We start from the raw sequence: 57671 nt of genomic DNA on the forward strand, positions 1-57671 counted from the left end.
CCACCACCCCCAGAGCAATCAGCACAAACCCCACCAGAATCCCCCCGGCATTGATGAACACCTGTGGATAACCCAGGGTGTCCACGTTAATGAACGGGTACTGATACAGCCCCCACACATACCCGCGCAACAACGCATAGGCGAAGTACACCACCGGGTAAATCACCCACAGCCCGATGTGTTTGAGGCGTAGGCTGCCCTTGGGCACGCACCACCACCAATACGCGACAAATACCAACGGCATCACGTCGTGCAGCAGCTCGTCCGCCACAAACTGCACCCCCGCAGGCTGCCACATGTGGCGCAACAACAGGCTGTAGGCGAGGCTGACCACGACAATGCTCACGGCAATCCCGCTGCTGACTACGGGCCCGAGGAAGAACCGGCTCGCCGCGGTTGGCCGTTGCACCCACGCATGGGTCAACACCACCGCCACCAGGGTGTTGGTGAGCACGGTGAAGAAGCTGAAGAAATTCACCAGGCCCGGCAACAGGCTGGCGCCATCGACCCAGCGGAAGTAGAAAATGATGTACTGCTGCAGCGCCAGGCCGGCCCAACCGCCGAGGGCTGCGAGGCCGATAAGGTGACGTTTCACCTCAGTCCTCGACCGGTCGCTTGGTGCGCATCAACTTCACGTACAAACCTTCGACCTTCTCCCGCGCCCACGGGGTCTTGCGCAGGAACGACAGGCTCGACTTGATGCTCGGGTCACTGGAAAAACAGCGGATGTTGATGCGCTCGGCCAGGCCTTCCCATTGGTAATGCGCCACCAGCGCGGTGAGGACCTGTTCCAGGGTGACGCCGTGCAGTGGGTCTTTGTTTGTCGCGGTCATGCCGGGCCTTTTGTGCAGAAAAGAAGAAAACGAAGCCGCGCACCTTAGCGGACGGGCCGTGCGGGTGGAAGCGTTGCCTTCACTATAGGCCACTGTTCGATCGTTCCCACGCCCTGCATGGGAATGCCGAATTGGACGCTCTGCGTCCCTCGGTCGACGCAAGTTTTAACCCTGCGCAATGGTGACGCAGAGCGTCACGGCATGCATTTCCACGCAGAGCGTGGGAACGATCAGCGTGGGAGTGATCGAGCGGGGTTTGGGAAAGTTCCCCTTGGCAGGGAAAAAGTGATGTTATATTGTAACGATAACTATCAAAGGGTATCGAATCCCTTACCGTTTTCAGCCTTCTCTTTTTGCCGTTTGCCAAGGAACGACCGATGTCCCTCTCTTCTCTCTGGCGCCTCACCCCGCTGGCCGCCGCCCTGTTGATCACCTCCCAGGCCAACGCCCTGGAACTGCAACCTCAAGTCATCACCGGCAACCCGTTGGGCAGCGAAACCCTCGCCTCGCCCACCACCGTGCTGGAAGGCGATGACCTGACCCTGCAACAAAAAGGCAGCCTGGGTGAAACCCTGAACAAGCAGCCCGGTGTGTCGTCGTCGTACTTCGGCCCGGGGGCCAGCCGGCCGATCATTCGTGGCCAGGATGGTGACCGCATTCGCCTCCTGCGCAACGGAGTCGGCGCGCTGGATGCCTCGTCGTTGTCCTATGACCACGCCGTGCCGCTGGACCCGGTCAACGTCGACCGCATTGAAATCGTGCGTGGCCCGGCCGCCCTGCTCTATGGCGGCAGCGCCATCGGCGGCGTGGTCAATACCTTCGACAACCGCATCCCCACCGAAGCCATCGAAGGCATTCACGGGGCCGGTGAATTGCGCTACGGCGGCGCCGACACCACCCGCAGCAGCGCCGGCAAACTGGAAGCCGGCAACGGCACCTTCGCCTTGCACCTGGACGCCAGCGCGCGGGAATTCAACGACCTGAAAATCCCCGGCTTTGCCCGCAGCCGCCATGCACCGCCAAGCGACGACGGTGAAGGCAAGAACGGTCGCCTCGGCAACAGCGACGGACGCCAGGACGGTCGCCTCGGCAACAGCGACGGACGCCAGGACGGTGGTGCAGTCGGCGGTTCCTACACTTGGGACGACGGTTACGCCGGGCTGTCCTACAGCAACTACGACAGCAACTACGGCTCCCCGGCCGAGCAGGACGTGCGCATCCGCATGAAGCAGGATCACTACGCCTTTGCGTCCGAAATCCGCAACCTGCAAGGCCCGTTCACCTCGGTCAAACTCGACGCCGGCTATACCGACTACAAGCACATGGAAATCGAAGGCGGCGAGACCGGTACCACCTTCAAGAACAAGGGCTATGAAGCCCGGGTGGAAGCGCGACACTTGCCGATCGGGCCGTTCAACGGCGTGGTGGGCGCCCAAGTCAGTCGCAATGAATTCTCGGCCCTGGGTGAAGAAGCCTTCGTGCCGCAGACCGATACCAACGCCGGCGCGCTGTTTATCCTCGAAGAAATGCAGGCCACCGAGCGCCTCAAGCTGAGCCTCGGCGGGCGCCTGGAACACACCAACGTCGACCCGGACGGCAAGGGCAACGCACGCTTCGCCAATGCCGACAAATCCGCCGACTTCACCGCCGGCAGCCTGTCGTCCGGCGCGGTGTACACCCTCACGCCGATCTGGTCCCTGGCCGCCACCCTCGGCTACACCGAACGTGCCCCGACCTTCTACGAGCTGTATGCCAACGGCGCTCACGTCGCCACCGGCACCTACGAACTGGGCGACGCCAACCTGTCGAAAGAAAAAGCCGTGTCCAGCGACCTGGCGCTGCGCTTCGACAACGGCACCCACAAGGGCAGCTTCGGCGTGTTCTACAGCCACTTCTCCAACTACATCGGCCTGCTGGGCAGCGGTCGCACCTTGAATGACGAAGGCGAGGAAGACGCCGGCGGCATCCCTGAGTACAAATATTCCGGTGTGCGTGCGCGTTTCGCAGGCTTTGAAGCCCAGGATCACATCAAGCTGGGGGAAGGTGCCTACGGCAAGTTTGCGCTGGAACTGTCGGGCGACTACACCCGTGCAACCAACCTGGACACGGGTGAAGCGTTGCCCCGCATTGCGCCGTTGCGTTTGAACAGCGGCCTCTTGTGGGAACTGGATCGCTGGCAGGCGCGGATTGACGTTGAACACGCGGCGGGCCAGGGCCGGGTGCCGGATAACGAAAGCGGCACCGACGGCTACACCACCTTGGGCGCCAGCGCCGGCTACCGCTTCAATGTCGGCGGCAGCCAGTGGCTGGCGTTCGTCAACGGCGAGAACCTGACGAACCAGACCGTGCGCTACGCCAGTTCGATCCTGCGGGACATCGCCCCGGCGCCGGGTCGAAGTGTGCAGGTCGGGTTGCGCACCACCTTCTAACTGACTGCACTCGGTTAAAACTGTGGGAGCGGGCTTGCTCGCGAAAGCGCAGTGTCAGTCAATACATGGGTGACTGACTCACCGTCTTCGCGAGCAAGCCCGCTCCCACATTGACTGTGCCCACTTCGAACAGGTGGTGGGGTTAGTACCGCGCATCCACGGGCTTACCCCCCTTCGGCCAGTCCTTCACCTTGTCCGGGAAATCCGGACGAGGTTGTTGGGAGAAGTACGCTGCCACATCCACCGCCTCCTGATCCGACAACCCGCCCTGCCCCAACGGGAATTTCTCGTGGAAACCGATCGGCATGTTGCGTTTGACGAACGCCGCCGCCGTGTACAGCCGCGCCATCCCCGCCCCGATATTGAACGACTGCTCGCCCCACAACGGCGGGTACACCAACTCGCCATCCGCCCGCGTCAACCCTTGGCCATTGTCGCCATGGCACACCGCGCATTGCCGGGCGTACACCTGCCTGCCATTCTGCATATCCGGCTTGATCGCCGGGTCGACCTTGCCCACCCCGCGCCCGGCGACTTTGTCTTCGGGCCTGGTGTTGTTTTTCATCCAGTCGAAGTACGCCACCATCGCCTGCATATCCGCCGATTCCGCTGGCAACGGCTTGCCATTCATCGAGCGACGGAAGCAGCCGTTGATCCGCTCTTCCAGGCTCACCACCTTGCCCGCACGCGGCGCATAGCTCGGGAAAAATGCCGAGACGCCCACAAACGGCGAACCATCCGCCACGGTGCCGGCGTTGAGATGGCAGCTGGTGCAGTTCAGCGAGTTGCCCACGTTATTGGGCAGCAGTTCCTTGGTCTGCAGGTGCAGGCGCATGCCGCGTACCACCTGATCGGCATTCGGCGCCGCCAACAATTCGGCCAGGCGTGGGGTTTCAAACGCTGAAGAGTCGGTGGTGACCGGGTTGAGCTGGCCGCGCATTTTCTTCACTTGGGCAGCCGTGACAGGCGTACCTTCGTTGCCCCAACTGCTGCGCACGAAACTGAGGATTTCAGCGATTTCCTGATCCGCCAACCGCGCAAACCCAGGCATGGTGTAGATCCGTGGATGGGCTGCGGTCTCGGCGGTTTCCCAACCGGTGAGGGTGATGTGCAGCAGTGACGTCGGGTTGTTCGAGGCAACGCTCGGGTTGCCGGCCAACGGCGGGAACAGCCCTTTCACCCCGCCGCCATCGCTGCGGTGGCAGTCACTGCAAAACTGCATATAGCCCAGGCCACCACGGCTGGTGAACAAGTCCTTGGGCGGTGCGGCGGGTTCGTGGGCCACGGCGGGCATCGGCAGGTCGTCCTTGCCCGGCGGCAGGGATTTGAGATACGTCGCGATGGCGGTCAAATCGGCATCGGTGAAGTGTTGGGTACTGTGATGAATCACATCCGCCATGTTGCCCGCGACCGTGGCAAAGCGGTTCTGCCCGGTCTTGAGCAATTGCACGGTGTCGTCCACCGTCCACAGGTTGCGCAGGCTCAAGGCGCGCCAGTGCTCGACAGTCTCCCCGGCCAGGTAATGCCGGCCACTGCGGCCCGCGTCGCTCAGGGCTTTTTCCTGGAAGGCGATGCCGCGCGGGGTGTGGCACGAGCCGCAGTGGCCCAGGCCCTGGACGAGGTAGGCGCCACGGTTAAGCACGTCATCCTTCGCCGGGTCCGGCACGAATGGTTGCTTGTCGAGAAACGCCAAATTCCACAGCGCCAGGCCCCAGCGCTGGTTGAACGGGAAGCCCATCTCGGCGTCCAGGTTGGGTTTGTTCACCGCCTCCACGCCCTGCATCAGGTAGGCGAACAAGGCGCGCATGTCGCCTTCGCTCATCTTCGCGTAGGACGGGTAAGGCATCGCCGGGTACAGGTTCTGCCCGGCCGGCGTCACGCCTTCACGCATCACCCGGTCGAACTGCTCGAAGGTGTACTGGCCGATGCCGGTATCACGGTCCGGGGTGATGTTGCTCGAATAGATCGTGCCCATCGGCGTGCCCAGTTCCAGCCCGCCGGCCATCTGCGCGCCTTGCCTGGCGGTGTGGCAGGCGATGCAGTCGCCCAGTTGGGCAACGTATTTGCCCTGTTCGATCAGCGTGGGGTCGGCTTCGTTGGCGTGCAGGGGAAGGGACAGGCACAGCACCACCCCCACAAGGCCCAGACGTGACAGGGGAAAAATCATCGCACTATTCCTTTAATAACCCGGCCTGGGGCGGTCCCCTCGGCGCAGGTCTGCAATCGTTTTTATTGGGTCATCAGGCAGATAACCGGGGCATGGCCAGCCCCAGCTTCGTTGTAGCGGATTTTTTGCGCGCGGCCCTTGATGTGGATCAGGCGGCATGTTCTACAGTGGAACTGAAATTGACTAATTGACGCGGGCATCGATGTCGGCGAGGAGAGCAAGGATGCGTTATTCACCCTTTGTGGGGCGCATTGGCGGCGAATCCGTCAGTGCCTGGGATATTCACTACGCCGCCGCCGAAGCCCAACTGCGTGGCGAAGACGTGATTGTGCTCAGTGTCGGCGACCCGGATTTCGCCACACACAGCGCGATCTGTGAAACCGCCGTGGACGCCCTGCGCGCCGGCGACACCCACTACACCCCTGTGCTCGGCCGCCCGAAACTGCGGGAATCCATCGCGGCCCGCCAGAGCCTGCTGCAAGGGATTGCGGTGCACGCCGACAATATCGCCCTGGTCGCCGGCGCGCAGAATGGCCTGTTCGCGGCCTGCTTGTGCCTGTTCAGCCACGGCGATGAAGTGCTGGTGCCAGAGCCGATGTACCTGACCTACGAGGCCTGTGTCCAAGCCTCGGGGGCACGCATTAGAACCGTCGAACAACCGGCCGCCAACGGCTTTCGCCTGACCCGTACCGCGCTGCAAGCCGCGATTACCGACAAGACCCGGGGCATCGCCCTCGCTACACCGTGCAACCCCACCGGCAATGTCTACTGCCGCGAAGAGCTGGAAGCCGTCGCCGAAGTGGCACGCGCCCACGACCTGTGGGTGATTTGCGATGAAGTGTATGGGCAGCTCATCTATGACGATCAACACCTGAGCATCAGCGCGTTACCCGGCATGGCCGAGCGCACGGTGGTGCTCAACAGCCTGTCGAAAAGCCACGCCATGACCGGCTGGCGGGTTGGCTGGGTGGCCGGCCCGCCCACATTGATCAACCATCTGGAAAACTTGCTGCTGTGCATGATTTACGGCCTGCCAGGGTTTATCCAGGCGGCGGCGCTCAAGGCACTGGAACTGGATGAGGCCTTGGTCAGCGATGCCCGTGCGGTGTATCGGCGCCGGCGTGACCTGGTGGTGAACGCGTTGAGTGCGATCAGCGAGCTGGACTGCCGAGTCCCCCAGGCGGGCATGTTCATGCTGGTGGACGTACGCCGCACCGGGCTCAGCGGCCGGGAATTCGCCTGGCAACTGTATCGCCAGACCGGCGTATCGGTGCTTGACGCCCAAGCGTTTGGCCCCAGCGCCGAAGGGTTTGTGCGGGTTTCGTTTACCGTCGCCGATGACACCCTCAGGGAGGCCTGCCAGCGCATTGCCGGCTTCGTCGAAGGGCTTGGGGCCGACGCCGCGCCTTTACGTGATCGCCGATAACGGGCATAAAACGCCCTTTGCCCCGTTCGAAGGACTGCCATGTCTCAAGGATTGACCTATCGCCAGGCGCACCTGGATGACCTGCACACCCTGTGCGTGCTGGGCCAGCCGCTGAACCGCCTGCACCACCAGGAACGGCCCGATATCTACCGTGACGCCACCGACCAGGTGGAGCGCGACCAGTCCCATTGGCGGCCCTGCCTGACCAGCCGGGTTCAGGCGGTGTTTCTTGCCGAGCAGCACGGCGTTGGTGTTGGATTTATCACCGCGCAAATCATCGAGACCGCCAGCCCGTTGTTGCAGCCGCTGCGTGTTGCCAGGATCGGCTCGATCTGCGTGCTGGAGGCACACCGCGGCCAGGGCATTGGCCGTGAACTGATGGCGCTCGCCGAACGCTGGGCCATCCGCCAGGGCGCCCGGGATTTGCGCCTGACCGTCTGGGCCTTCAACGAACCGGCGCAGCGGCTGTACGAGGAATTGGGCTACGAAAAACGCGCCTTCGAAATGGGCAAGCGCCTCGGTTAAATCGATGGACAAGCCACGCGCGGCCCGGCGAATATCGACGCCCAACTTCATCAGGCACGGACGCTGACCATGCTCGACATTCTTCAGGGCACGCCCCTTTGGGTGTACGCCGTTTATCTGTGGATCTGCTGGTACGGGATCAAAGCCACCCGCGGCAGCCGCGAAAACCACCGGTCACTGGTTATCCTGCCGGTGGTGCTGGTGATCTGGTCGCTGTTGTCCATTGAGCATTCAACGCTGTCGATCGGTTGCTGGCTGGGCGGTGCCGCCGTGGGTTGCCTGGTGGCGATGGCGATGTTCACCGCCAAGGGTGCAAGCCTCGATGGCCACACGCTGGTGCTGCCCGGCACCTGGAAAATCCTGCTGATCTCCCAACTGTTCTTCGCCGTGAAGTATTACCTCGGTTACCAGCACGCCGTGCACCCGTTGCTGTCGAGCACCGCGCCAATGCTGGCCCTGACGGGCGGGGCTTCGGGTTTTACCGTTGGGCTGTTTTGCGGGCGGGCGATCAAGCTGCAGCGGGCGTTGGCATCATTCAACCGCGATGAGGGCATTGTGCTGCCTTGACCTGATCCCCCTCCCCGCTGAAAATGCGCGACGCTTTTCCCGTCTCCCCGTTTACTGAAGTAGTGAAATTTCAATGTCTGATTCCCGCACCGAAGAATCCGTAGTCGCCTTGCAATCCAAAGCTGAATACGAAAACGCCATCAATCTTTCACAGCACGTGCCGGCGGCCAAGACCATCAGTGAAATGGTGCTGGACGCGTTCCACACCTCCAAGGAAAGCGACCAGATCCGCGAGCTGCGCGTGGCCATCCGCCAGGCCCACGACGCTTTCGACGACGACAAGGCCTACGACCTGATGGGCGAGCTCAAGCAGCTCAAGGACGCCGAAGCCGCCGACAACGCCGCCCTCGAAGACCTGAACAGCAAGTTCTCCATCAGCCGCATCCTGTCCAGCTTCAAGGACGACCCGGAGTTTCAGGAGCTGGTCTACGGCCTGGCCCTCAAGGTGCTGAACCAGACCCACCAGGCCATCAGCAACCCGAGCGCCGGCAAAGGCAAGGCTTCCCGCCCGAAGAAGGAAGTGGAAGTGTTCGCCATCAGCAAGGACGGTATCAGCGTCACCCTGCCGCTGCGTTCGCCGCGCTCCAAGCCGAACGTGGACCGTGAGGCGTTTGAGTTCCTCGGTTTTACCTTTGTCGGTGAAGGAGACGAGGCGGAACTGGAAGTTGAAACCTTTGTGGATAACTCGGGCGCCGAGCAGCCACTGACGCGTAAAAGCATCATTACGGCATTGCAGCAGCAAACCGCATTTGATGGCTACAGCATCGCCCAGCAGTAACCCGATCTAAATGTGGGAGCGGGCTTGCTCGCGAAGACGCTGGGTCAGTCACGTATGCATTGACTGACACTCCGCTTTCGCGAGCAAGCCCGCTCCCACATTTGACCTGCGTCGCAGCGAATTCAGCGTACGACCTGAGCCGCAAACACCTCGCGAAACCGCTTCATCTCATCAGCATTCCCCACGGTGACCCGCACCCACTGCGGCCAGTTTTGCCACACGCGCCCTATCTTCACGCCCTGCTCGCCCAACCGCTCGATGACCTGTTCCGCCGGACGGCGTACATCAATCATGAAGCAGTTGCTGTGAGACGCCGTGCAGGTGAATCCGCGGTTTTTTAGCCAGGCCACCGTCTCATCCCGCAACTGGGTATTGAGCGCCTTGCGCGCCGGCACCAGTTGCGTATCCGCAAGGCTGGCGCGGGCGGCCAGCAGGCTGGCGGCCGCCGGCACGTTGTCCCCGCCAAACACCGCCAGTTGTTCCAGCAGCTGCGGATGACCGATCGCAAGCCCCAGGCGTGCGCCGGCCAGGCCATAGATTTTCGAGAACGTGCGCAGCACCAGCAAGTCATCATGGTCCTTGACCCACGCCACACAACTGGGTGCGTCACTGAAGTCGATGTAGGCCTCGTCCACCAGCAAAATGCTGCCCTGGGGTTTGCGCGCCAGTGCCTGTTCGATGGCCTTGGCGGGTGTGAGGGTGCCGGTGGGATTGTTCGGGTTGCAGAGGTAGATCAGGCCGGGCTGGCGGTCCACGGTGAGCATGGCGGGAAGGTCATGGGCGTGATCGGCGGTGAGGTCCACTTCATGCACCCTGGCCTTGCACGACTCGGCTGCCTGGCGCGGAACTTCGTAGGAAGGCGTGGCCATCACCAGGCTGCGGGTTTCGCTGGTAAACGCCAGCACCGCGTAGCGCAACGCAGCCATGGAGCCGGCGAACACCGCCACCTGTTCCTCCAGAATGCCCTGCTGTTTGGCAAACTGTTCGACCAGCGCGTACATGTCCGGGTACGGGTAGCGCCCCGAGGTGGCGATGCCGCGCTGCATGGCCTGCCGCGCAGCCGGCGACGGCCCGTAGGGGCTTTCGTTGTAGTTGAGCAGCACCTCGGGCGCCGCCACGGCGGGGCTTGCCTCAGCCCAGTCCAGGCGACCCAGCAACGGCAAGGCCGCGCCCAGTGCGATCAGGGAACGACGACTCACGTTGACCATGAAGACCTCTCCTTGTCGGCTCGCAGCTTCAGGTGCGGGATTCGCCCCCGTTCCTGCAATTGGGTATGACGAGGAAAACAGCCGGTGATTTACCCAACCAACAAAAAGCCCCGCACTTCATACCGAAGGCGGGGCTTTTGCGTTTCCGTCTAGTTGGAATGAAAACGCCGGTTCAACGCGATCCGCTTGGCCTCCACTGCCCGCAGGTGTTGGTGGTGACGGCGCCACAGCAACAGCACGATGATCAGCAACAGCACCACCAGGCCACCGCCCCACAGCAGGTACGGCATGGCCGTGATCAACAACGGCGCATCCCCACCGCGACGCAGGCTGGTGACTTCTTCGGAACTGACGCTCAGCGCCGGGTTGCCGAAGGTTTGCAGGCTGTAGTTGGCGATGGCGGCGATTTGCGCGTCGTTCAGGTCACCGCCCAGGGCCGGCATGCTCACGGCGCCGTCGGCACCTTTGCGGTCGATGCCCGCGATGATCGCCATCACCAGGTTGTTGGCCTGGTTGCCGTTGAGCGCGGTGTTGAGGCTCAGGGACGGGTAGAACTTGTCAGCCGAGCCCTGGCCATCGCGGCCGTGGCAGCTGGAGCAGGCCGAGTTGTAGAGGCGTGCGCCATCCAGGCCAGTGGCATCGGCCAGTGAGGCTTGATCGCCCTGGCCGGTTTCCAGGGTGCTCATGTCCACCGGCTTGACGTCACGCACCACCCGCTCGGTTTGCCCGGGATCGCGGATCGGCGGCACGCTGTGCAGGTAGGCGGCCATGGCATGCAGGTCGCTGTCGCTGAGGTAGCGGAAGCTGTTTTCCACGGCTTCGGCCATGCCGCCCGCGGCTTGGGCCTTGTCGGCGAGGTGACCGTTTTTCAGGAAGTTGACCAGGTCGTCCTCGCTCCAGTCGCCGAGGCCACTGACCTTGTCGGAGGTGATGTTGGGCGCGACCCAGCCCCCCAGTTTGGCGCCGGCCAGGTACTGGCTGTTGTCCTCGGCCATCAAGGCATTACGTGGGGTGTGGCAGGCGCCGCAGTGGGCGAGGTTGTCCACCAGGTACTGGCCGCGACGGGTCTGTTCGGTGGCGCCGGGCTTGGGCACAAAACCCTGGCTGTCGAGGAACACCAGGTTCCAGCCGAACATCAGTTGGCGGATGTTGAACGGGAACGCCAGGTGCGTTTCCGGCACTGGCTGGTCCACGGCTTTGACGCCCTGTTGCAGGTACACATACAAGGCGTGGATATCGTCATCGCTCATACCCTGGTAAGAGGTGTAGGGCATCGCCGGGTACAGGTGCTGGCCCTTGGCGTTGATGCCTTTGCGCAAGGCGTCCGCCAGTTGTTGCTCGGTGTAGTCGCCGATGCCGTAGGCCTTGGACGGGGTGATGTTGCTGGAGATGATCTTGCCCATGGGCGAGTCGATCACATACCCGCCGGCCAGCGGCGCGCCGCCATTCTCGGCGGTACGGTGGCAGGCTTCGCAGTCGCCGGCACGGGCGACATACGCACCTTTCTGGATCAGCGCGGCAGTGTCTTCAGCGGCAAACACCGGCAACGCGGTGAGCAGCAAGGCCAGCAATGGAAATTTAAGCAATCCCATGACCTAGACCTCCCGCGCAATGATGTCGGCCATACGGATACTCAGCGCCACGCCGGCCAGGGTCGGGTTGATGGTGCCGGAGGCCGGTATCACCCCGGTGGTGGCGAGAAACAGGTTGGCGTGGTCGTGGGTGCGGCACTCGTGGTTGACCACCGAATCCTTGGGGTTGGCGCCCATGATCACGGTGCCCATCAGGTGGTCGCGGTTCTGGTAGCCGGTGTTGTCTTCCACCACCGTGCCGCCCATCAGCTGCACGAAGTGCGCATAGTCTTCAGTGACGCCGGCCTTGGCCGCCTTCACGTAGTCGCCCACCTCGTAGTTGACCACCAGCATCGGAATGCCCAGGGCGTCCTTGCGGGTGCGGCTCGGGCGCACGGTGTTGGTCTGCAATGGCAGGGTTTCATACACGGTAGAGACGTCGACCCAACGCGCCGCATCGTGGCGGATGCGTTCGTCCAGCTCCTTGCCGTACACGCCCTGGGCGATCAGCCGCTTGGCCACGGCAATGTTCGGCACGTTGTTGGAGATCGAGTGTTTGACCGAGGCCCGCTCCTTGCGGAACTCGCCGTCGCGGCGGTTGAAAATCCCGCCCTGCTGCACCGCGCCGCGTCCCGGCCACAACGGCTCGTCGGCGATAAATTGCAGGCCTTGGCCAGTGTGGTCCATCAGGTTGCGACCGACCTGGTCGGAGGAGTTGGCCACCTCGGAAATCAGCAGCAGCTTGGGGGTTTCCAGACCGTGGGCGGCAACGATGAAGTACTTGGCAGTGAGCCGCACATCAGCGCCGGTGGAGCTGCGGTAATGGATCGCGACGATCTTGTCGTCCGCGCCTTTTTCCAGCTTGTAGGCGGTGGCGTCGGTGATCAGCTTGGCGCCGGCCTGTTCCGCATGGCGGGCGTGCACGTCGCCGCTGTACATCGCGCCAATGGGGCAGACCGGCATGCAGTTGTTGTTGCCGCTGCACGCCGGGCGCCCGTCGTAGGGTTCAGTGGCACGGCCATTGGGCTCATGGATAAAGTGATACCCCGCCGGTGCCATGCGTTCGCGCAGGCGCTGGAACAGGTAGGTATCACCTTCCGGCGCCATCGGGTACGGGCTTGAGCGTGGCGGGAAAGCGCCGCCGCCCTGCCCGCTCTGGTCCTGGGTGTCACTGCCGCATACGCCCAGGGCAATTTCCGCACGCACGTAATAGGGTTCCAGCTCGCTGTATTCCAGCGGCCAGTCGCGACCTACGCCGTAGAGCGTCTTGAGTTTCATATCGTTGGGCAAGTAACGCCAGCACGCTGCCGCCCAGTGCCAGGTGGTACCGCCCACCAGTTTCAACATGCCGGGGCGGAACTCGAAAGAACCGGTGTTCTCGATGTATTGCTCATCATAAGAATGATGGGCCCACGGTTCATTCGGATAGGGTGAGTTGTAATTGCCCTTGTTCGACGAATTACGGAAGTTCTCGACTATCTTCCAGCGGGGAATATGTTCACCGGCTTCCAGAATAATCACTGACTTGCCGTGCCTGGCCAATTCAAATGCTGCGTTACTGCCTAATGCGCCGGAGCCAACCACAATGACATCGGCGTCAAAATCCTGATTCATAAAAGTGCCTTGTCTTAGTCGTTGGCCAGCGTGGCCGGAGGATTGACCCAGTAATTGGTTTTTCCCCGGGAGTACGTCGGGATCACCGTGGCGTCCGCGGTCGGCGCATAGGCCAGGGCGCCGGTGAAGGTGACCAGCCGCGTGCCGTCGGTGGCGCGCAGGGACACCGGCGTGCCGGTGTAGCCCAGGTACCAGGCGGAGACGATTTTCTGCGTCGTGTCCTTGATCACCGGGTCGGCGTAGAACGGGCTGCCGGACAACTGGCCGACGTTGCGCAAGTGATGCTGGCCAACCTTGCTCCACAAGGCTTTGATCTTCTCGGGGAATGCAGGGTCGTTCCGGGTGCACTGGGCCAGGATGCGCAAGGACAAGGCGGCATCCAGGTTCGAGCGTTCGAGGAGGAACATCGACAGTTGGCGGAAGGATTCAATGTCGTCGCTGGCGGCGCTGCTGACTTCCTGCGCCAGCGCGGCACCTGCCCACAGCGGGGCAAACAGGCCAGCACCGGTCAAGGCTGCGCCTGAATACAGGAGTTTTCTTCGGGTTATCACGGGATATCTCCTCATGAGTCGAACAACTATCGGCGCACGGGCCTAGTTCGACTTCACTGCAAAAGGCTGAGTACTTCGTTCACGGAGGTTGAACGGACTTTAAGAGCCCTTTTTATAACTGCCAGGAGAACGCCAAGCTGTCGTGCAGCTTGTTAATGATGAGAATGAGCAACAACGCGACCGTCTATAACAGCCGCTTAAACACCGTACAGCAATTTATCCTGCAATAACATGAAACATCCATTTGGATGTTTGCTCAGTTGTGCAGGTAATCCGCGAGGGGATACTTCGCGCACAAGGCTTGAGCCTGCAAGCGCAGTGATTCCTGTGCATTCGGATCCAGGGTGAACTTGTGCTCGTTGAGGGGCGTGACCGCATCGAGTACCCGGCACACCAGTTCGACGACCTGCCGACATCCATCGGCGTCGAGCTGGCGTTGCGCCAGGGAGCCGGTGCCGATACACAACCCGCCAGCGACGAATGATGGTCGCGTCTCTCCCGGTGCGCGATGCTTGTCCACGATGATGCCGCACTGCTCCAGCGCCGCCTGGGCGATGGCGCCGGTGATGCCGCCACGCAAGCGAATCAGCACCGAGTGGTTTTCACTGCGCCCGCCCACCACCTCGTAGTCACAGGCCTGGAACGCGTTGGCCAGTTCGTCGGCCGTGGTGCGAATACGCGCCATCCAGGCGTCGAAATCCGCGGACATGGCGTAGCCGAACGCCGCCGCCTTTGCCGCGATCATGTTGAAGGCCGGTGCGCCCTGCATTCGTGGGAACACGGCTTGATCGAGGAGCCGGCTGAAGCTGGTCTTAAGGCCCGGCACCTTGGTTTCGGCGTCGCGACCGGAAAGGATCAGGCCGCCACGCGGGCCGCCCAGTTGTTTATGGGTGCACAGCGTAGTGACGTGGGCTGCGTCGATCGGGCTCGGATGGCGCCCGGTGGCGACCAGGCCGGCGATGGTCGAAATGTCCGCCAGCAGGATCGACCCGGCTTCGTCGGCAATCCCACGCAAGCGCGCGAAATCAATGGTGTGCGAGTAGGCCGTCGCCCCGCAGATGATCACGCGCGGGCGATGGGCCAGCGCCAGTGTGCGCACCTGGTCGTAGTCGATAACACCCTTGGAGGTAGTGCCGTACCGGAGCGCCTTGTAGTTCGCGCCGGTGAACGCGACGGGGCTGGCGTGGCTCAGATGCCCGCCATGATCGGGGGCCATGCCGAGCACGGTGTCTCCCGGCTCCAGCAAGGCCGCCAGTACCTGATAGTTGGCAGTCGACCCCGAGTGTGATTGCACGCCGGCGTATTGCGCACCGAACAGCTCACGCGCTCGGCGCACAGCCAGGGCTTCGACCCGGTCGGCATTCTCGCAGCCGGCGTGATGACGCCAGCCGGGCGTGCCCTCGGCGGTCACGTTGACCAGCAGCGAGGCGGACGCCGCCAGGATATTCGGCCTCACTGCGCAGGACGAAGCGGCCAGCGACAGCGTCTGGTGTTGGCGCGTGACTTCCGCATCCAGCAACGTTGCCAGCTCCGCGTCTTCTGCCCGTAGATCCGCCAGCCCTCGTTGCAGCAGGTCGGCCTGGTGGGTAAGTGGTTGCGTGTCGACTGCCATTGTCCTGTGTTCCTTCCCTGAAAATCCCGTGCGCCTTTCCGTTGGGCGCAGGGCAATTAAGCAGAAAAATGAACATTTTCCAAATTAAATGATTCTTTTTGGCCGCACACAGGGGGACAAGACGCGGTTTTTCCTGGCTGGATGATGGCCAATCGCCAAAAAACTGATCACGGTCTTTATTCTTGTGGCAGGCGCATGCAACACTTCGCGCCGCGGCGAAGTACGCACCCCCAGCGCAACATGGACGCTCTGTGTAGAACATAAGGAAGTGGTGGGCATTTGATTCACAGAAAAGAACGCACCGAGTATTTGAAGAGCAATATCAAATACCTGATCAAGAGCCGCGGAGAGACGCAGCTGTCGTTGTGCAATGCGGCCGGCCTGACCAGAACCACGATCTACAACATTCTGGAAGGCAAGGTCGTCAACGTACAGCAGTCCACCATCCGCAAGATCTCGGATTTCTTCGGCGTTTCCTATGAAGAAATCGAGACCCTCGACTTCGAAGAAAAAGAGATCATCGACAGCAGTATTTCCCCCCAGGGCAACATGAACCCTGCTGCCGTGCCGATCATCAAGCAAAGCCAGGTCATGGCCAGCATGGACAAGCGCATTGGCGAACTCGCCACGCTGTACCCGCTGACCTACTACTTCGGCACTTCCTACAACTTGATAGCCGTGCTGCTGGAACATGCGATTGCCGGTGTCAACGAGCCGGGCGATTTGTTGATCGTGCAGAAAGGGACGTCGAGCGACGACAAGGAAAAGTTGGTGTACGACAGGCTCAGCAAAAAACTATTTATCACGGATCAAGCGTGTGTCAGCTCGGATCGTATCTGTGTGGTGGGAGATATCATCGAGGAGCGCTTCAATGACAACGTATGAGCACGAAGTCGAGAACAGCAAATACAAGTTGCTGGGGTTCGAGAATGACAAGAGCCTGGCGGTGATCATGGTGATCGCCACGGGCAAGATCATTCGGATAAAGCTGAGCGAAGTGCTGAACAGCGAAATCATGGACAATTTAAACAAAATGGAAGTCAAGAACATGTACAAGAAGTTCTACTCACAGGGCGGAGCGCTGACCGCGTACGACCTCAACGACCGCAACGAGAACTCATGGATGATTTACATCATCCTGAACCTGCTGCTCTTTACGTTCTATATCTTCACCAGCATCGCCGCGACCAAACCTATCTACTTGGAGTCTCTGGGCATTATCGTCACGCCCGGCACGTTCCTTTACCCGCTGACGTTTCTGATCGTGGACTTGCTCAACGAACAATTCGGCCTGCGGCTGGCGAGACGGGCCATCCTGTTTGCGTTTGCCAGTAACGCGATGATCATCATCCTGCTCTACGGCTCGACCTTCCTCCCCGGCTTGCCAGGCTGGAAGCTCGACGGGCCTTACAACGACGTGATCATCCAGGTGTCGTCGGTGCTCATCGCCTCTTCGGTTTCGTTCCTGGTGTCGGAGAACATCAACTCGTACCTGCTGTGCAAGATCAAGGAGCTGACCAATTCCAGGTACCTGTTCCTGCGGATTTTCCTGAGTACGTTCTTCGCGGTGATCATCGACAGTTTCCTGTTCTGCTTCATCGCGTTCTACGGCGCCATGCAGACCAGCGACATCCTGAACATGATCTACGTGCAGATCGCGATCAAGGTTTGCTTTGCCTTCTTCAACATCCTGCCGGCCTATGGTGCCCGCTCGCTGTTCAAGCGCTACATCACGGGCGATACCCAGGCCCAACCACACGCCAGCTGATGATCGTTCCCACGCGGAGCGTGGGAACGATCGACATCACGCCAGTTTGCTTTTCAGGCTCTGCATGACGGCTGCCTTGTTTTCGAGGTAGTCGTTCAGGCCACGTGCGCGAAGGTTGCACGCGTCGCAGTTGCCACAACCCGTACCGATAATGCCGTTGTAGCAGGTCAGGGTCTGGTTGCGGATCAGGTCCAGCTGCTGGTGATCGTCCGCCAGGGCCCAGGTCTCGGCCTTGTTCAGCCACATCAACGGCGTTTCCAGGCGTACGTCGTATTCCATGCCCAGTTGCAGCGCTTTGTTCAGCGCCTTGACGAACTCGTCCCGGCAATCGGGATAGCCGGAGAAGTCGGTTTCACACACCCCGGTGATCACCGTTTCCGCCTTGACCTGGTAGGCGTAGATCGCCGCGAGGGTCAAAAACAGAATGTTCCTGCCAGGCACGAATGTGCTCGGCAAACTCTCGCCCGAGCTGTTCACCGTGGGTACCGGAATGTTGTCGCGGGTCAGGCTGCTGATGGCCAGCTCGTTCAACAGCGACACGTCCATCACTTTGTGAACGGTGGCGCCCAGCTGTTTGGCGAGTTTCTGTGCGACTTCGATTTCCGCCACATGGCGCTGGCCATAATCGAAGGTAATGCAGTGCACCTCGTCATACAGCGCCAGTGCCTGGATCAGGCAGGTGGTCGAATCCTGCCCACCACTGAATACGATAACGGCTTTTTTACTCATCACGCTGCTTCCTGCATTTGTAAGATTTGGCATAGTTTAAAGGCCCCTCAATAAAAAACCCCGCGCTTCTTTCGAAGGCGGGGCTTTTTACTGCTCGATCACTCAGTGAGCGTACGTCAGCAGCAACTCTTTCGGCACCTGGAAATCCAGGGACATCATCACGCTCAAGGCGGTGATGGTGAAGATCGAGAAGACGAACAGCTTGCGTGCCCAGACGGTGTCATCCACCGCCTTGTAGCCGGTCCAGGCCATGTACAACCAGTACATGCCCATGGCGGCGGCAACGGCGAGGTAGCTCATGCCGGCGTAGCCACTGAAGGTCAACATCAAGGTCGCCACGAGGAAGGCCAGGATGTAGAGCAGGATGTGTTTCTTGGCGACCTTGATGCCACGCTTGACCGGAAGAACCGGAATCGAGGCAGCCAGGTAGTCGTTGAAGCGGAAGATCGCGATGGCATAGGAGTGCGGCATCTGCCACAGGCTGAACATCACCAGTAGCACCAACGCGGCCATGTCGAAGCTATTGGTCACAGCCACATAACCAATCACCGGCGGCATCGCCCCCGACAGACTGCCCACCAGCGTGCCGTGAACCGACTTGCGCTTGAGGTACAGGCTGTAGAAGCCGACGTAGATGACAAAGCCGATCACGGCAAACAGCGCCGCCAGCGGGTTGGCCACCTTGTACAGCAACACCACGCCGGCGATACCCAGGATGGTCGCGAAGATCAGTGCCAGTTTCAGGGAGATAAGGCCCTGGACCAGCACACGATTCTTGGTGCGTTCCATCTTGATGTCGATATCGCGGTCGATGCAGTTGTTGAATACACAACCGGAAGCTACCACCAGGGACGTGCCGATCATCGCAGCCAGGAAAATGGCCAGATCGACATGCCCCTTGGAGGCCAGGAAGAAACCGCCTGCCACAGAAAGCACGTTACCGAAAATGATCCCCGGTTTGGTGATTTGGATAAAGTGCTTAAGCGACATCGGGTCTTACCTCACTTCGCCATCATGAACGTATGGATGCTGAACATGATCCATACCGACAGGCCAACCAGCAGGAGGATCACCAAACCTGCGAACACGAACGCAATCACGTTATCGCGCTGAGCCTTCGAGCGGTCCAGGTGCAGGAAGTACACCAGGTGAACCAGGACCTGGATCACCGCGAACGCCAGGACGATCATCAAGGTGATCGACTTCGGCAAGGTTGGGTACATCACCAGGCCGAACGGGATCAGCGTCAGGATGACCGACAGGATGAAGCCAATGGCGTACGACTTGACGCTGCCGTGGCTGTCATCATGGCTGTCATGGGAATGTGCATTAGCCATTACAGAGTCCCCATCAGGTAGACAACGGTGAAGACGCAGATCCAGACCACGTCCAGGAAGTGCCAGAACAGGCTCAGGCAGCTCAGGCGAGTCTTGTTGGTGTTGGTCAGGCCATGTTTGTTGACCTGATACATCATGGTCGCCATCCAGATCAGACCGGCAGTCACGTGCAGACCGTGGGTGCCTACCAGCGTGAAGAACGCCGACAGGAAGCCGCTACGGTGCGGGCCGTAACCTTCGGAGATCAGCAGGTGGAACTCGTTGACCTCCATGCCGATGAAGCCCAGGCCGAACAGGAAGGTCAGTGCCAACCAGCTCAGGACGCCTTTCTTGCTGCCCTTGTAGAAGGCCAGCATGGCGAAGCCGTAGGTGATCGAGCTGAACAACAGCAAGGCGGTTTCGCCGAGCACGTAAGGCAGTTCGAAGATGTCGTGGCCCGACGGGCCACCCGCTACGTTGTTTACCAGTACCGCGTACACCGCGAAGATCGACGCAAACAAGATGCAGTCGGTCATCAGGTAGAGCCAGAAACCGAATACGGTCATTGGCCCCGAGTCGTGGTGATGGTCATCGTGCCCATGGTCATCGACATGGGCGTGTCCAGCATTGGTCACTAAGTTCGACATGGTTTAAGCCTGTTCCAACGAGGTTTCAACACGGTTGGCCGGGATCTTCTTCTCGGCAACCAGGCGAGCGTGTTGCTCGGCTTCGATGCGTTCGATCACGTCGACCGGCACCATGTAGCCTTGGTCATCACGGGCAGCGTGAACGATGAAGTAGCCGATGGTGCCCACCAGGCTCACGATGGCCAGCCACCAGATGTGCCAGATCATCGCGAAACCGAACACGGTCAACAGCGCGCCCATCACAACGCCGGTAGCGGTGTTGTTAGGCATGTGGATCGGTTCGTAACGCGCAGGCTTCTGGTACGCAGTACCGTCTTCCTTGGCTTCGGTGAACGGATCGATGCTGTCAGCCTTCGGCAGTACGGCAAAGTTGTAGAACGGCGGTGGCGACGAAGTCGACCATTCCAGGGTGTGTGCATTCCATGGGTCGCCGGATTCGCACATGTTCTGCTTGCGATCACGCACGCTGACATACAGCTGGATCAGCTGGCAGGCGATACCCACAGCGATCATCAGTGCACCCACCATGGCAACGTACAGGTACGGTACCCACTCAGGGTTGGTCGTGGCGTTCAGACGACGGGTCATGCCCATGAAGCCCAGAGCGTAGAGCGGCATGAACGCGACGAAGAAGCCCGAGATCCAGAACCAGAATGCAGCCTTGCCCCAGCCTTCGTGCAGCTTGAAGCCGAACGCTTTCGGGAAGTAGAAGCTGAAACCTGCGATGTAGCCGAATACTGCGCCGCCGATGATCACGTTATGGAAGTGAGCAATTACGAACAGGCTGTTGTGCAGTACGAAGTCAGCACCCGGGATGGCCAGCAGTACGCCGGTCATGCCGCCGATCGCGAAGGTCACCATGAAGCCCAGGGTCCACAGAACCTGGCTGGTGATACGCAGACGACCGTGATAGATGGTGAATAGCCAGTTAAATAGCTTCACCCCCGTCGGGATGGAAATCAGCATCGTCGCCAGTCCGAAGAACGCGTTGACGCTGGCCCCCGAACCCATGGTGAAGAAGTGGTGCAGCCAAACCATGAAGCCCAGTACCGAGATCGCGCCCGAGGCGTAGATCATCGAGTGGTGACCGAACAGGCGCTTGCCCGAGAAGGTCGAGATCACTTCAGAGAAGATACCGAACGCTGGCAGGATCAGGATGTACACCTCAGGGTGACCCCATGCCCAGAACAGGTTCACGTACATCATTGGATTGCCACCAAGTTCATTGGTGAAAATGTGGAAATCCAGGTAACGGTCAAGCGACAGCAACGCCATGGTTGCAGCCAGGATCGGGAACGATGCAACGATCAGTACGTTGGCCCAGGTGCAGGTCCAGGTGAAGATCGGCATGTCCATCAGCTTCATGCCAGGGGCGCGCATTTTCAAGACGGTGGCCAGGAAGTTGACCCCCGTCAGTGTCGTCCCGAGTCCTGATAACTGTAGCGCCCAGATGTAGTAATCCACACCCACGCCCGGACTGTAGGCCAGGCCCGACAATGGCGGATACGCAACCCAACCGGTCTTGGCGAATTCGCCGACGCCCAGGGACAGGTTGATCAGCACTACGCCGGATACCAGCAGCCAGAAGCTCAGGGAGTTCAGGAACGGGAACGCAACGTCACGCGCACCGATCTGCAGCGGCAAGGCAAGGTTCATCAGGCCGGTGAAGAAAGGCATCGCCATGAAGATGATCATGATCACACCGTGGGCGGTGAAGATCTGGTCATAGTGTTCAGGAGGCAGGTAGCCAGGCGAACCCTCGGTGGCCATGGCCAACTGGGTACGCATCATGATGGCGTCGGCAAAACCACGCAGCAGCATGACCATGGCAACGATGACGTACATGACGCCGATTTTCTTGTGGTCGACCGAAGTCAGCCACTCGGTCCACAGGTAGGTCCACTTCTTGAAGTAAGTGATACCTGCAAACAGTGCCAGACCACCCAGCGCGATCATGGCGATGGTCACCATCACGATCGGCTCGTGGAACGGGACCGCATCCCAACTTAATTTACCAAACATCGTTTACTCCTCTGCCCCAGCAGTTGAATGCGAGCCCGTGTCAGAACCTTCAACCGCGGCCACTTCTTTCTTCTCGTGCTCGATCGGCTTGCCTGGCTTCATACCTTCGTACTTGTCGACGATTTTCTGAAACAGGTCCGGCTCGTACGTGGAGTACAGGGCGACTGGGTTGTTCTGGCTTGGTTTGGCAAGGGCGTCGTATTCAGCTTGATCAAGCTGTTTAGGTGCGGCCTTGACTTCGGCTACCCAGGCGTTGAAATCTTCCTGGCTCGTCGAGATCGCTTTGAATTTCATGCCGGTGAAGCCAGCACCGCTGTAGTTGGCGGAGATGCCTTCCATTTCAGCTTTCTCGTTCGCGATCAGGTGCAGACGGGTCTGCATGCCTGCCATCGCGTAGATCTGGCCACCCAGTGCAGGGATGAAGAACGAGTTCATCACGGCGTCGGAGGTGATCCGGAAATTAAGCGGGGTGTTCTCCGGGAACCGGATCTGGTTCACAGTGGCGATACCCAGGTCCGGGTAGATGAACAGCCACTTCCAGTCCAGCGCGACCACTTCGATGTTGATCGGCTTGACGTCGGAGTCCAGCGGACGGTACGGGTCCAGCTCATGGGTCGACTTATAGGTGATGTAACCCAGGGCGATGATGATGAGGATCGGCACCAGCCACACCGCGATTTCAATCTTGGTGGAGTGCGACCACTTCGGCGCGTAGGTGGCGCTGGTGTTCGACGCGCGGTATTTCCAGGCGAACGCGAACGTCATGATGATCACGGGCACCACGACCAACAGCATCAGCAGGGTGGCGGTGATGATCAGGTTGCGTTGATCCAGACCGACCTGACCTTTAGGGTCGAGCAAGGTCCACTTGCAGCCTCCCAGCATTAACATCATGCCAAGCAGCGGCAAAAAGCCTAGTAATCGGGGGTACCTGTTTTTACTCATCTCACGACCTCTAAAGCAGCTTGCGCAATGCAGTTGGGTTTTGATCGCCAACACTTCACCCTGCCAAGGGTTGGCATTTCTCTTCGATTGAATAAGGGCCTGCCCGTCGCACCTTGCGCGAATCGACACGTCCCGGGCTAGCGGTGAGTTCTTATTCGAATTCGTTGGTCAAAGGCCTTGTTACAGACCAATTCCATTTGGTGCGGATAGTTGAAAGGCTGCCGGCACCTGGGGTCGCATGAAACGTTACATCCGCTTCTCGACCGCCCTAGTTTGCTCAGGGGTGAGCAGCACCGGACATTCAGTGCGGGCGATTGTAGTTAGCTAGCGATGTATAAACCATGTCTTATCCAGAAATAATTTTTATCGTTTCCAGCAATAATCCTTCACCATTATTGCAAAGGTCCGCGATCGTATCGCGTTTGATTCTCGACAAAAACCACAAAAAATGCCGTGTTATTGGGCAATCTGCCACATCCCTTACAGCCTGTAAGGGCATCGAAAACGGATCCAAGTCCCCTAAAAACAAGGCATTCGGACATCGGGCAATGTCGCCGACCGCACGCCACTCGCGGCGTCGGCCAGACGACGAACTGACAGCCATAAAACGCCGCTTCATGCAAATTTATGGCGCGTTTACGAGCGTCAGAAACGTCCTGCGACAGCTTCCGTGTGACAACATGTCGCACGCTGCGCACACCCAAACTTGCCCCGCGTCACGGCCTCTTCACAAATGCCTACAAACAAAAACGCCCCAGCCTTCTTTAGAGGAAGGCCGGGGCGTTGAGTTGTAACCGCTTAGGCTTTGCCCTGGCGATTACGGTAAATGCCCAGTGGCACCAGGATCACCGTCAGCACAAAGGCCACCAGCGCCCACTGGGCCAGGGACAGGCCGAGCACGGGCGGGTACGGCGTCTCACAGAAGCCGTCGACCTGGAACCCCAGGGGAAACACCGAGGCCAGCGGCAAGCCATCGACAATCGGTTGCAGCACGTCGATGCCGCAGCTGACCTTCGGAAAGAACTGGATGTACACGTGATAGCCGGCAGCGGCGACGCCCCCCAGGGCGCTGAGGGTCACCAGTGCTTCAAACACCGTGACACTGCGGGTGGTGCGCATGGCGGCACCGATGAAGGCGAAGATCGCGATCAGCAGCAAGGCATAACGTTGCAGGATGCACAGCGGGCAAGGGGCCTCGCCCAGCACCACCTGCATGTACAGCGCCCCGCCGATCAGCGCCAGGCAGATGATGCCCAGCAGTACCAGAAAGCGTCGCTCCCTGCCCAAACGCAATTCGTCGATCATCCCCGTTTCCCTTTAGCCAATGATGGTTGTGCCAATGGCCGCAAGTTTACACGCGGACGGTGAAAGTTGAGCAGTTGGCGTGTGGAGGTTTAAACAGGAGGCATTAACAGGAGATTAATCAGGGAAAATGGAGATCAAAATGTGGGAGCGGGCTTGCTCGCGAAGGCGGTGTATCAGACACACATTCAGTGACTGACACTCCGCTTTCGCGAGCAAGCCCGCTCCCACATTTTTGACCGAGTAAGTTATTCCAGGGCCGACGCCGGCCCAAAGAACTCATACCGGCTCTGCGCTTCCGGCACACCCAGGGCCTTCAAGTGACGCTTGATCGCCGCCATGAAGCCTTTAGGCCCCAGGAAGTACGCATCCACATCGCGCTCCTGCGGCAGCCACGCCGCCAGTTGCTCCTGGCTCAGCATCCCGACCTTGTCCGCCGCCGGGCTCACGCCATCATCCTCGGCGTAGCAATAGAAGCGCTTGAGCTGTGGATGCTGCGCCGCCAGGCCGTCCACCCATTCGCGGAACGCATGCACGCCGCCATTACGCGCGCAGTGGATAAAGTGAATCGGACGCTCGGTGGCCAGCGCCGCTTCGAGCATCGGCAATGTTGGCGTGATGCCCACGCCGCCGCTGATCAGCACCAATGGCTTGTCGCTGGCCGCCAGGGTGAACTCCCCCGAAGGCGGGAACAGATCGATGGTCGCACCCACATGGAACTGGTCATGCAGGTAGTTCGACACCCGCCCACCGGCTTCGCGCTTGACGCTGATGCGGTACTGGCCCGAATCGCCACGCGCCGACAGGGAATAGTTGCGGCGCACTTCCTCGCCCTCCAGCACCAGCTTCATGCCGATGTACTGCCCAGGCTCGGCGGCCAGGATCGGGCCGTTATCCACAGGCGCGAAGTAAAACGAGATAATTTCCGCGCTCTCCTCCACACGCTTGACCAAGGTGAACGGCCGCGCGCCACGCCAGCCGCCCGGTGCTTGTTCCTTCTCTTTATAGATAGCCGCCTCGGCACCGATCAGGATGTCGGCCAATTGGCCATAGGCGGCGCCCCAGGCACTCATCACTTCAGGGGTGGCGATTTCGCTGCCCAGCACTTCGGAAATTGCCCGCAGCAGGCAGGTACCGACAATCGGGTAATGCTCCGGCAGGATCTGCAGGGCCACGTGCTTGTTGATGATCTTTGCCACCAGATCGCCCAACTGGTCGAGTTGGTCGATATGCCGGGCGTACATCAGCACGCCGTTGGCCAAGGCCCGGGGCTGGTCGCCGCTGGCCTGGTGGGCCTGGTTGAACAGCGGACGTACTTCTGGGTATTCGGACAGCATCATCCGGTAGAAATGGGTGATCAGGGCTTCGCCGCCACTTTCCAGCAGGGGCACGGTGGATTTGACGATGGCACGGTCTTGGGCACTAAGCATGGCAGACTCCTGAGTCTTCTTACTGAATACCCTTTACTACTCAGTATTCATGCCAACTAATAAATCCTTATAAATCAAATGCTTAATATTAATGTAGTCAGTATGACTTCCTACGTTATATAGTCACTATGACTACAAGGAGTCATTATGACTGCGAAGCCGCTGCTCACCACCCTGCTGCCCCTGGTCGCCGACCTGTCCCGCGAGTTGCCCGAAGGCGAGCGTTACCGGCGCCTGCTCCAGGCCATGCGCGCCCTGCTACCCTGCGACGCGGCCGCCCTGCTGCGCCTCGACGGCGAATGGCTGGTGCCGCTGGCGGTGGATGGCTTGAGTACCGACACCCTCGGCCGGCGCTTCAAGGTCAGCGAACATCCGCGTTTCGCCGTGCTGCTCAGCAGCCCCGGCCCTACCCGCTTTGACAGCGACAGCGAACTGCCCGACCCCTATGACGGCCTGGTGGATGGCCTGCACGGGCACCTTGAAGTCCACGACTGCATGGGCTGCCCGCTGTTTGTCGACGACCGGCCCTGGGGCCTGCTGACCCTCGACGCCCTGGATACCGAGCGCTTCGAACGGGTGGAACTGGACGCCCTGCAAGCCTTCGCCAGCCTCGCCGCCGCCACCGTCAATGTCGCTGAACGCATTGAACGCCTGGCCCTGCGTGCCGAAGACGAACACCAGCGCGCCGAAATCTACCGCCAGGCCAGCGGCCAGCAGCACAAGGAAATGATCGGCCAGAGCAAGAGCCACAAACGCCTGGTGGAAGAAATCAACCTGGTGGGTGGCAGTGACCTGACGGTATTGATCACCGGCGAGACCGGCGTGGGCAAGGAGCTGGTGGCCCAGGCGATCCATGCTGCATCAAACCGCGCCGAGAAACCGCTGATCAGCCTCAACTGCGCCGCCCTGCCGGAAACCCTGGTGGAAAGCGAACTGTTCGGCCACGTGCGCGGGGCGTTTACCGGCGCGCTCAACGAACGCCGGGGCAAGTTCGAGCTGGCGAATGGCGGCACGCTGTTTCTTGATGAAGTGGGCGAGTTGTCCCTCACCGTGCAGGCCAAGCTGCTGCGGGTGCTGCAAAGTGGCCAGTTGCAGCGCCTGGGGTCTGACAAGGAGCATCAGGTGGATGTGCGCCTGATCGCTGCCACTAACCGGGATCTGGCCGAAGAAGTACGCAGCGGCCGCTATCGTGCCGACTTTTATCACCGTTTGAGTGTGTACCCGCTGCAAGTCCCGGCACTGCGTGAGCGCGGTCGCGATGTGCTGTTGCTGGCGGGCTTTTTCCTTGAACAGAACCGCTCACGCATGGGACTGGGCAGCCTGCGCCTGACCAGCGATGCCCAGGCGGCACTGCTGGCTTATACTTGGCCGGGGAATGTGCGCGAACTGGAACACTTGATCGGCCGCAGCGCCTTGAAAGCCCTGGGTAACTGCCGGGAGCGCCCGAAGATTCTCAGCCTCAGCGCGGCGGATCTGGACTTGCCGAACGCCACCGCGCCACCGCTCGAAGCGCAGCCCGACCCCGTGCCGGACGTCACCGGCGACCTGCGCCTGGCCACCGAGAACTACCAGCGCCAGGTCATCAGCGCCTGCCTGGAACGCCACCAGCACAACTGGGCCAGTGCCGCCCGTGAGCTGGGCCTGGACCGGGCCAACCTGGGACGAATGGCCAAGCGCCTGGGCCTGAAGTAATGAACGGTGATTCTCAGGTAAAGGAGATCAAATGTGGGAGCTGTCGAGCCCCCCACACTAAACCTGCTTCGCCTTGTAGATTGGATTGATCGGCGCGCCAGCCTTGGGCTTGCGAAACACCAACACATTCCCCAGCATCACCAGCACCAACCCCGCCAACGCCGGCGGCGTCCACTGATAGCCCTCGGCAAACGCCGAGACGTTCAACGCCACCACCGGGAACAGCACGGTGCAATACGCCGCCCGCTCCGGCCCCATGCGCCCGACCAGGGTCAGGTAGGCGGTAAAGCCAATCACCGAACCCGGGATCACCAGGTACAGCAGCGAACCGATGTACCGGCTGTTCCATTCCATGTCGAACGGAATGCCCTGCACCGCGCAGTACATCGCCAGCATCGACGCACCATAGGCCATGCCCCAGGCATTGGTGGTCAGTGGCTTGAGGCCCGCCTTCTGCTGCAGGCTCGACAGCATATTGCCCGCCGAGAAACACATGGTGCCGAGCAATGCCAAACCCAGGCCGAGCAAGGTTTGCGGGCTGGCGGTGTGCCCCACCAGTTCCGGCCAGAACAACAGCCCCAGGCCCAGCAAGCCAAGGCCGCCGCCCATCAACACATTGCGTGCGACCTTCTGCCCGAAGAACACCCGGGCGTTCAGCGCGTTCCACAAGGTGGCCGTCGAGAACACCACCGCCACCAGGCCGCTGGGAATCCACTGGCTGGCGGTCAGGAAGCACATGAAGTTGACGCAAAACAGGCACAGGCCCTGGGCCAGGCAGATCAGATGCCCGCGCCGGTTCACAACCTGCAGCTTGCGGCTGAGCAGCAGCATCACGAACAGCACCAGCGCCGCGAGGCCAAAGCGATAGACGATGGACACCGGAATCGCCACCACGCCCAGTTGCCACTTGAGGGCAATCCAGGTGGTGCCCCAGATCAATACGGTGAGTAAATACAGGAAAAGGTTCATGGCGGGCTCCGAGGGTTGAGCCACAGTTTCGCCCCTGGCGGCACCAGGTCTCTTGCACATTCTTGCGCTTTTGTCGGCTGCCGGGATCACAGCCGCCGCCGCGGGGAGTAGGATGCAAACCGTCAGAGAGTACGAATATGCCGCCACTGGAAACCCTGCAAGTCTTTCAATCCCTCAACCGCTCGCCCAACGCTCGCCTCGAGCTGTGCGCCGAGCTCGGTGACGGCTTGTCTGCAGCCTTGTGGAGCAACCATCACGACGCCCAGGATTACGAAGCCCCCGACCACCACACCTTGTCCTGCTACATCGGCGGCGGCACCGGCACCTTTCGCCGCGACCAGCCCGGCACCAAGGGCGGCCCGGACAAGCTGTGCATCCTGCCGGCCGAGCATCAGTCGGCCTGGGTGATCAACGGCGAAATCCGCCTGGCCCACGTGTATTTCAGCCCCGAGCAATTCGCCCTGGGCTGCGTCACCTTGCTGGACCGCGAACCCCGCGAGGTGCAACTGCGCGAGAGCACCTTCCTCGACGATGCGCGGCAGGCCCAGCGTTTTCACCAGTTGATCAGCCTGAACTGGAAAGAGCCCGGCGAACGCCTGCTGACCAGCAGCCTGGCCCATGAAATGCTCAGCCATACCTTGCTCAGCCAGGTGGGGATGCGCGAGGGTTTGCGTTTGAAAGGCGGGCTGGCCGCCCACCAGCGCCGGCAACTGGTGGAGCACATCGACCAGCAACTGGCGGAGCCGATCAGCCTGGGGCAGTTGGCAGGCTTGTGTGCGTTGTCGGAGTACCACTTTGCGCGGATGTTTCGCGAGAGTTTTGGACTGCCGCCCCATCAATATCTGCTGGCGCGGCGCCTGGCCCGCGCCCGGGAGTTGTTGCGGGGTGGGTCGTTGCCGCTGGGCGAGATTGCCCTGGCGTGCGGATTTTCCAGCGCGAGCCACTTTACCAACCGGTTCCGCCAGGCGATGGGCGCAACCCCTGGTGAATACCGGCAGGCGTTCCTGCCTTGAAATGCAATCTGCCTGACGGCACAGGTCCAATGTGGGAGCGGGCTTGCTCGCGAAAGCGGTGTGACAGTCAACACATGTACTGACTGAACCAGCGCATTCGCGAGCAAGCCCGCTCCCACCTTTGATCTTCGGTGCTCAATAGTCCGTGCTGTTGGCCAGTGCCGTGGCCAGGCGGTTTTCCAGCGCCTTAACCCGCGCGCCTGCGACCACGTAATTGTTGGTCACCATCGAAAACACCAGCTTGCGCCCATTGGCATCGGTGACATACCCAGTCAACGACGACACGCCACTCATGGAGCCGGTCTTGCCGTGCAGGTTGTTTTCCGCAGCGGTGCCCCGCAGGCGGTAACGCAGGCTGCCGCCCACCAGTCGCTGCGGATTACCGGCAACCGGCAACGCGTTGTACCAGGCGTTGAACCAGGGCTGTTTGCTGGCGGCCAGCAGCACATCCGTGAGGTTCTGCGACGACACCAGGTTACGCCTGGACAACCCTGAACCGTCCACCTGGTTCAACGTCGCCGTATCAATCCCCTGACGCTTCAGGAACCCGGCCACCGCCGCCACACCGGCAGGCGCCGTACCGGCATTCACGGTCTTGCGCCCCATGCTCTTGAGCAAGGCTTCAGACATGTTGTTATTGGAAAGCTTGAGCAACGGCGTGATCAGTTCCTGCAACGGCGCCGACTCATGCAGCGCGAGCACCGTCGCCGTGGTCGGCGTCACACCCCCGATCATCCGACGCCCCTGCACGACAATCCCCTGCTGCGCCAAGGCCTGTTCAAACAGGTTGGCCACCAGTTGCGTCGGCTCCCACACACTGACCAGTTGCGGGCTCTGCCTGCCCGGCGCCAACGCGCCACTGAGGCGCAACAGGTTGGTGCCGTGCTGGCGATTGATTCCATAGCTGTTGCCTGCGCCGCTGACCGCACGGTTGCTGAGCTGCACGTAATCGGTAGCCGGGCTGATCTCCACCGTCACCGGGCGCCCTGCCACGACCGGCGCCCTGGCCGTGACCAGCAGGGAGCCCGCATCAAAGTCGTCATTGGGCGACACCGTCAGCGCCGAAATCTGCGCGCCGTAGTAGGTGCTTTCATCGTCCTGGGACCAGTCGGTGCCCAGGCGCTCGGCGTCGAAGAACGTGTCGTCGAACACCAGGTCGCCCCGCACCTGCCGGATGCCCTGCTGCGCCAGGTTGGCCGCCAGCGCCTGGTAATCCGCCCACTGGATCGTCGGGTCGCCCAGGCCGCGCAGGTAGAGGTTGCCGTCAAGCACCGCGCCCTGGCGGATGCCGTCGCTCAACAGTTGCGTGGAAAACCGATACTGCGGCCCCAGCACATCCATCGCCGCCGCAGTGGTCAACAGCTTGAGGCTCGAAGCCGGGCTCAGCCGCGTACGCGGGTTGTGCTGGTAGAGCGTGTTGCCGCTGCGGGCATCACGCACCATCAGCGATACGCTGGCGCCGTGCAGTGCCGGGTCGGCCAGCAACTGGTCGAGGCTGGCGCTGGTGGAGGTTTTCGGCGCCGTGGCGCAACCGCCCAGCAACAAGCTCAAGCCCAGCAGCAGCCCGCCGGTGTGTATCCATCGTCCCAACTGCATCGCTATCGTGTTCCCGCAAAGTCATTAATGGCGGCCACGCTAGCAGCTCGACAACCGTATGGCGAGGCAGCCGGCTACCGCGCCATAGGGTGTAGCCGAATTTAGAACGTCAGGGTGCTGGACACCGACACCTGCCGCGCATCGCCGATGGACACGAACTGGGTGTTCACGGCCGAGGTGTAATAGGTGCGGTCAAACAGGTTCTTCACGTTGAGCTGGAACTTGACCTTCTGCCCCTCGATTTTAGTGTCATAGGTGGCGAACGCATCGGCCACGGTGTAGCCCGGCAGTTCGAAGCTGTTGGCCGCGTCCCCTGCTCGCTCGCCGACATAACGTGCCCCGGCGCCGACCCGAAGTTGGTCGCCACCGAGAATGCTGCCGAAGTCATACACCGCCGACAGCGAGCCAGTGTTCTTCGCCACGTTTTGCAGGCGATTACCTTTGTATTCGGGGTCTTCGGTGACTTCGGCATCGGTGTAGGCATAGCTGCCGATCACGCTCCACTTATCCGTCAGTTGGCCGCTGGCATCCAGTTCCAGGCCTCGGGAGCGCACTTTGCCGGCGACGCTGTAGACCGAGGTCAGGCCATCGCCGACCTGCACCAGCACGTTGCGTTTTTCGATGTTGAACAGGGCGGCGCTGGCGGTGATGCGCCCCGGTATATCGAGCTTGGTCCCCAACTCCCAGGACTTCGACTGCTCCGGCTCAAGGCTGCCATCCAGCACACTTTTGTTCGCCAGCGGTGCGATGGTGGAGTTGGGCTTGAACGACTCGGTGTAGCTGCCATAGAACGACAGCTCGTCAGTGTAGCGGTACACCAGGCCCGCGCGTGGCACCCACTTCTGGCCATTGCCGTCGGTGTTGGCGGTGAACGGGACACCCTTGCCGGCGTATTGGTCGTACATCTGATAACGCGCGCCACCCACCAGGATCCACTGGTCGGTGAGGTGGATCGCATCCTGCAGGAACAGCGAGTCGCTGCGCAGCAGGTCCATCTGGTTGCTGTCCGGCGCGCTGACGGTGGTGCCCGCCACTTCATTGCCATAGACCGGGTCGTTGTAGTTGAACGTGCCACGGGGCGCCTGGCGGATCAGGTCGGCCCGGTAGATCTTGCGGTATTCGTCATCCAGGCCGAAGGTCAGGTCGTGCTGCATGCCTGCGACGTTGACCTTGCCTTCAAGGCTGGCGGTGGCGAAGCGGTCGGTGGTCAGTGCGCCCTGGGTGCCGTCCATGCTGCGGGTCAGGGTGCCATTGGCGTTGACCTTGACCACACGCACCTGGCTGGCGTCGTAGGTCTCGCGGTTCCAGCTGTAGCCGAAGTGGGCTTTCCAGTCGTCATTCAAATCGTGGTCGGCCTCGAAGCGGTACAGGTCGGAGCGGCCTTCCATGTTGTTGAAGGGCTCGTCCAGGCGGCGAGTCGACGGGATGTTGAGCGGGTGGTTGGTCTTGGGGTCGATGGCGGTGCCACGGTCGAACGGCGAGAGAAACTCCCGGTGCTCATAGGCAAACAACAGCTTGGTGTTGTCGCCGTACCAGGCCAGCGACGGTGCGATCAGGCTCTCGCGGTGAGTGCCGTAGTTGCGCCAGTAATCTTCGTCTTCGTGATCGACGATCAAGCGGTACGCCAACCCGCTGTCACCGATGGGCCCTGTGGTGTCGAGGTTGCCGCCGCTGCCGTTCTTGCCGTCGCCAAAGGTCGAGCCGCGCACGGTCAGCGAGGTGGATTGGATCAGCTCGGGTTTCTTGCTGACGATATTGACCACGCCGCCCGGATCCTGGATGCCATACAGCAACGACGACGGGCCCTTGAGCACTTCGACGCGCTCGGCGGTGGAATTCAGCGCGCGGCCCTGCACCAGCGGCATGCCGTCCTGCATGATCGAACCGTTTCGGTTGTCACCAAAACCCCGCAGCATCACCGCGTCCTGGGTGCTGCCCAAGGTGTTGGCCTGGGTGATGCCACTGATGTTGGTCAGGGCATCGTCGAGGTTGCGCGGCTGTTGATCGCGCATCACCTGGGCCGGTACAACGTTGACAGTCTGTGGAGTTTCCAGCAGCAGGCCGTGGGAACGCATCACCGAACTGGTAGGCGGCGGTTGATAGCTGGTGGTATCCGAGGCCAGGGCGGCACCGTTGATGGTGGTGGCACCGAGGTTCAGCGCGCCGTCGGTGGGCAGCGGTTCCAGGGCCAGGGTGCGGGCGTCGATCTGGCGGAAGGTGAAGCCGGAATTACCCAGCAGGCGTTGCATGGCCTGGGCCGCACTCATCTGCCCGGTGATGGCCGGGGCCTTGATGGCGTACGGCGCTTCGTCGGTGTAGACCACGCTGATGCCGGTCACCCGGGTGAAGTCGCTCAAGGCCTGGGGCAGCGGCTTGGCGGCCAGGGCAAAGTTGAACAGCGTGCTCTGCTGCTGCGCCTCGGCCGCCTGCGCCACGCCCAGGGGCAACAGCGCCAGCCCCGAAACTGCCAATACCGAGGCTCCCAGCCAATGTTTAACCGAACCCGCCGACGTTGCCCTGGACTTCATGCTTGAGAACCCGTGTGTAAAAACGCTGTTAATGCGAATTAATCGCAGTTTCAAGCACTACACGGATGGCCGACAGGTTTACCTCACACCGATTTGAAAATAATTTCAGTCACGCCGGTTGGATCCGAAATCCGAAGCGCGGAACGTGCACATGCACGGTGCCGGCGCGGTCATCGGTGCGCCGCAGAATCAGCTCTTCGCGGCCGGCAAACAGCAACTCCCCGGCCACCGGATCGGTGCCGTAGTCGGTGGCGCTGATGGTCACTTGCTGGCCGGGCTTGAAGCCGTTCGGGTCTTCGAAGATTTCTTCCGGCAGGTTGGCCGGCGTGGCATTGCGCGCGACTTCCAGGGCTTGCTCGGCACTCATCTGGCTCGACGTGCCATGCCCGAAACCCAACACCCGGGCGAGCCAGGCGGCCACCGCAGGATAGGTTTCCACCAGCGGCGAGGTGACCGACGATCCCATGAGGAACCACAACGGGTGCGCCAGGGCGAAGTCGGCAATCGACGGCTCGCCGAACAGGAAGTCGCCCTGCTGGTGCTGCAACTGCTGATTGATACGACCGATGATCACCGGCCATTGATGCTTGGCCTGATCCAGTTGCACACGGGTGGCCGTGCCGCCACTGAACAATTTGCTGCGGTCGGCCACCAGCACCTGGAGCATTTCCGGCGGCACTTTGGCGAACTTGACCGCCAGGGATTCCGGCTGGAACACCAGGCTCACGGCATGGGAGAACACCGTCGAATCAGCCCAGGCGGCGAAGCTTTGGCTGACCAGTTCCAGGCCTTGGGGAAACAGCGCCGGCGCGGACTTTTCCTGCTCCAGACGGCGGGCGATCAGTGCGGTGTCGCAGTAGATATCGGCGCCCACCTGCAACACCGGGGTCTTGCGATAACCACCGGTGAGGGCCGTCAAGTCAGGCTTGGGCATCACCGGCGAGATGTGCACCGAACGCCAGGACAAGCCCTTGAAGCCCAGCAACAGGCGGGCTTTTTCGGCAAATGGGGATTGCGGGTAGTGGTGCAGGATCAACTCAGTCATGCCAGGCTCCGCTCAATGAGTGAGCGTCCAGCTTAGCCTGCAAACCCGGCAAAGGCGCGCATGGGAACCTATCAGTCAAACTGATGGGCCGATCGCCGCCAGGCACTCCTTGGCGCTTTTCTTGAGTTTCTTGATCAGCCGTTCCTGGCGCAGCGCCTCGGCCTTGCTGATGCATGCCTCGGTGTACACCAGCGCCACGGCGGGGCTTGAGAGGAAAAACCGTGCGCCCTTGCCACTCTGGTGCATGGCAAAGCGGCGCACCGGGTCATTGCTGATACCGCAATAGAGCGAGCCATTGGCGGCGCGCACCAGGTAGACAAACCACGGTTTGGCTTCAGAAGGAGTCGTCACGGATCAATTCGGCAAACCAAAGGAACGCCAATCTTATCAACGACTGGCCTGGAACGCCTTCAACCCTTTCAGCGCCTGGGCCCGCACGGCGTTTTTCACCAGCGGCGTCCAGCCCAGCAACAGGCCTTTGGTGCCCAACGCCTGCCGCGACCAGCGCCACAGGTCAAAGTGGTCGTGGTGCTCGCAGATCTTGCCGTCACGAAACACAAAGCGCGCCCGGATATCGTTGACTACGGTGTTGCCCGTCGCACTGAACAGGTAGGTCGCCACCCAGTGGGCGCTGCCGGTAATTTCATCGCTGCGCACACTGTCGAAGGTCAGGGAAAAGTCCTTGGCCCGGGTGGTCAGCATGCGCCACATGTCGCCGGCATCACGGCCACGCAGTTCACCGAATGCCGGGTCGCTGAACACCACGTCGTCGCTGTAGCAGGCGCTCATGGCCTCGGCATCCAGGCGCTGGAAGGCACTGTAGAACTCGGTGATCAAGGCGTTATGGACGTCGCTCATGGGCAGGTTCCGCAAAAGAAGTTGGGATGGCCGGTACGATAATCCCCAAGGCCGGGGAACACTACTGGCATCAACGCCAGGAATACCTCATCCCGTCCCTTCAGGGCACCATTCCGCTGCTGCGAGCATAGTGGAACAAATCCACATCGGTGGAGATACACAGCCGGTTCATCGCGGTACTTTTCTGTTTGCTGATGGTGGAGATGCTGCGATTGACCCGCGCGGCAATCTGGCTGACGGTCATGCCGCTGGCCAGCATGCGCACCACTTCGCGTTCCTTGCCCGACAGTTGCGGCGATTGTGATTGATCGCCCGTGCCGGCCTGCACCAACTGGGTCCGCAGGGACTCGCTGACGAAGGTCTTGCCCTCGCAGACTTCCTTGATGGCCGTGGGCAACTCCTTGGCCGACGCACTCTTGGCGACAATGCCTCGGGCGCCCTCGGCAAACGAGGCACGCAGGGTGGCGATATTGGCGAACATCGTCACCAAGATCACCGGCACCCCGGGGTATTGGCGTTGCAACAAGCCCAACAACACATAGCCGTCAGCCTGCTGCCCGCCCGGCATGGCGAAGTCCGTCACCAGCACATCGCAAGGGGTGCTGCCCAGTACCCGCAGCAGCTCATCCGGGCCGTTGGCCTCACCGACCACCTTGCACTTGCCGTTGGCCTCGATCACCACCTTCTGCCCGATCCGAACAATGGGATGATCGTCAGCAATAATTACGCGAAGCATAGAAATCCATGAGTGATGGCAAATTGATTTGCGCAAAATAACCCTGTCCGTCCCGGGCAACAACCGCCCACCTGGGAGCGGTTTTCAATGGCGTCCCGTGTTCTTAAGCGGGTGATTTTTTACCTACAACAAAAAAGGAAACCACCTACAAACTAAGCCCACAGACAGAGGTAATACCCCCTACAGAATCGTTGAAAATGTCATAAATCTGTCAAATAGCGCAGATACACCAGCAGGTCCTGGTCGAACCGCTGCAATGCCCGCCTGTTGCACCGGATCCCGTGCTTGCGCACCTGTTCGATCAACTCCCCCGCACAGCGATCCAGCTCCGTCTCGCCAAAAAACGCCAGGCTTCCCGCCAGGCGATGCAGGCAGTCGACCAATGCATGCGGGTCGACGATGCGGCAAGCCTGTACCAGGCCTGCGTAATCAGCCTCGGCCTCGCGCACCAGGGTGCGCAACATCTGGTTCACCACCTGTTCATCGCCAAATGTCCTGATCAGTTCGGCACGAGTCGGCCAGTGCACCCCGGCGCAGGCTGTGGCAGGCGGGTTCGTACTGGCGCCCGGCGGCTGTGGCAGCCACTGCTCCAGCACCCCGCGCAATTGTTCCAGGGTCAGCGGTTTGAGCAGCCAGGCATCCATGCCGGCCTCAAGGCAGCAGCGCGCATCGTCCGCAGAGAGTTTGGCGGTCAAGGCAATGATCGGCACACGCGGGCGGCTGTGTACGGCCTCTCGCCGCCTGATCTCACGAGCCATGCTATAGCCATCCAGCACCGGCATGCGGCAATCGCTGATCACCAGGTCGAAATGCCGCAGGGCGATGGCGGTCAACGCGGCCTGCCCGTTGCACACCAGTTCGTGATCGACTTCGAATTTTTGCAGGAACCAGCCCATCAAGGCGCGATAGGCCTGATGGTCCTCGACGATCAGCACGCTCAGGTGCTTCCAGTGAACAGGAGGACTGCGCCATGGCACCGTTTGCTGCCTGGGGGCGTCGTCAGCAAACACGCTTGGCATCATGGCCACCTCGATATCGGCGCCGACCTGCCAGGGCCATCAGACGGCCCTGGCATATCGTCTAGTGAGGGTGCGCTTGACGGTGATCCTTAACCCATCCGCCTGGCACCCATTACCGAATCAAGCTATCCACATGAATACCACTCTTGCGATACAAGAACTACGAAAAGACAGTTTTTCCTACAGCTCCGCCCACCTATTCCGACTTGACGCAGGCGAGCTAGAGGGATAGCGGATTGTCGTAATTCTTGTATTTCCCCTCCTCCCCCCCGGCGCTAAATTGCGCCCCACCCCAAGAGGGCAATCCGCCAACTCACCTGGCGGCCAACTATCCGAACTGACCCGACGCCCAACCGCGCCTCTTTCTGCGCTGCGGTGAGCTGCACCCGTCAGTTGATCCAACACCGAGACAATACAACCATGAACAAGCACCTGATCGCCGTCGCCAGCGCCCTGCTGATCACTGGCACCGCCCCCGCCTTCGCCGCCAGCACCGTGGACCTGACAGTCAAGGGCATCATCACCCCGAATGCCTGCACGCCGAGCCTGTCCAGTGGCGGGGTCATCGACCACGGCAAGATGTCGGCCAAGGACTTGAACGCCACCCAGATCACCCTGTTGCCGAAAGTCACGCTGCAAATGACCGTGACCTGCGATGCGCCGGTGATCTTCGCCCTCAAGGCGACCGACAACCGTATTGGCTCCGGCAGCGGCAGCGGCTTCGGGCTGGGCTTTATCAACGGCACGCAAAAGCTAGGTTCCTATAGCTTGACCCTTGGCGCCAACGGTAGCCCGCCCCAGGCCGACGGCGAAACCGTGCAAGCCATCGGGTCTTTCGACAATGGCGTCACCTGGGAGCGTTGGAACAGCTTTGAAACCGGCACCTATCTCTCGGTCGCCACCCTGGCAGACGCCAGCACCCCGCGTGCCACCCAGCAACTGGTCACCCCCGTGGCCTACAGCGGCTACATCAACCGCACCGACGGCCTGGACCTGAGCAACGAAGTCAATATCGACGGCTCGGCCACCATTGAAGTGCTCTACCTGTAACCCACCTTCGCCCCTGACCTGCAACCAAAAGGTGCTGCTCGATGATGAATTCCTCACCCGCTGTCTTTCTCGCCACGTTGCTGCTGGCCCCCACCGTCCTGGCCGCCAGCAGTACCGACTTCGCCGTCACGGGCACCATCACACCCAATGCCTGTGAACCCATGCTCTCCGGCGGAGGCGTGGTGGATTACGGAAAAATGCCGGCCAAGGAACTCAACACCGACAGCCCGACCTCACTGCAGCCGCAGACCATGCAAATGGAAGTCCTGTGTGAAGCGCCAACGTTCATCGCGCTGAGCACGATCGATAACCGCGCCGGCACTTCGGCAATTAACGACTACTGGCATGGCCTGGGGCTGACGGACAGTGGCGAAAAACTTGGCGCCACCGCATTCGGCCTGCTCAACCCGGTCGCGGACGGCGTCACGGTCAAGACGATCAACTCGACCGATGGCGGGGTGACCTGGCTCCCGTCGATTTACCTGGGCCACTACACCCAGACCTCGGTCGCCACCAACGGCGGTGCGAACACCCCGATTGCGATACGGCAATTCAGTGCCGACCTGCGCGTGTACACGATGGTCGACGGCACCGACCGCCTGACCGTGCTCGACGAAGTGCCGCTGGACGGCCATGCCACCGTGCAACTGAAGTACCTGTAACCCTTTATTCAACCGGCCCCACTCGAAAGGAAACGTGTGCCCCATGAAACTTACGCTCAATGCCCTGGCCACCGCGCTGCTGCTCAGCACCAGCGCCTCTGCCCTGGCGGCGTCCACCGTCGACCTGACTGTCAAAGGGGTGATTACCCCCAACGCCTGCACACCTGGCCTGTCCGGCGGAGGGATGGTGGACTACGGCAAGATCTCCGCCAAAGACCTGAACCTCACGACCCCCAAACAACTGCCACGCACCACCTTGCAACTGACCATCACCTGCGACGGCGGCACCCTGTTTGCCGTCAAGGGCACCGACAACCGCGCTGGGTCCAACTCCAGCGGCGGCACCTACGGCCTGGGGTTGATCAACGGTACGCAGAAGCTGGGGGCCTACGACCTGATGCTGAATAACGCAGTCGCCGACTCTGTCGCCGTCACGGTGCTGGAATCCGGGGATAACGGCACGACCTGGGCAGAGTCGGCGGACGCGATCCTGCCACCCAGCGCATTGGCGGCTTTCGGCGATAGAACCTCGGGCACCTGGCTGCCGGTGCCGATCCAGCAAGTCGTCAGCGACCTGGTGGTGTACGCGCAGATCGCCCGGGCCGACAGCCTGGACCTGAGCGATGAACACCCGATCGACGGCTCGGCCACGCTGGAAGTGAAGTACCTGTAAACCCGCGGCCTCGTCGTTCGCGGCGAGGCGCCTTACTTGCACCGAACACATTGAAGACCGAATGATGAACAGAACCCTACGCCTGTGCACGGCGCTGTTATTGCTCAACACCGGCTCTAGCGTGTTTGCCAGCACCGCCACCGAGATGACCCTTTCGGGCCTGGTTACCCCCAGCTCCTGCACCATCGCGCTCTCCGGCAGCGGCATCATCGACCACGGCACCATCCCTGCCCATCTCCTCAACCAGGTGGCTCCCACCCCGTTGCCTACCCAATGGCTGGAGGTAGAGATCCACTGCAGCGGCCCCTTGTTGTTTGGCCTGATTGGCCTGGACAGCCGCGAAGATTCGTCCGCCGCACCGGACACTACCTACGGCCTGGGGAGAAACCCCATCGCGCCCGCGGAGCAGTTGGGTTACGTCGACCTGGCGTTCGAAGCGGCGCAAGGAGACGGCCAGGCCATGCAGTCACTTGTGTCAAACCCCGAAGGCGGCCTTTGGGCTCCCCAACCGGCCATCCACCCCAAGACACTCATGGGCTTCGCCCGTCCCGGCCGACCGTTTCCGGAACCCATCGTCACCCTGACCACCCGGATCCGCGCACAGACCACCATCCACCCGGCGAACCGTCTGACCCTCAGGCAAGACGTTCCCCTCGATGGCTCACTGGTCCTGGATTTGCGTTACCTCTAAGCCCTGTGATCATTTTAGGAACTGCGTCATGAAGACCTATCCAACCTTGCTGGCCCTGGGCTGGCTGCTGAGCACCCAGGCGTTTGCCGACGGCATGGTGCCCGACACCTCGGTGGTGATCGTCAACGAGGCCGACGGCGAAGCTTCGGTGTCGGTGACCAACACCGACGGCAAACTGGCCCTGCTGCACGTCACCCTGGAAGACATTCCGGAAGACACCGAATCGCTGCTGTTCGTCACCCCGCCCCTGTCCCGGGTCGAGGCCGACAAAAGCCAGCTGGTGCGCTTTATCCTGCGCAACCCCACGCCCCTGAAAACCCAACGCCTGAAGCGGGTGATCTTCGAAGGCATGCCCAAGGACCGTGACGCCGCCCAGGCTGGCCATGCGCGGGTGGGCGTGACCGTGCGCCAGAACCTGCCGGTGATCATTCATCCCAAGGGCCTGGCGCCGAACCGCACACCCTGGACCGGGCTGACCTGGTCGTTGAACGCCGGTCACCTGAACGTCGCCAACCCCACGCCTTACGTGGTGCGCCTGGCCCAGGAGCTGCAATTGCTGCCCGGCAAGCAGAGCCTGGTGCTGCCGCGCACTTATGTGTTGCCCGGCGAAACCCTGCGGCTCAGCACGCCCCACACCGCCACGGCCGTACGCCTGCAACCGGCCACCGTGTACGGCTTTGCCGTCGCCGCCTATGAAGCACCGATAACCGCCGCAAACGCTGAATAACGAAGTGACAGCCCTGTGACTGTCACCGGGAAGCCCGCCAACCGTTGCCGGCTTCCATAACCTGAGTGCCTTTACGTGAACACAGTAACCACTGACCCGGCTGGCGAAGCCGTGCCCGACTGTCCTTTACGCCCCGCCCGGATGCGGGCCGCGCTGCCACTGACCATGGCGTTGCTGTCGGCCGATGCCTGGGCCGATGCCTTCGACGCGCAAACCCTGCACCAGCGCGGTATCGACCCGGAGCTGGCCTACCTGCTGCTCGACGCACCGCGCTACACCAGCGGCCGCCATGCCGTGAGCCTGACGGTGAACGGCCAGCGCCGTGGCCGCCTCGATGTGCAGTTCGACAGCCAGGGCGCGCTGTGCTTCGACCGCCCGCTGCTGGACGCCGCCGACCTGGTGATACCGGCCCCGCTGGCCGACAGCCGCTGCCATGACTTCCTCGGCGAATACCCGCAAACCGTGGTGGAGCAAGACCCCGCCAGCCTGAGCGTGAGCCTGATGGTGCCCACCGATGCTCTGCGCCCGCGCCAACGTGAGCTGTCCGGTTATGAAACCGGAGGGTTCGCCGGCTTGCTCAACTACGACCTCACCGGTTTGTACAACCGTTATGGCGACGACGCCAGCCGCTTCGGCTCGGCCAATACCGAGCTGGGCTTCAACGCGGGCGACTGGATCGTGCGCAGCCGCCAGGTCCAGACCTGGCAAGACTCCCGGTCCCGCAGTACCCACCTGGAAGCCTATGCCCAGCGCACCTTCGCCGAGCAGCAGGCGGTGTTGCAGGCCGGGCAGATCAACCTCTACAACCCGGTGCTGTCATCCGCGCAGATCACCGGTATGCAGCTGTTTACCGAACAGGCCCTGCAGGACCAGGAACAGGGCTCGACCATCAGCGGCATCGCCAACAGCCCGGCCCAGGTGGAGGTGCGCCAGAACGGCGCGCTGATTCACTCCACGGTGGTGCCGGCCGGGCCGTTCTCGCTGACCGACGTGAGGCGCCTGAACACACGCTCCGACGTTGAAGTGACGGTCAAGGAAAGCACCGGCGAAGAGCGACGCTTCACCGTGCCGGCGGCGATGCTCGGCATCGGCTTGCCAGCCCCGGGTTACTCGTTGGGGGCGGGCCGGGTGCGCAATATCGGCGATACGCGCGGCGACGATCCGTGGGTGATCAGTGGCGGCTGGAGCGGCGCCTTGAACCCGCGCCTGAGCCTGGGAGCCGGCGCGCTTGCCGCCGAAGACTACCGTGCCACGGGTGCCAGCCTCGGCCTGTTGCCGTGGCCAGACGGCCAGGTACAACTGTCGACCCAGATTGCCGATGCCCAACGCCTGGGTGAACGCGGCGTACAGACCGACCTGAGCCTGTCCCAGCGCCTGGGCCGGCAATGGTCGATCACCGCCGGCGCCTCCCACCGCACCATGGGCTACCGGGAGCTGGAAGACGCCGCCTACTACGACTCACGGGACGACGAAGGTCGCCTCACCCGCTATCGCGACCAGCAGAGCCTGGCCCTGGGCTGGGCCCATCCATGGCTGGGTGCCTTCAATGCCGGCCTGTCGCGCACCACCACGTTCAACGGCGAAAACAGCAGCCGTGCCCTGGCCTCATGGGGCACCAGCGTGCGCGGCGTGTCGCTGTCGGCCAGTGCCGAGTGGCAGGTCAGCGGCCGGCAGAATAACGAGAACGCGGTGTACCTGAACCTGAGCGTGCCACTGGGTGAGAACCGGCGTGGGCGCTCCTGGGTGCGCAACTCCGGTGGCGAGCATCGCATCGGCCTGGGGGTGAACGAGCAGGTCAACGATCAACTCAGTTACCGGGTCAGTGCCGAGCACGACAGCCGCGACCAACAAGTGGAATCCACCCTCGGCGTGTCCTATCTGCCGCGCTATGCACAACTGGACATGAACTACAGCCGCTCTGACGCCGAGCGCTCCAGCTACCAGGGCGGTGTGCGCGGTGCGGTGGTGGCCCACAGCGGTGGCGTGACCTTCTCGCCTTATCCGGTGCGCGACACCTTTGCGCTGGTGTCTGTCGGCGATATGGCCGGGGTCAAGCTCACCACGCCCAGCGGCCCGGTATGGACCGACTTCCAGGGCCAGGCCGTGGTACCGCAGGTGTCCGCCTACGGGCGCAGCCCCGTGGAAGTGCAAACCCAGTCGCTGCCGCGCAACGCCGATATCAGCAACGGCCTGGCCGTCATCAGCGCCGGGCGCGGCGCGGTGGATCGCGTGGAATTCGGCGTGGCCCTGACCCGTCGTGCCTTGCTCACAGTGACCACCGACCACGGCACGCCGCTGCCCCGTGGCGCCACGGTGAGTACCGTCGATGGCGAGTTCGTGACCCTGGTGCAGGAAGGCAGCCAGGTGTTCCTGCCGAACGTGCTGGACCCACGTCCCCTGTGGGTCAAGGCACCGGGCATGAGCCGCTGTGAACTGCAGGTTGAACTCGCGGAAAAAGCCGACCCGCAGGTGTATTTCGAAACCGCCCCGGCCCGCTGTGTGACGCCATGAGGAAGACTGTGATGAAGCGATTGTTACTGCTGGGATTGGCCCTGGGCGCCATCGTCCAGAGCCGGGCGCACGCCGACGAATGCCAACTGACCCTAAGCCAGTCGCGCCTGGATTTCGGCGTGATGAACCGCGCCGTGCAGCGCAACCCCGGCGCAGAAATCCTGCTGGGAGAACGCCGCCTGAGCCTCAACCTGAACTGCCCGACGCCCACCGATATGCACGTGTTCTACCGGGCCCTGGCCGCGACCGCCGAGCGCTACCGCTTTACCGAGCGTGGCAGTTACCGCGTGCACATCAGCGATGCGGTACTCGACGGCCAGGCTGTTGAACTGGGGTTGACCAGCGGGCAAGGCCAGGCGCCCAGTGCCAGGGGCAGGACACTCGACTGGCGGCCCGACCAGGCCATCGTACCGTTGCGCGACGGTGCGCCGACCACCGGCAGCAGCTTCTCGGCGCAATTGCTGGTCAATGCCTGGGCACAGGCCGACGCCCTGCAAGTGCGCGACGCGCTGACCTGGGAAGCCACCGGCTTGATCGACGCCGTCGCCAGCGGCCGCGCACGGGAGTTGTCGCTGCAAGCCGGCTTCGCTCCGGCGGCCTGCGAGACCACGCTGTCCAACGGCGGCATCATCGACTTTGGCCGTATGTGGTCCAGGAGCCTTAACACCGACAAGGAAACCGGGCTGGTCTCCCGCAGCCTGCTGCTGAGTATCGGCTGCGACGGCCCGACTCATTTCGCCTTGCGCATGCATGACAACCGCAAAGGCTCGGCCACCGGCGGCATCGACGAAACCGCCTACGGCCTGGGAGTGGACGACAGCCGTAATAAAATCGGCCGGTACTTCCTCTATTTCGACCCCTTCGACCTGCGCGCCGATGCCCTGCCCCAGGTATATCGCACCGACTCCACCACCGGTGGCGTGGCCTGGAGCAGCTCCAGCGCCTACCCCATTCCCATCGGCAGCAGCAGTTTGCTCGGCTTTACCGCTCTACCCGGCAGCAATGCCGGCCCCACCGCGATCCAGAACCTGAGTGGGCAGATCAGCGTGCGCGCCGTCCTGTCCCCCATGAACAGCCTGGACCTGCGTACGGAAGTACTGCTCGACGGTTCCGGCACGATTGAAATCATCTACCTCTGATCAAGGAGTATGGTCATGCACCTACGCCAGCGTTCTCTCGCAACACTTGCCCTGCTGACCCTCAGCAGCGGTGCCACGGCAGCCTCCAGTGTTGAACTCGGCGTCACCGGCTTGCTCACTCCCAGTGCCTGTACACCGGCGCTGTCGAGCAACGGGCTGATCGACTACGGCAAGATTTCCCAACAGGAGTTGAACATTGATCGCGGCAAACGCCTGCCGGTGCGCTACCTGAGCGTGACCATCAACTGCGAGGCAGCGACTCGCTACGCCCTGCGCATGAGCGACAACCGCGACGGCACCGCCAACGTCAACAGCGAAATCTACTACGGGCTGGGCCTGGACCCGAGTGGCAACAAGATCGGGCTGTACTCCCTGACCTTCGACCCCAAGCAGACGGTGATCGACAGCCTGCCGGAGGTTTACGGCACCGAGTCCACCAGCGGCGGGATCGCCTGGCGCACCGCCAACAGCAACCCGATCGACATCGGTTCGCGCAGCTTTCTCGGCTTTACCGACACCGTCGGCAGCACCAGCGGGCCGACGGCCTTTCAGACGCTGAGCAGCCTGGTCAGGGTCGATACGGTGATCGCTGCCAAGAACAATCTCGACCTCAGCAGCGACGTGCATATCGATGGTTCCAGCACTATGGAAGTGCTGTACCTCTAGACCTTTTCGCTGGTCACGCCGACATACCGCGCACGCCCGGCGCCCAACCCCGCGATGATCGCGCCCAGGCCGATCACCGCGAAAATCCAGCCGGTGGCGTTCCAGCCACCGGTCCAGTCATGCACCAGCCCGACCGCGAACGGCCCCATGGACGCCAGGGTGTAGCCGATGCCCTGGGCCATGCTCGACAGGTTGGCGGCTACATGGGCGTCCCGTGAACGCAGCACGATCAAGGTCAGCGCCAGGCTGAAAGTGCCACCCTGGCCCAGGCCCAGCAGAATCGCCCAGCCCCACAAGCCGTCCAACGGTGCATACAGGCAACCGAACAGGCCGCCCAGGGTCAGCACCATCACCACCACGATGGCCAGGCGCTGGTCCTTGCCACGAGTGGCCAACCAGGGCGCAGCCAGGGAACTGGCCAGTTGCACAATCACCGAACCGGAAAGCACCAGGCCCGCCTGGGTGGCGCTCAGGCCACGGCCGATCAGGATCGACGGCAGCCAGCCAAACACAATGTACGCCAGGGAGGATTGCAGGCCCATGTACAGGGTCACCTGCCAGGCCAGCGGATCACGCAACAAGCCCTTCACGCGATAGGCCACCTGGTGCGCGCCGTGTTTCTGGCCGACCTGTGGCAACCAGAACAACGCCGCGACCAACGCCGGGAGAATCCAGAACCCCAGGCCGATGTTCCAGCTGTCGCCGAAGTAATGACTCAGGGGCACCGTGGATCCCGCCGCCAGCGCTGCACCCAGGCACAGGGCCATGGTGTACACGCCGGTCATGGTGCCGGCCTGTTTGGCGAAATCGCGTTTGACGATGCCGGGCAACAGCACCCCGATGATGCCGATACTCGCGCCCGCCAGCAGGCTGCCGGCGAACAGCCCGGCCTCACCCAATGAGCTGCGCAGGATGATGCCGCCGGCCAGGGTCAGCAGAATGCCCAGCACCACCCGCTCGGCGCCAAAACGTCGGGCCAGGATCGGAGCCAGTGGCGCGAACAGGCCCAGGCACAAGACGGGCAGCGTCGTCAGCAACCCGGCCTTGGCCGCCGAGAGACCCAGGCTGTGGGAGACCTCAGCGAGCAGCGGCGCCATGCTCGACAACGCCGGGCGCAGGTTCAGCGCCACCAGGATCAGGCCCAACAGCAACAACCACGGACGGCTTACCACCGGCGGGCTGTGCTGGACCTCCTCGTCATCGGCTTCGGCGTCGATCAGCAGTTCATCAAGGGCACTTTCTGAACGGGGCATAGTGGTCTCGGGTTCAAGGTTCATTGATCAACTGCCGGGACAGGGCCTTGGCGCGTTCCGGGTCCTGTTGCTCCACGGCATCGAGCAAGGCGCCGTGCAGGTCGAATACCGCTTGCCGGCGCGGCTGGATGTTCAGGGTCTGGCGCAGTTGCGCGCCGACAATGCTCGAGAAGTACTGATACAGCTCGCTCAAGGCCGGGTTGTGGGCCGCGTCCACCAGGCGTTTGTGGAACACCAGGTCGCAGCTGATGTAGTGCTCAAGATCACCGTGGTAATGGTCGCCGCTGGCGTTGAGGGCCGCGCGCAAAGCGACCAGGTCTTCATCGGTGCGGCGCAACGCGGCCAAGCCGACTGCCTCGACTTCAAGAATCTGCCGCGTCTCCTGCGCCTGAGCCAGGGTGCAATGGGACAAGGCTTTCATCGCGCCCAGCGGGTCGGTCATGGAGCGCAAATAGCTGCCGTCGCCCTGGCGGATCTCGATCAACCCGGAGAATGCCAATACGCGCATGGCTTCACGCACGGTGTTGCGGCTGATCCCCAACTCGGCAGACAACTCGGGCTCGGTGGGCAGGCGTTCGCCGATGGCCCATACGCCTTGGGTGATGCGCTGGCGCAACTGTTCGAGGGCTTGATCGACGAGGGAGCGTTTGATCAGGGGGGCGATGTCTGTCATGGGTTTCGTCCTTTCATCCAATCATAGGATGAATTTTCCCACAGCCTATTCGGAGTTGCCTACAAAGGCAACGCACTAGGGTTCTTGGGCAGGCAAAGGAGCAGTATTTTCGATTGGTAAAATTACCCTCAGAGGGTAATTATTGGACTCAGGTGTCTTATGGAAAAGTACACACCTCATTACGATCTGGCGGTGATAAAGGCGGATGTCAGGCGGCTTGGAAAGCAAGCATTTACTCAAAGCGCACGCCGTTGCGGCGAGGATCTTGATTTAAGCATCGAACAAATGCAGGCGGTCATTTTCGAGTTGAAAAACACGATGCTGTACAAGTCGATGACCACTCATGACGACCATCGAGTTTGGCAAGATGTGTATCACATTCACTCACATGATCTGGAGATCTACATCAAGGTGACCTACCGCACGGATGGTAAACCTCCGGTGATCTCCTTCAAGGAGAAAAACCCATGAAAACAGAGCAATGCTTCAGCTGCGGCAGGCATGACGGAATGCATCACTTTTCAGGACGTAGCGAAACATCGGAAGTCAAAGGTTTGCATCGCCGTATAGACGATCTGTCTGGATGGGAGTGCCAGGCATGTGGAGAGGTGATCCTGGACCCCGAAGACGCGGAACGCTATTCAGACCACTGCGATGAAATCGTTCACAGTTTCAGGCAGATGGTCGGCACCGAGATGAAGCGCATACGCCGCAAACTGCACCTTTCACAAAAAGAAACGGTACAACTGCTATCGGGTGGCGGCCACAACGCCTTATCTCGCTACGAGCGCGGTGAGGTATTGCCCCCCAAATCCCTGGTAGTCCTGATGCGTTTGCTTGAGCGTCACCCCCACTTGCTGGTCGAAGCAAAAATCCTGAGTGAAGGCGCAGATCTTCGCAATTCCGTGCATACGGTACATAAAGAGCACGAGACCCTGACGACAACTTGATTGATGGCAAAAATAAACCCGGCACCAGGCCGGGTTTATTGTTTCAAGCATCACTCATCGATCAATGCAGAATCTGGCTCAAGAACAACTTGGTCCGATCATTCTGCGGGTTGTCGAAGAAGTCATTCGGCGCCGCCTGTTCAACGATCTCGCCCTTGTCCATGAAGATCACGCGGTTGGCCACGGTGCGCGCAAAGCCCATTTCGTGGGTCACGCAGAGCATGGTCATGCCGTCTTCCGCCAGGCCGATCATGGTGTCCAGTACCTCTTTCACCATTTCCGGATCGAGCGCCGAGGTCGGCTCATCGAACAGCATGATTTTCGGCTTCATGCACAGCGCACGGGCAATCGCCACGCGCTGTTGCTGGCCGCCGGACAACTGCCCCGGAAACTTGTGGGCCTGCTCCGGAATACGCACGCGCTCAAGGTAGTGCATGGCAATTTCTTCAGCCTTGCGCTTGGGCATCTTGCGTACCCACATCGGGGCCAGCGTGCAGTTCTGCAGGATGGTCAGGTGCGGGAACAGGTTGAAGTGCTGGAACACCATGCCGACTTCGCGGCGGATCGCTTCGATCTGCTTGAGGTCGTTGGTCAGTTCCACGCCATCGACCACGATGCGGCCCTGCTGGTGCTCTTCCAGGCGGTTGAGGCAGCGGATGGTGGTGGACTTGCCGGAACCCGACGGGCCGCACAGCACGATACGCTCGCCCTGCTTGACGTTCAGGTTGATGTCTTTCAACACATGGAACTGGCCGTACCACTTGTTGACGCCCTGCATCTGAATAATGCCTTCAGGGCTCACAGGCTGTTTGATCGCTTCACTCATCACAACACTCCTAACGCTTGTGGCCTGTGTCCAGCTTGTGTTCCAAATGAATGGAATAGCGGGACATACCAAAACAGAAAATCCAGAACACCAGGGCGGCGAACACGTAGCCTTCAGTGGCCATGCCCAACCATTTCGGGTCGGCGGCGGCTTGCTTGACGCTGTTGAGCAGGTCGAACAGGCCGATAATGATCACCAGGCTAGTGTCCTTGAACAACGCGATAAACGTGTTGACGATGCCCGGGATCACCATCTTCAGTGCCTGGGGCAAAATCACCAGGCCCATGCTGCGCCAGTAACCCAGGCCCATCGCGGCCGCAGCCTCGTATTGGCCCTTGGGAATCGCCTGCAAGCCACCGCGCACCACTTCGGCCACATAGGCCGACTGGAACAGGATCACGCCGATCAAGGCCCGCAGCAATTTGTCGATGCCCATGCCTTCCGGCAGGAACAGCGGCAACATTACCGACGACATGAACAGCACCGTGATCAACGGCACGCCGCGCCAGAACTCGATGAAGGTCACGCAGACCACACGAATCGCCGGCATGTTCGAACGCCGACCCAACGCCAGCACGATGCCCAGCGGCAAGGCCCCGGCAATGCCGACGGTGGCGATCACCAGGGTCAGCATCAAGCCGCCCCATTGGCTGGTGGCCACGTTGGTCATGCCGAAGATCCCGCCGTGCAGCAGGAAGTAGGCAACGATCGGGTACACCACCAAAAAGCTCAGGCCGTAGACCGCCTTGCGCGTGAAGCGCGAGATGAACAACGGCGCCACACCCACGATGGCCAGCCACACGGTCAGGTCGACGCGCCAGCGCAGGTCGCCGGGGTAGTAGCCGTACATGAACTGCCCGAAGCGCTGTTGGATAAACACCCAGCAGGCGCCCTCCTTGGTGCAGTCGGCGCGGGTGGTACCGACCCAGTTTGCATCGAGGATCGCCCAGTGCAGGATCGGCGGCACGACCAGGTAGATCAGGTAGAACGCCAGCAATGTCAGCAGGGTGTTGAGCCAGCTGGAAAACAGGTTGGCGCGCATCCATGCCATCGGCCCGAACACTTTGTTCGGTGGCGGCATATCAGGTTTGAAAGTATGCGTACTCATGCAGGTTTCCTCACCGCTCGATCAGCGCAATGCGCTTGTTGTACCAGTTCATCAGCAGGGAAATGCTGATGCTGATCGCCAGGTACACGCTCATGGTGATGGCAATAACCTCGATGGCCTGGCCGGTCTGGTTGAGCACCGTGCCGGCAAACAGCGAAACCATTTCCGGGTAACCGATACCGGCCGCCAGTGACGAGTTTTTCGCCAGGTTCAGGTATTGGCTGGTCAGCGGCGGAATGATCACGCGCAGGGCTTGCGGGATGATCACCTTGCGCAGGGTCGGACCGTTGCGCAGCCCGAGGGAACGCGCCGCTTCGGTCTGGCCGTGGCTGACGGACTTGATGCCTGAACGCACGATCTCGGCGATAAACGCCGCGGTATACACGGTCAGGGCCAGGGTCAGCGCCAGCAACTCGGGAATCAGTACCCAGCCGCCGACGAAGTTGAAGCCTTGCAGCTTGGGCATTTCCCAGTGCAGCGGCGCGCCGAACACCAAAGCGCACAGCGCAGGGATCACCACCAACAGCGCCAGGCCGGCCCAGAACTTGTGGAACGGAACACCGGTGGCTTCAAAGCGTTTATTTGCCCAACGGGCCATCAGCACAATGGCGATGATTGCCACCACGACGCTGATCACAAACGGCCAGAAACCCTCCGCCATCAACGCGGCGGGAATGTTCAGGCCACGGCTGCTGACAAAGAACGTGTCGCCGAAGTTGTGGCTGTTGCGCGGCCCCGGCATCGTCAGGAATACCGCGAAGTACCAGAACAGGATTTGCAGCAGCGGCGGAATGTTGCGGAACACTTCCACATACACCGTGGCCAGCTTGTTGATCATCCAGTTGGGCGACAAGCGCGCCACACCGATGATGAACCCGAGGATGGTCGCCAGGACCACACCGATCACCGTCACCAGCAGGGTGTTGAGCAAACCGATCACAAAGACCCGGGCATAGCTGTCCGATTCGGTGTAGTCGATCAGGTGCTGAGCGATGCCGAAGCCGGCACTGCGCTCAAGAAAGTCGAAACCCGAGGTAATGCCCCGGTGTTGAAGGTTGGTTTGCGTGTTGTTGAACAGGTACCAGCCCAACGAGACCACCGCCACAATCGTGATGATCTGGAATAGCCACGCACGCACTTTTGGATCACTGAAGCTGAGCTTCTGTTTTGGTGCGCCGATTTGATTTTGCATTAAGTGCCCCAGAAATAATGGAACAGAACATCACCCGGCGGTTGGCCCACCGGGTGATAGAACCATCAGCGATCAGCGCACAGGTGGTGCGTATTGAATGCCACCGTTGGTCCACAGAGCGTTCAGGCCACGATCGATTTCCAGAGGCGTGCTCTTGCCGAGGTTTTTCTCGAACACTTCGCCGTAGTTACCGACCTGCTTGACGATCTGTACGACCCAGTCCTTCTTCACTTTCAGGTCTTTGCCGTATTCGCCGTCAGCACCCAGCAGACGGGCAACGTCCGGGTTCTTGGTGGACTTGGCTTCAGCTTCGACGTTTTTGGAGGTGATACCGGCTTCTTCGGCGTTGAGCATGGCGTAGCCAACCCAGCGCACGATGGCCAGCCACTCGTCGTCGCCGTTACGCACGACAGGGCCCAGTGGTTCTTTGGAAATGGTTTCCGGCAGTACCACGTAGTCTTTCGGCGAAGCCAGCTTGCTGCGCTGTGCGTAGAGCTGGGACTTGTCGGAGGTCAGTACGTCGCAACGACCGGATTCCAGCGACTTGGCGCTTTCATCGGAGGTGTCGAACGTGATCGGGGTGTACTTCAGGTTGTTGGCGCGGAAGTAGTCGGAAACGTTCAGCTCAGTGGTGGTACCGGCCTGGATGCAGATGGTTGCACCGTCCAGTTCCTTGGCACTTTTCACGCCCAGCTTGTTGTTCACCAGGAAACCAACACCGTCGTAGTAGGTGATGAAGCCCGGGAATTTCAGGCCCATGCCGGCATCGCGGGAGCTGGTCATGGTGGTGTTGCGCGACAGGATGTCGACTTCGCCAGACTGAAGCGCGGTGAAACGCTCCTTGGCATTCAACTGGCTGAATTTGACCTTGGTTGCGTCGCCGAATACGGCAGCGGCAACAGCACGGCACACGTCAGCGTCGATCCCGAGGATCTTGCCGCTGGCGTCCGGCACCGAGAAGCCCGGCAGACCGTCGCTCACGCCACACTGCACAAAGCCTTTCTTCTGCACGGCATCCAGAGTGGCGCCAGCCTGGGCGAAACCACTGACACCCAGTACGGTAGCCGCGGTCACGATGGCCAGGGTGGATTTCAATACCTTCATTCAAACCTCCAGTTTTGCTCTTGTTGTGTCGGAGCTCGAACCCCACCGCACCCTTATGAGGCGACATCGACCCGTGTTGGCTTTTTTTGGGGTCAAACAGCATGAGGTTTTTGCTTTAAGTCCAGTTGCTATCCCACAGGCGCCAGTCACTGATAGTGTTACCGCCTGGGGTGAGCCTTGACATCGGGTTTCACATAGCAAGCCCCGTACCAGACTGATGGCTGAGTCGTTTCAGCCCATGGTCAAGAGCAAAAGATTCAACCTTGCGACATTCTCTTAACAGATCAACCCGTCGCGCACCGTTCCGACGCACTCAATCGGAGCGCACGCACATATATGGAGCAGACATGACCGAACCCTTGATTCTTCAGCCCGCCAAGCCCGCAGACGCCTGCGTAATCTGGTTGCATGGCCTGGGTGCCGATCGCTACGACTTCCTGCCCGTGGCCGAAGCCCTGCAGGAAAAACTCCTGTCGACGCGCTTTGTCCTGCCCCAGGCGCCGACACGCCCGGTGACCATCAATGGCGGCTACGAGATGCCGAGCTGGTACGACATCAAGGCCATGAGCCCGGCGCGTTCCATCAGTGTTGAAGAGCTGGAAGCCTCGGCAAAAATGGTTACCGACCTGATCAAGGAACAAAAAAGCAGCGGGATAGACGCCTCGCGGATTTTCCTTGCCGGTTTTTCCCAGGGTGGCGCCGTGGTGTTCCACACCGCGTTCCTGAAATGGCAGGGTGCTTTGGGTGGCGTGATTGCCCTTTCCACCTACGCTCCCACTTTCGGTGACGAACTCGAATTATCGGCCAGCCAGCAACGGATTCCGGTGATGTGCCTGCACGGCCAATACGACGACATGGTGCAGAACGCCATGGGTCGCAGCGCCTATGAGCATTTGAAGTCGCGCGGTGTCACCGTTGCATGGCAGGAATACCCAATGGGCCATGAAGTGTTACCCCAGGAGATACACGATATTGGCAGCTGGTTGGCCGCCCGCCTGGGCTGAAAACCAGCCATTGTGTAGCCGCATGACCAACGCACTACGCCGCGCCCGATTCTTGCATTACACTGGCCGGCGTACATTCCTTAACCAATTGATGAGATGACCGTGCTCAAAGCACTCAAGAAGATGTTCGGTAAAAGCGAGGCTGAGCAGCTCGCGCCAGGTTCCAGTGCCCCCGCCCACGTTCAAGGCAGCCGCAATGACGGCCAGCAGCCTGGCCGGACCGCACCTGTAGCCTCGCCAAAAAAAGAGCCGGTGACCACACCCGCCACGGTTAACGTCGCTGAAGAGCCAGCCGCCGACCAACCACGCCAGGAGCCACGCCAGGAAAAGCCGCGCCGTGAACGCGCGCCCAAACCTGTGGTTATTCCCTGGAAACTGGAAGACTTCGCCGTCGAACCCCAGGAAGGCAAAACCCGCTTTCATGATTTCAAGCTCGCCCCGGAACTGATGCACGCCATCCAGGACCTGGGTTTCCCGTACTGCACGCCGATCCAGGCGCAAGTGCTGGGCTTCACTCTCGCCGGCAAAGACGCCATCGGTCGCGCCCAGACCGGTACCGGCAAGACCGCTGCGTTCCTGATCTCGATCATCACCCAGCTGCTGCAAACCCCGCCGCCGAAAGAGCGCTACATGGGTGAACCCCGCGCACTGATCATCGCCCCGACCCGGGAGCTGGTGGTACAGATCGCCAAGGACGCCGCCGACCTGACCAAGTACACCGGCCTCAACGTGATGACGTTTGTTGGCGGGATGGACTTCGACAAGCAGCTCAAGCACCTGGAAGCGCGCCACTGCGACATCCTGGTGGCCACGCCGGGGCGCTTGCTGGACTTCAACCAGCGCGGCGACGTGCACCTGGACATGGTCGAAGTGATGGTGCTGGACGAAGCCGACCGCATGCTCGACATGGGTTTCATCCCGCAAGTGCGTCAGATCATTCGCCAGACCCCGCCGAAAAACGAGCGCCAGACCCTGCTGTTCTCCGCGACCTTCACCGAAGACGTGATGAACCTCGCCAAGCAGTGGACCACCGACCCGTCCATCGTCGAGATCGAGGCACTCAACGTCGCCAGCGAGAACGTCGAACAGCATATCTATGCCGTGGCCGGTGCCGACAAATACAAGCTGCTCTACAACCTGGTCAACGACAACGGTTGGGAGCGGGTCATGGTGTTTGCCAACCGCAAGGACGAAGTGCGCCGCATCGAAGAACGCCTGGTGCGTGATGGCGTGAATGCCGCGCAACTGTCCGGCGACGTGCCGCAACACAAGCGCATCAAGACCCTGGAAGGTTTCCGCGAAGGCAAGATTCGCGTGCTGGTGGCCACCGACGTGGCCGGGCGCGGGATTCACATCGATGGCATCAGCCACGTGATCAACTTCACCCTGCCGGAAGTGCCGGACGACTACGTGCACCGGATTGGCCGTACCGGCCGCGCGGGCGCGGCGGGCGTGTCCATCAGCTTTGCCGGTGAAGATGACTCGTATCAGTTGCCGTCGATCGAAACCTTGCTGGGCCGCAAGATCAGCTGCGAAACGCCGCCGACGCATTTGTTGCGTCCGGTGGAGCGCAAACGCCCTTAAGCTGGAAGACCTCAGGCCGAATTCCATTCGGCCAGGATGGGTTGGCGAACACGCGAGGCCTCCTGCGAAAAGGCCTCATGGAAAGTGAAGCTGCTGCCCGACATATCGACAAGGCGATGGGCCTGAGGCTGGGGTTGCGGCTGCCCCAGTGGCTGCTGCAAGTTCTCGGCATCGCCCCCGATAGGCGCTGCCGGCTGGCGCTTTCTGATCCGACCGTCGACCGAGCGGTACAGATTGACCACGCGCAAGCCAAAACGCGTCACCCCCCAGGCTTGGCTTGGCAGCGTAATGTCATTGAAGAACTTGTAAGAAGCACCGGTCAGCAACTTGCCAGCGGCCTGCAATCCGGCCCTTGTTTGGGAACTCAATAGACTGAAGCTTCGGACCGCCGGGCTTGCGGCGACTTCAACCGCCCGGGAAGCGCCCGTCGCCGCTATGCCTGCGCCCCCTAAACTGGCCGCGACACCCACCGCTGCAAAGGTCAGCGATGCCCAGTTCAGGACGTTGATTTGACTGGAGCGATCCCAGCCCATCTGACTGTCGACCGCCTCAACGCTCAGTGCGGCAATCCCCAACGTCCCACCTACCGAGGCCGCGCCTGAGGCTACCAACAGCGCGCTCTTGCCGGCAATGGTCAGTGCAGCGGCTTGAGCGCCGATGGCAGCGAGCAAGCCCGCAGTTGCAAGCCCAGCGGTGACCACCGACATGCCCAGTGCAACACCGGTCAGTGCCCACCGGGCCCATGTTGGAAAACTGAAGAGGCCGCTGGGGTCCGACCAATTCACCGGGTCATCGCCACAATAGGCGTAGCTGTTGATCCCGCCCTCGTCAAAAGGACTGAGGGGATCAGGAGAGAGAAACACCATGAGTTCGGGATCATAGGCACGGCGCCCATTACCCAGGTGATAGAGGTTGACCGGTACGTCCAGCCGTTCGCCGTTGTATGCGGGCAGTTGCAGATGGACCATCGAAGGAGGCGTGCCATCTGCCAAGGCGATCCTGGCGTCACCGTAGGGCGCATACTGCCGGCGCACCTGCTCCATGCCAGGCGCCACCACACCGCGGACACTGCCAGCGCCGTCATTGACCAGTAGTTGCTCGCGATTACCGTGATCACGGTAGGCCAGCACCTGGTCGCCGTCGCGCACGTAATGCACCCGTTTACTGCCCTCCACCAGCGTGTCGAGCCGATCCCCGGCATAGGCCAGCATCACGGGGGCTTCGTTGCCTCGCGCAGCAAGCACCTGGCGTGCCTCGCCGTCGTATTGATAGCTGTACCTGAGAGCGTCGACCTGCACACCAGTGAGCTGGTCAAAACCGTTGTACGCAAAGCTGCGGCTGGAGGTGCCCTGCTGCAAATTACCGGAGGCGTCATAGCTCAGGGTCAGGTTTTGCACCGGGTTAGTGTGGGTTACGCGCGTCAGGCAAGCAGGATCTTGACCCTGGAAAAAACGCTCGCTACGGTCGCTACCGCCATCGGTAAATGTCGTCTGCACTTCGGTCATATTATCGAGACCGTCGTAACTGAAATGCTGCTGCTTGATCGCCCGACCCAATCGATCCATCGGGAATTGCGTGCCGTCGCACACATAGGATTTGAGCCGCGAATAACCATCGTAAGTGAACGTCTCGCCCGTGACCACGGCGTCATTCGCATCTTTCAACGTGCGAGTGGCCAGCAGGCCATCGTCGTAATAGGTGCTGACGATGTTCTGCAGTAGCGCACCGAACTGATCCAGCTTACGTTCTGACTCACGCCCCCATGCGTCATAGACCACCGAGTCGGTAAGACGCATGAATTGGTAACTGAGGGTTCGCGCCGATGGGCGCCCCAGGCTGTCGTAAGCCTGGATCGTGCCGATAAAACCGGTGGTTGTCTGTTGGAGGCGTCCGAACAGGTCATATTTCAGGTCACTGCGCTGCCCATCCGCCGAGGTATGCCGCAACAGCCGCCCACACGGTGAGTAGCTGGTCAGGCTAGTCAATGCCTGACTGCCCAGCGTCTGAACTTCCTTGGCGAGATAGCCGTTCTCGTCGTAACTCATCTCATGCTTGAGCCCGGCTGTAAGGGATTGTCGCATCGCGCCACTGATGGGGTCGTACTCAAGGTCTATCGGCGCATGTCCTGCCATCTGGACGCCCGTCAATGTTTCCAGCTCGAGGTCATACCGGTACTCCTGGCGGTCACCGCGCGGCGAAGTCACCGCCACTGGCGCAACCTGGTTGGGCTTGTACTCCCAGGTCGTGGCTGTTGCGTTGCCACGCGCTTGGGAAATGACGCGGCCCAGGCTGTCGTATTCACGCGTGCCAAGCAGCTTGCTGTCTACGGTGAGGGTGCGCACCATTGGCTCGCTGGTGCCAAGCGCATACGTCGTCAACCGCTCACGGGGCGGCGTTCCGTCGGAGGGGGTTTCCAGGCTGCGCACCACACGATCAAAAATGTCATAGGCGTATTCAGTCTTGGTCTTCCTGGCATCGATGCGCTCCGTGCAGCGGCCCAGCCCGTCATAAGTACGGGTTTCCACCACAATGCGCGCACCGCCAACGCTCACCCGCTCAACCCGTGCCGGTTGATTGTGTTCGTTGAACCAGGTTTCCAGTTGCGCGTCACCTTGCACCCCCGTCACCCGGCGGTTGAGGAGCGGGTCATATTCATCGATCAATACCCGACCATCGGGTTGAGTTACCGTCCACGGGTTGCCCCAGATGTTATAGGCGTGGCTGGTTTTCAATGTACGCGGCCCATCACCCAGATAATCCAGTCGGGTTTGCTTCACGAGCCGCCCGAGTGCGTCGTACGCCCAGGAACCCAGAAGCCTGTCATTGTCCGCGATGCCATCAAGCGATTGCGCAGCAGAGAGCTGGCGTCCCATGCCATCGAAATACGTGAAGAGCACGGTGCCTTGTGCGTCCGTGGTGACCAAATGGGCCATCTTGGCCCCGGCCGAAAAGTGATAGGCAT

General features: G+C 61.3%; 52 protein-coding genes (1 of these 52 running past the window's edge). 21 read left to right on the plus strand and 31 right to left on the minus strand.

From position 1 onward, the window contains the following. Both HX786_RS22470 and HX786_RS22475 read right to left on the minus strand, forming a co-directional pair. A partial coding sequence (locus HX786_RS22470; RefSeq protein ID WP_178912603.1) for a Pr6Pr family membrane protein occupies nt 1-595 on the minus strand: 595 nt, incomplete at its 3' end. A 1-nt stretch (nt 596) separates the two neighbouring features. Continuing rightward, complete coding sequence (locus tag HX786_RS22475; RefSeq protein ID WP_003216406.1) at nt 597-833, minus strand: VF530 family DNA-binding protein; 237 nt, start codon at nt 831-833, stop codon at nt 597-599. Nucleotides 834-1210: 377 nt separating this feature from the next. On the opposite strand from HX786_RS22475, the gene HX786_RS22480 reads away from it, so the two are divergent. Beyond that, a complete protein-coding gene (locus tag HX786_RS22480; protein ID WP_178912604.1) occupies nt 1211-3262 on the plus strand; it encodes a TonB-dependent receptor in 2052 nt (683 codons plus the stop codon). Between the two features lie 142 nt (nt 3263-3404). Here the strand turns inward: HX786_RS22480 and HX786_RS22485 are convergent, their stop codons facing one another. Beyond that, on the minus strand, nt 3405-5429 hold the full coding sequence (locus tag HX786_RS22485; RefSeq protein ID WP_177080122.1) for a c-type cytochrome: 2025 nt from the start codon (nt 5427-5429) through the stop codon (nt 3405-3407). A gap of 223 nt (nt 5430-5652) precedes the next feature. Between HX786_RS22485 and HX786_RS22490 the strand changes: the two genes are divergently transcribed. The 4 genes from HX786_RS22490 to HX786_RS22505 all read left to right on the plus strand — a co-directional run bounded on the left by HX786_RS22490 (nt 5653) and on the right by HX786_RS22505 (nt 8725). Next, complete coding sequence (locus tag HX786_RS22490) at nt 5653-6855, plus strand: pyridoxal phosphate-dependent aminotransferase (protein WP_134327281.1); 1203 nt, start codon at nt 5653-5655, stop codon at nt 6853-6855. A 39-nt stretch (nt 6856-6894) separates the two neighbouring features. Continuing rightward, nucleotides 6895-7380 (plus strand): N-acetyltransferase, encoded by a 486-nt coding sequence (locus tag HX786_RS22495; protein ID WP_008435578.1) that lies wholly within the window; start codon nt 6895-6897, stop codon nt 7378-7380. A gap of 69 nt (nt 7381-7449) precedes the next feature. Continuing rightward, nucleotides 7450-7947, plus strand: coding sequence for a hypothetical protein (locus HX786_RS22500; protein ID WP_178912605.1), 498 nt, complete (start codon nt 7450-7452; stop codon nt 7945-7947). A gap of 73 nt (nt 7948-8020) precedes the next feature. Further along, entirely contained in the window at nt 8021-8725 is a 705-nt protein-coding gene (locus HX786_RS22505; RefSeq protein WP_102605011.1) for a hypothetical protein, read from the plus strand. A gap of 122 nt (nt 8726-8847) precedes the next feature. On the opposite strand, the gene HX786_RS22510 is transcribed toward HX786_RS22505, so the two are convergent. From HX786_RS22510 to glyA, 5 genes are all read right to left on the minus strand, one after another. Next, on the minus strand, nt 8848-9933 hold the full coding sequence (locus HX786_RS22510; RefSeq protein WP_178912606.1) for a pyridoxal phosphate-dependent aminotransferase: 1086 nt from the start codon (nt 9931-9933) through the stop codon (nt 8848-8850). 149 nt (nt 9934-10082) lie between these two features. Beyond that, nucleotides 10083-11525: a cytochrome c gene (locus HX786_RS22515; protein ID WP_178912607.1), complete on the minus strand. Its 1443-nt coding sequence runs from the start codon at nt 11523-11525 to the stop codon at nt 10083-10085. A 3-nt stretch (nt 11526-11528) separates the two neighbouring features. Beyond that, nucleotides 11529-13118: a GMC family oxidoreductase gene (locus HX786_RS22520; protein WP_008435597.1), complete on the minus strand. Its 1590-nt coding sequence runs from the start codon at nt 13116-13118 to the stop codon at nt 11529-11531. Between the two features lie 14 nt (nt 13119-13132). Beyond that, the gene (locus tag HX786_RS22525; RefSeq protein WP_023659207.1) at nt 13133-13669 is read right to left on the minus strand and encodes a sugar dehydrogenase complex small subunit; all 537 of its coding nucleotides are present in this window, start codon (nt 13667-13669) and stop codon (nt 13133-13135) included. A 256-nt stretch (nt 13670-13925) separates the two neighbouring features. After that, nucleotides 13926-15281, minus strand: coding sequence for a serine hydroxymethyltransferase (gene glyA / locus HX786_RS22530; protein WP_178912608.1), 1356 nt, complete (start codon nt 15279-15281; stop codon nt 13926-13928). 279 nt (nt 15282-15560) lie between these two features. Here glyA and HX786_RS22535 point away from each other — a divergent pair, with 279 nt between their 5' ends. Beyond that, nucleotides 15561-16166 (plus strand): helix-turn-helix transcriptional regulator, encoded by a 606-nt coding sequence (locus HX786_RS22535; RefSeq protein WP_003216382.1) that lies wholly within the window; start codon nt 15561-15563, stop codon nt 16164-16166. Continuing rightward, a complete protein-coding gene (locus HX786_RS22540; protein ID WP_003216380.1) occupies nt 16153-17049 on the plus strand; it encodes a queuosine precursor transporter in 897 nt (298 codons plus the stop codon). Before HX786_RS22535 ends, HX786_RS22540 begins: the two co-directional genes overlap by 14 nt. 36 nt (nt 17050-17085) lie before the next feature. Here the strand turns inward: HX786_RS22540 and queC are convergent, their stop codons facing one another. The 8 genes from queC to hmpA all read right to left on the minus strand — a co-directional run bounded on the left by queC (nt 17086) and on the right by hmpA (nt 25440). Next, a complete protein-coding gene (gene queC, locus HX786_RS22545; protein WP_003216378.1) occupies nt 17086-17778 on the minus strand; it encodes a 7-cyano-7-deazaguanine synthase QueC in 693 nt (230 codons plus the stop codon). Nucleotides 17779-17880: 102 nt separating this feature from the next. Further along, nucleotides 17881-18768, minus strand: a complete 888-nt coding sequence (gene cyoE, locus HX786_RS22550) for a heme o synthase (RefSeq protein ID WP_003216376.1) — start codon at nt 18766-18768, stop codon at nt 17881-17883. 11 nt (nt 18769-18779) lie between these two features. Beyond that, nucleotides 18780-19115 (minus strand): cytochrome o ubiquinol oxidase subunit IV, encoded by a 336-nt coding sequence (cyoD, locus tag HX786_RS22555; protein ID WP_003216374.1) that lies wholly within the window; start codon nt 19113-19115, stop codon nt 18780-18782. Then, nucleotides 19115-19741 (minus strand): cytochrome o ubiquinol oxidase subunit III, encoded by a 627-nt coding sequence (locus tag HX786_RS22560; protein WP_008435616.1) that lies wholly within the window; start codon nt 19739-19741, stop codon nt 19115-19117. Before HX786_RS22560 ends, cyoD begins: the two co-directional genes overlap by 1 nt. 3 nt (nt 19742-19744) lie before the next feature. Then, nucleotides 19745-21763: a cytochrome o ubiquinol oxidase subunit I gene (cyoB, locus tag HX786_RS22565; RefSeq protein WP_003216371.1), complete on the minus strand. Its 2019-nt coding sequence runs from the start codon at nt 21761-21763 to the stop codon at nt 19745-19747. Between the two features lie 3 nt (nt 21764-21766). Then, nucleotides 21767-22708, minus strand: coding sequence for a ubiquinol oxidase subunit II (gene cyoA / locus HX786_RS22570; RefSeq protein ID WP_008435619.1), 942 nt, complete (start codon nt 22706-22708; stop codon nt 21767-21769). Nucleotides 22709-23506: 798 nt separating this feature from the next. After that, complete coding sequence (locus HX786_RS22575; protein WP_008435621.1) at nt 23507-24013, minus strand: disulfide bond formation protein B; 507 nt, start codon at nt 24011-24013, stop codon at nt 23507-23509. Between the two features lie 245 nt (nt 24014-24258). Continuing rightward, the gene (gene hmpA / locus HX786_RS22580) at nt 24259-25440 is read right to left on the minus strand and encodes an NO-inducible flavohemoprotein (RefSeq protein ID WP_177036191.1); all 1182 of its coding nucleotides are present in this window, start codon (nt 25438-25440) and stop codon (nt 24259-24261) included. A 147-nt stretch (nt 25441-25587) separates the two neighbouring features. On the opposite strand from hmpA, the gene norR reads away from it, so the two are divergent. Beyond that, complete coding sequence (norR, locus tag HX786_RS22585) at nt 25588-27132, plus strand: nitric oxide reductase transcriptional regulator NorR (protein WP_087692812.1); 1545 nt, start codon at nt 25588-25590, stop codon at nt 27130-27132. A gap of 57 nt (nt 27133-27189) precedes the next feature. Here norR and HX786_RS22590 read toward each other — a convergent pair whose 3' ends face one another. After that, a complete protein-coding gene (locus tag HX786_RS22590; RefSeq protein WP_177040290.1) occupies nt 27190-28101 on the minus strand; it encodes a DMT family transporter in 912 nt (303 codons plus the stop codon). A 137-nt stretch (nt 28102-28238) separates the two neighbouring features. Between HX786_RS22590 and HX786_RS22595 the strand changes: the two genes are divergently transcribed. After that, entirely contained in the window at nt 28239-29114 is an 876-nt protein-coding gene (locus HX786_RS22595) for a helix-turn-helix domain-containing protein (RefSeq protein WP_178912609.1), read from the plus strand. Nucleotides 29115-29249: 135 nt separating this feature from the next. Here HX786_RS22595 and dacB read toward each other — a convergent pair whose 3' ends face one another. From dacB to HX786_RS22630, 7 genes are all read right to left on the minus strand, one after another. Beyond that, on the minus strand, nt 29250-30710 hold the full coding sequence (gene dacB, locus HX786_RS22600; RefSeq protein ID WP_008435629.1) for a D-alanyl-D-alanine carboxypeptidase/D-alanyl-D-alanine-endopeptidase: 1461 nt from the start codon (nt 30708-30710) through the stop codon (nt 29250-29252). A gap of 101 nt (nt 30711-30811) precedes the next feature. Beyond that, nucleotides 30812-33238, minus strand: a complete 2427-nt coding sequence (locus HX786_RS22605; protein WP_050550311.1) for a TonB-dependent receptor — start codon at nt 33236-33238, stop codon at nt 30812-30814. A 109-nt stretch (nt 33239-33347) separates the two neighbouring features. Next, nucleotides 33348-34283: a glutathione S-transferase family protein gene (locus HX786_RS22610; protein ID WP_008435631.1), complete on the minus strand. Its 936-nt coding sequence runs from the start codon at nt 34281-34283 to the stop codon at nt 33348-33350. A gap of 75 nt (nt 34284-34358) precedes the next feature. Next, nucleotides 34359-34634, minus strand: a complete 276-nt coding sequence (locus HX786_RS22615) for a GIY-YIG nuclease family protein (protein WP_003216354.1) — start codon at nt 34632-34634, stop codon at nt 34359-34361. A 36-nt stretch (nt 34635-34670) separates the two neighbouring features. After that, nucleotides 34671-35141 carry a nuclear transport factor 2 family protein gene (locus tag HX786_RS22620; RefSeq protein ID WP_178903518.1) on the minus strand — a complete coding sequence of 157 codons (471 nt, stop codon included), beginning with the start codon at nt 35139-35141 and terminating at the stop codon, nt 34671-34673. Nucleotides 35142-35241: 100 nt separating this feature from the next. Then, nucleotides 35242-35877: a response regulator transcription factor gene (locus HX786_RS22625; RefSeq protein ID WP_178903517.1), complete on the minus strand. Its 636-nt coding sequence runs from the start codon at nt 35875-35877 to the stop codon at nt 35242-35244. 200 nt (nt 35878-36077) lie between these two features. Continuing rightward, entirely contained in the window at nt 36078-36812 is a 735-nt protein-coding gene (locus HX786_RS22630) for a response regulator (RefSeq protein ID WP_178912617.1), read from the minus strand. A gap of 504 nt (nt 36813-37316) precedes the next feature. Here HX786_RS22630 and HX786_RS22635 point away from each other — a divergent pair. The 8 genes from HX786_RS22635 to HX786_RS22670 all read left to right on the plus strand — a co-directional run bounded on the left by HX786_RS22635 (nt 37317) and on the right by HX786_RS22670 (nt 45015). After that, nucleotides 37317-37946, plus strand: coding sequence for a DUF1120 domain-containing protein (locus HX786_RS22635; RefSeq protein WP_087692818.1), 630 nt, complete (start codon nt 37317-37319; stop codon nt 37944-37946). 44 nt (nt 37947-37990) lie between these two features. After that, on the plus strand, nt 37991-38608 hold the full coding sequence (locus HX786_RS22640) for a DUF1120 domain-containing protein (protein WP_166742204.1): 618 nt from the start codon (nt 37991-37993) through the stop codon (nt 38606-38608). Between the two features lie 43 nt (nt 38609-38651). Continuing rightward, complete coding sequence (locus tag HX786_RS22645) at nt 38652-39281, plus strand: DUF1120 domain-containing protein (RefSeq protein ID WP_008435636.1); 630 nt, start codon at nt 38652-38654, stop codon at nt 39279-39281. Between the two features lie 64 nt (nt 39282-39345). Further along, nucleotides 39346-39972, plus strand: coding sequence for a DUF1120 domain-containing protein (locus HX786_RS22650; RefSeq protein ID WP_250884758.1), 627 nt, complete (start codon nt 39346-39348; stop codon nt 39970-39972). Between the two features lie 28 nt (nt 39973-40000). Further along, complete coding sequence (locus tag HX786_RS22655) at nt 40001-40699, plus strand: fimbria/pilus chaperone family protein (RefSeq protein WP_008435638.1); 699 nt, start codon at nt 40001-40003, stop codon at nt 40697-40699. A gap of 141 nt (nt 40700-40840) precedes the next feature. Then, entirely contained in the window at nt 40841-43210 is a 2370-nt protein-coding gene (locus HX786_RS22660) for a fimbria/pilus outer membrane usher protein (protein ID WP_178912618.1), read from the plus strand. An 11-nt stretch (nt 43211-43221) separates the two neighbouring features. Continuing rightward, nucleotides 43222-44349, plus strand: a complete 1128-nt coding sequence (locus tag HX786_RS22665; RefSeq protein ID WP_178912610.1) for a DUF1120 domain-containing protein — start codon at nt 43222-43224, stop codon at nt 44347-44349. Nucleotides 44350-44364: 15 nt separating this feature from the next. Beyond that, nucleotides 44365-45015, plus strand: a complete 651-nt coding sequence (locus HX786_RS22670) for a DUF1120 domain-containing protein (RefSeq protein WP_087692824.1) — start codon at nt 44365-44367, stop codon at nt 45013-45015. Here HX786_RS22670 and HX786_RS22675 read toward each other — a convergent pair. Both HX786_RS22675 and HX786_RS22680 read right to left on the minus strand, forming a co-directional pair. Further along, nucleotides 45012-46292 carry a CynX/NimT family MFS transporter gene (locus HX786_RS22675; protein ID WP_177008759.1) on the minus strand — a complete coding sequence of 427 codons (1281 nt, stop codon included), beginning with the start codon at nt 46290-46292 and terminating at the stop codon, nt 45012-45014. The two genes, HX786_RS22670 and HX786_RS22675, sit on opposite strands and share 4 nt — an antisense overlap. After that, nucleotides 46282-46941 (minus strand): FadR/GntR family transcriptional regulator, encoded by a 660-nt coding sequence (locus tag HX786_RS22680; protein ID WP_003216331.1) that lies wholly within the window; start codon nt 46939-46941, stop codon nt 46282-46284. Before HX786_RS22680 ends, HX786_RS22675 begins: the two co-directional genes overlap by 11 nt. A 159-nt stretch (nt 46942-47100) precedes the next feature. Here HX786_RS22680 and HX786_RS22685 point away from each other — a divergent pair, with 159 nt between their 5' ends. Then, nucleotides 47101-47412 (plus strand): type II toxin-antitoxin system MqsR family toxin, encoded by a 312-nt coding sequence (locus HX786_RS22685; protein WP_003216329.1) that lies wholly within the window; start codon nt 47101-47103, stop codon nt 47410-47412. Next, the gene (locus tag HX786_RS22690) at nt 47409-47891 is read left to right on the plus strand and encodes a type II toxin-antitoxin system MqsA family antitoxin (RefSeq protein WP_003216327.1); all 483 of its coding nucleotides are present in this window, start codon (nt 47409-47411) and stop codon (nt 47889-47891) included. Before HX786_RS22685 ends, HX786_RS22690 begins: the two co-directional genes overlap by 4 nt. Before the next feature lie 61 nt (nt 47892-47952). On the opposite strand, the gene HX786_RS22695 is transcribed toward HX786_RS22690, so the two are convergent. From HX786_RS22695 to HX786_RS22710, 4 genes are all read right to left on the minus strand, one after another. Then, entirely contained in the window at nt 47953-48717 is a 765-nt protein-coding gene (locus HX786_RS22695) for an amino acid ABC transporter ATP-binding protein (RefSeq protein ID WP_003171943.1), read from the minus strand. A 10-nt stretch (nt 48718-48727) separates the two neighbouring features. Then, the gene (locus HX786_RS22700; protein WP_003216325.1) at nt 48728-49825 is read right to left on the minus strand and encodes an amino acid ABC transporter permease; all 1098 of its coding nucleotides are present in this window, start codon (nt 49823-49825) and stop codon (nt 48728-48730) included. A 10-nt stretch (nt 49826-49835) separates the two neighbouring features. Further along, on the minus strand, nt 49836-51017 hold the full coding sequence (locus HX786_RS22705; RefSeq protein ID WP_178912611.1) for an amino acid ABC transporter permease: 1182 nt from the start codon (nt 51015-51017) through the stop codon (nt 49836-49838). A gap of 72 nt (nt 51018-51089) precedes the next feature. Next, entirely contained in the window at nt 51090-52121 is a 1032-nt protein-coding gene (locus HX786_RS22710; protein ID WP_003216321.1) for an amino acid ABC transporter substrate-binding protein, read from the minus strand. 347 nt (nt 52122-52468) lie between these two features. Between HX786_RS22710 and HX786_RS22715 the strand changes: the two genes are divergently transcribed. Continuing rightward, entirely contained in the window at nt 52469-53125 is a 657-nt protein-coding gene (locus HX786_RS22715) for an alpha/beta hydrolase (protein ID WP_178912612.1), read from the plus strand. Nucleotides 53126-53221: 96 nt separating this feature from the next. Continuing rightward, a complete protein-coding gene (rhlB, locus tag HX786_RS22720) occupies nt 53222-54709 on the plus strand; it encodes an ATP-dependent RNA helicase RhlB (protein WP_032899430.1) in 1488 nt (495 codons plus the stop codon). Between the two features lie 11 nt (nt 54710-54720). On the opposite strand, the gene HX786_RS22725 is transcribed toward rhlB, so the two are convergent. Then, nucleotides 54721-57671: the 3' portion of an RHS repeat domain-containing protein gene (locus HX786_RS22725; RefSeq protein ID WP_178912613.1), read on the minus strand. Its footprint extends 1825 nt past the window's final position; the window shows 2951 of its 4776 coding nt (coding positions 1826-4776); its start codon lies beyond the right edge, outside the window; it ends in the stop codon at nt 54721-54723.

Origin of the sequence: Pseudomonas sp. 21615526 (assembly GCF_013386245.1) — a bacterium.
GTDB lineage: Bacteria > Pseudomonadota > Gammaproteobacteria > Pseudomonadales > Pseudomonadaceae > Aquipseudomonas.

Bases quoted from the DNA above. Each gene is read 5' to 3' on its own strand.
- hmpA (WP_177036191.1), bottom strand. From the start codon at position 25,440: ATGCTTAGTGCCCAAGACCGTGCCATCGTCAAATCCACCGTGCCCCTG.
- HX786_RS22710 (WP_003216321.1), bottom strand. From the start codon at position 52,121: ATGAAGGTATTGAAATCCACCCTGGCCATCGTGACCGCGGCTACCGTA.
- HX786_RS22515 (WP_178912607.1), bottom strand. From the start codon at position 11,525: ATGGGATTGCTTAAATTTCCATTGCTGGCCTTGCTGCTCACCGCGTTG.
- HX786_RS22715 (WP_178912612.1), top strand. From the start codon at position 52,469: ATGACCGAACCCTTGATTCTTCAGCCCGCCAAGCCCGCAGACGCCTGC.
- HX786_RS22675 (WP_177008759.1), bottom strand. From the start codon at position 46,292: ATGAACCTTGAACCCGAGACCACTATGCCCCGTTCAGAAAGTGCCCTT.
- HX786_RS22490 (WP_134327281.1), top strand. From the start codon at position 5,653: ATGCGTTATTCACCCTTTGTGGGGCGCATTGGCGGCGAATCCGTCAGT.
- HX786_RS22610 (WP_008435631.1), bottom strand. From the start codon at position 34,283: ATGACTGAGTTGATCCTGCACCACTACCCGCAATCCCCATTTGCCGAA.
- HX786_RS22705 (WP_178912611.1), bottom strand. From the start codon at position 51,017: ATGCAAAATCAAATCGGCGCACCAAAACAGAAGCTCAGCTTCAGTGAT.
- HX786_RS22480 (WP_178912604.1), top strand. From the start codon at position 1,211: ATGTCCCTCTCTTCTCTCTGGCGCCTCACCCCGCTGGCCGCCGCCCTG.
- HX786_RS22665 (WP_178912610.1), top strand. From the start codon at position 43,222: ATGAAGCGATTGTTACTGCTGGGATTGGCCCTGGGCGCCATCGTCCAG.
- cyoB (WP_003216371.1), bottom strand. From the start codon at position 21,763: ATGTTTGGTAAATTAAGTTGGGATGCGGTCCCGTTCCACGAGCCGATC.
- HX786_RS22670 (WP_087692824.1), top strand. From the start codon at position 44,365: ATGCACCTACGCCAGCGTTCTCTCGCAACACTTGCCCTGCTGACCCTC.
- HX786_RS22605 (WP_050550311.1), bottom strand. From the start codon at position 33,238: ATGAAGTCCAGGGCAACGTCGGCGGGTTCGGTTAAACATTGGCTGGGA.
- queC (WP_003216378.1), bottom strand. From the start codon at position 17,778: ATGAGTAAAAAAGCCGTTATCGTATTCAGTGGTGGGCAGGATTCGACC.
- HX786_RS22510 (WP_178912606.1), bottom strand. From the start codon at position 9,933: ATGGTCAACGTGAGTCGTCGTTCCCTGATCGCACTGGGCGCGGCCTTG.
- HX786_RS22595 (WP_178912609.1), top strand. From the start codon at position 28,239: ATGCCGCCACTGGAAACCCTGCAAGTCTTTCAATCCCTCAACCGCTCG.
- HX786_RS22625 (WP_178903517.1), bottom strand. From the start codon at position 35,877: ATGCTTCGCGTAATTATTGCTGACGATCATCCCATTGTTCGGATCGGG.
- HX786_RS22650 (WP_250884758.1), top strand. From the start codon at position 39,346: ATGAACAGAACCCTACGCCTGTGCACGGCGCTGTTATTGCTCAACACC.
- cyoA (WP_008435619.1), bottom strand. From the start codon at position 22,708: ATGAGTAAAAACAGGTACCCCCGATTACTAGGCTTTTTGCCGCTGCTT.
- HX786_RS22680 (WP_003216331.1), bottom strand. From the start codon at position 46,941: ATGACAGACATCGCCCCCCTGATCAAACGCTCCCTCGTCGATCAAGCC.
- HX786_RS22695 (WP_003171943.1), bottom strand. From the start codon at position 48,717: ATGAGTGAAGCGATCAAACAGCCTGTGAGCCCTGAAGGCATTATTCAG.
- glyA (WP_178912608.1), bottom strand. From the start codon at position 15,281: ATGGCAGTCGACACGCAACCACTTACCCACCAGGCCGACCTGCTGCAA.
- HX786_RS22560 (WP_008435616.1), bottom strand. From the start codon at position 19,741: ATGTCGAACTTAGTGACCAATGCTGGACACGCCCATGTCGATGACCAT.
- HX786_RS22685 (WP_003216329.1), top strand. From the start codon at position 47,101: ATGGAAAAGTACACACCTCATTACGATCTGGCGGTGATAAAGGCGGAT.
- HX786_RS22520 (WP_008435597.1), bottom strand. From the start codon at position 13,118: ATGAATCAGGATTTTGACGCCGATGTCATTGTGGTTGGCTCCGGCGCA.
- HX786_RS22500 (WP_178912605.1), top strand. From the start codon at position 7,450: ATGCTCGACATTCTTCAGGGCACGCCCCTTTGGGTGTACGCCGTTTAT.
- HX786_RS22475 (WP_003216406.1), bottom strand. From the start codon at position 833: ATGACCGCGACAAACAAAGACCCACTGCACGGCGTCACCCTGGAACAG.
- rhlB (WP_032899430.1), top strand. From the start codon at position 53,222: ATGACCGTGCTCAAAGCACTCAAGAAGATGTTCGGTAAAAGCGAGGCT.
- cyoD (WP_003216374.1), bottom strand. From the start codon at position 19,115: ATGGCTAATGCACATTCCCATGACAGCCATGATGACAGCCACGGCAGC.
- HX786_RS22640 (WP_166742204.1), top strand. From the start codon at position 37,991: ATGAATTCCTCACCCGCTGTCTTTCTCGCCACGTTGCTGCTGGCCCCC.
- dacB (WP_008435629.1), bottom strand. From the start codon at position 30,710: ATGCAGTTGGGACGATGGATACACACCGGCGGGCTGCTGCTGGGCTTG.
- HX786_RS22505 (WP_102605011.1), top strand. From the start codon at position 8,021: ATGTCTGATTCCCGCACCGAAGAATCCGTAGTCGCCTTGCAATCCAAA.
- norR (WP_087692812.1), top strand. From the start codon at position 25,588: ATGACTGCGAAGCCGCTGCTCACCACCCTGCTGCCCCTGGTCGCCGAC.
- cyoE (WP_003216376.1), bottom strand. From the start codon at position 18,768: ATGTCGCTTAAGCACTTTATCCAAATCACCAAACCGGGGATCATTTTC.
- HX786_RS22495 (WP_008435578.1), top strand. From the start codon at position 6,895: ATGTCTCAAGGATTGACCTATCGCCAGGCGCACCTGGATGACCTGCAC.
- HX786_RS22485 (WP_177080122.1), bottom strand. From the start codon at position 5,429: ATGATTTTTCCCCTGTCACGTCTGGGCCTTGTGGGGGTGGTGCTGTGC.
- HX786_RS22620 (WP_178903518.1), bottom strand. From the start codon at position 35,141: ATGAGCGACGTCCATAACGCCTTGATCACCGAGTTCTACAGTGCCTTC.
- HX786_RS22590 (WP_177040290.1), bottom strand. From the start codon at position 28,101: ATGAACCTTTTCCTGTATTTACTCACCGTATTGATCTGGGGCACCACC.
- HX786_RS22700 (WP_003216325.1), bottom strand. From the start codon at position 49,825: ATGAGTACGCATACTTTCAAACCTGATATGCCGCCACCGAACAAAGTG.
- HX786_RS22645 (WP_008435636.1), top strand. From the start codon at position 38,652: ATGAAACTTACGCTCAATGCCCTGGCCACCGCGCTGCTGCTCAGCACC.
- HX786_RS22690 (WP_003216327.1), top strand. From the start codon at position 47,409: ATGAAAACAGAGCAATGCTTCAGCTGCGGCAGGCATGACGGAATGCAT.
- HX786_RS22635 (WP_087692818.1), top strand. From the start codon at position 37,317: ATGAACAAGCACCTGATCGCCGTCGCCAGCGCCCTGCTGATCACTGGC.
- HX786_RS22655 (WP_008435638.1), top strand. From the start codon at position 40,001: ATGAAGACCTATCCAACCTTGCTGGCCCTGGGCTGGCTGCTGAGCACC.
- HX786_RS22575 (WP_008435621.1), bottom strand. From the start codon at position 24,013: ATGATCGACGAATTGCGTTTGGGCAGGGAGCGACGCTTTCTGGTACTG.
- HX786_RS22660 (WP_178912618.1), top strand. From the start codon at position 40,841: ATGCGGGCCGCGCTGCCACTGACCATGGCGTTGCTGTCGGCCGATGCC.
- HX786_RS22540 (WP_003216380.1), top strand. From the start codon at position 16,153: ATGACAACGTATGAGCACGAAGTCGAGAACAGCAAATACAAGTTGCTG.